We start from the raw sequence: 57,671 nt of genomic DNA, 5'->3' as shown, positions 1-57,671 counted from the left end.
CAGCAAAAAACGTTCTCCGATGCGATGTTCCTGCAGGGAGAGAAGGCTTCCAAGGACGAACTAAACCGACAAATGCGTGAAATCGCACTGCAGGGTGATCGGCTGGCACGGGCGATGACGATCAGGGAGCTGAAGGCGTATCGTTTACTGGTCAAGAGGTTCCTTGAAGAGACGGTGCGTCGCGGCGTATCGATGAAAGAAACACGAGGATGGGACCGTAGAGGACGCGGCAAGCGGTACAATGTCATAGATGAGATTGATTCTATGCTTCTGTCCATGGCCGACGAATTGCTGGAAAGTGAGCAAGGAAAAATCGAACTGCTTGGTAAAATTGGTGAGATTCGCGGAATGCTGATTAATCTTGTTTTTTAATAAATATAAGTATGTATGTGTTTATTTAGCATACTACCTTATATTTCTCGCAGAAACGGGATACTTCTTAAGAGACAACTCCTTCGCCTAAATAGGCAAATTAAGACCGCCCTTATAAGCGAAAAGCCGTTTCTACTTGATACAGAAAGAGAGAGGACTTATGTCTTTTAACAATATATTAGGCCAGGAGGCTGCCAAACAGCTGCTTCAAAATGCCATGCGTCGAGAAGCGGTCAGTCATGCTTACCTGTTCAGCGGGCCTGCTGGTGCCGGACAGCTGGAGACGGCCATGACTTTTGCCAAGGCACTGTTCTGTACAGAAAGTCGGGATGACGCATGTGGTCAATGTCTGGAATGCCGAAAGGTTGAACATGGCAACCATCCGGACTTGACCATGATTTCTCCTGATGGCGCCAGTATTAAAATCGATCAGATCCGTGAATTGCAGCGGATTTTTTCATATCGGTCCGAAAAGAATAACCCTAAGGTCTATATTATAGATCATGCCGACAAGATGACGGTTCAGGCTGCGAACAGTCTGCTGAAGTTTCTGGAGGAGCCGCAAGTTCCGGCTGTAGCTATTTTGATTGCGGAGAATGGACAAGCATTACTTCCAACGATCCAGTCTCGGTCACAGACTGTGCCTTTTCGGGCATTGAATCCGGAAATGATGGAACAGGCGCTCGTTAATGAAGGTTATCCGTCAGCCCTTGTGCGTTGTGCGGTTCAATTGGCCTCAGGACTTGACGGTTGCAGGAAAATTTTGAATGAGAATTGGTTTGCAGAAATTAGAAACGTAATGTTACAATTAGGGAAGGAGTCTATGAACCGTACTGGCACAGCAATGATTACCGCTAGTCAGAAAGTGTTCAAATCCGGACTCTCCGAACATCTGGACACACTGTTCAGTTTGTTCCACTTATGGTTCAAGGATATGATACATGTCCAATACGGAAGGCAAGATCGTCTCGTTTTCATAGATCAGGCGGAGTTTATCTCCGGTCACGCGTCAGCCCGCAGCACGGCACAGTGGGTCTCCTGCATGGATTTGGCCGCAGAGTGTCAGAAGAAGTTACGTTATAATGTCAACGGACAGCTCTGTCTCGAGCAGTTATTAATGGGTTTGGGCGGAACTCAGGCGTGAGACAACCCCCAATATCCGAGCATGGCCAATATGTACAGGCTAACAAGGGGGTTAATTTTTGTACAGTGTAGTGGGGGTCCGCTTTAAAAAAGCGGGCAAAATATATTACTTCGATCCGCTGGATCTTCCTGTGGAGAAGGAGCAATCCGTTATCGTGGAAACGGCTCGCGGTATCGAATATGGCCAAGTTGTTATTGGCAAGAAAGAAGTACAGGAATCGGATGTGGTTCTTCCGCTGAAGAAAGTGATCCGCATTGCCGGCGACTCTGACGCCCTTGTGGTCGAGGAGAACAAGCTGGCGGCAAAGGATGCATTTACAACCTGTTTAAATAAAATCCGGGATCATGAATTAAAAATGAAGCTGGTTGATGTTGAATTTACTTTTGACCGCAACAAAATCATTTTTTACTTCACAGCGGAAGGCCGGGTAGATTTCCGAGAACTGGTTAAGGATCTTGCCGGAATATTCCGGACAAGAATCGAATTGCGCCAGATTGGCGTACGTGATGAAGCCAAGATGCTTGGCGGCTTAGGACCTTGTGGACGCGTACTGTGCTGCTCTTCATGGCTTGGTGATTTTGAACCGGTATCGATCAAAATGGCAAAGGATCAGAGCTTATCGTTGAATCCTACCAAAATATCCGGTCTTTGCGGAAGACTAATGTGCTGTTTGAAATTTGAGCATGACAATTATGAAAGCGTTAAGGAAGAGCTGCCGTCCGTCGGAAAATTGGTCGTCACTTCGCTCGGAGACGGTAAAGTGGTTGGCCTGAATGCGGACAAACGGACTGTACATGTACAGCTGTTTGAAATCGGTAAAGTCAAAGAACTTCCTTTAGATGACGTTGTCATTAAGTAGACCAATATCACGGTTACTTTCGGGGTGTAGTCTTGGAAAAGAAAAACATTTTTGTGCGCATTCAAGAGATGGAATCACAGATGGGACAAATGCACAGTGAACTGGGTGAACTAAAGCTGGTCATCAAGGAATTGCTGGAGGACAACCATCGTCTCAGCCTTGAAAATGAACAGCTCCGGAAAGTTTTTAAGAGAGAAGTCCAGTCGGCAGAATCGGAAACGGCATCACCACGCAAGCAGCCTCAACTTGTCAAGAATGAGGAAAGTGGAGAAGATGTCGTCGGGGAAGGATATGATAACCTGGCCCGACTGTATCACGAAGGCTTCCATATTTGTAATGTCTATTACGGGCATTTGCGAACCGAAGGGGATTGCCTCTTCTGCCTGTCTTTTTTGAACAAATAAGAAACCGTAGGAGAAAACCGCCTACGGTTTTTTTCTGAAGAGATAAGAATGAACAGACATCGAAGTACCAACCTCCTTATCTCGCAACAGAAACTGTTACATGATTATATGAATCAAATAATCCAGGAGCGGTTGTAGTCGTGATGAACAGGACGCAGCCGTTTCTGTAGTTTATATATTAAACCGATAAAGGATTGGGATTATGAATCAAGATATAGTTCTGCACAGCTCGGAGCGGATCGATGATCTGCTGACACATGAGCTTGGTATCATTCAGAGTGATGAGGTATTCAGCTTTTCCATGGACGCAGTACTGCTTGCAAGGTTTGCGAATATTCCGCGTCGGGGCCGAATTTTGGATATGTGTACCGGAAATGGTGTGATCCCATTGCTGCTCACTACGCGAAGTGATGCCGTCATTGAAGGGATCGAAATACAGCCTAGACTGGCCGATATGGCGAGACGAAGTGTGGCGCTGAATCATCTGCAGGAACGGGTGAAGATCCGGGAAGGTGATTTGAGAGAGCTGTATTTGGACACAGGGCATGGGGTATATGATGCCATTACCGTGAACCCGCCTTATATGCCGATGAATGGCAGTGATATTAAGCTGAATCGTCATCAGGCGATTGCAAGACATGAGATTCACTGTACGCTGGAGGAGGTTATTCAGTCGGGAGCCCGGTTGGTACGTCCCGGAGGTAAGTTGTGTATGGTGCACAAGCCGCAGCGTTTGGCGGAGATTATCAGTCTGATGCAGAAGTATCGCCTGGAGCCGAAAATTATCCGTTTTGTCCATCCCCGTCTGCATATGGAAGCCAATATGGTGCTGATTGAATGTATTAAGGATGGCAAGCCGGAGGTACGTTTGCAGCCACCAATCATTGTCTATGATGATCAAGGACAGTACTGCCGCGAAATGATGGAAATATATTATGGATCAAGTGAGGGGAAATCATGAACCTGACCTGTCAAAATAGCTTTGAGATACGTGTTGAGGGAAGAACCGGATCATTGTATTTGGTGGCAACGCCGATCGGGAATCTCGAGGATATGACCTACCGTGCTGTGCGCACACTTCGTGAGTGTGATATTATCGCCGCGGAGGATACTCGGCAGACCCGTAAATTGCTCACGCACTTTGAAATTCAGCCCAAGCAGCTGTTTAGCTATCATGAGCATAATAAGGGGGCAAGCGGTCCTGAAATTATACGCTATATAATAGAAGGAAAAAATGTGGCGATCGTCAGTGATGCCGGTCTGCCTGCTATTTCCGACCCCGGATCCGACCTGGTGAGACTGGCTGTTGCCGAAGGTATTTCGGTCATTCCTGTACCGGGGGCGAATGCCGCACTTTCCGGTTTAATTGCTTCGGGCCTGCCGACCGAACGTTTTACATTTATCGGATTTTTACCTCGTGAGCGGAAAGATATAATAGCTCAGTTGTCCTCCTTTCAGGCATCTCAGGGCACATTGCTATTCTACGAATCGCCGCACCGGGTAAAGAAGACGCTGGAAATTATGTTAGAGGCGCTCGGGGACCGAAATGTGGCTCTTGCGCGTGAGCTGACAAAACGTTATGAAGAATTTGTACGCGGTCCAATATCGGAATGTCTGAGCTGGCTGGAGGACCATCCACCGCTTGGTGAGTACTGTATCGTCGTAGAAGGTGCCAGCGCTGAGGAAGAGCAGCGGGAGAGAGACGCTTGGTGGCAAGAACTAACACTTGAAGCACATGTAGAGCATTACGAAAGCGAAGGAATGAGCCGTAAGGATGCCATGAAAAAAACCGCCTCCGACCGTGGTGTCTCTAAACGTGATATTTATAACTCACTACTGGACAACTAGAGGATGAGGTGAAATTGTCGTAAGAAAGTATCAGTCAGACTGGTGTGTTATCTTTAAAGGAAATAGGGCCGCGGGAGTTAAAAAAGCAAAAAAATACCTCCCTGCGGCTGGGTTCATAGCCGAGGAAGGCGTCAAGGAGATATGAAAAAGGTTAGAATTAACAATTTCGATTAAAACTATTATATACTATGTTTCTTAATTTGTCACAGGTGTTGGAATTTCTGAGATACATTCATTGCAAACAATTTTGCCTTTGAAGTAAGTTACGTTCTCAGCATTACCACAGAAGATGCAAGCAGGCTCGTATTTCTTGAGCATAATACGCTCACCGTCCACGTAGATTTCGAGTGCATCCTTCTCACCGATTCCTAATGTACGACGGAGTTCAATTGGAATAACGACCCGTCCTAGTTCATCTACTTTTCTTACAATACCTGTTGATTTCATCATAACTGATTGATGCCCCTCTCGCCAATAATTTAAAAAAGTCATAATTCGACATTGTTCTCTTTTTTATGTTATTTATAGTACCAACGATTCCCAAAACAGTCAACCTATAAATTTGAAAATAAGAAACTAATTTACGAAAATATAGTGAACAAAAGCCTTATTCTACTAGAGAAATGTCAAAAGTCTTAGGTAAATAAGCTTGTTTTTGTTCATGTCGATTTGGAAAGCGGGATTTTACGTTATTCGACATCGTTCGACAGTAGGTGTCAAAAAAAAGTGGGGAAGCAATAATTTCGATGTTCAGGATAAGGAGATGAGAAGCATGCATTTACCGATTACTGAGGAAAAAGTATTTAAAGATCCGGTTCACAACTATATTCATGTACAGGATGACATGATCTGGCGGTTAATTAATACACCGGAATTTCAGCGGCTTCGCAGGGTAAGGCAGCTTGGGACTTCCTTCCTAACTTTTCATGGAGCCGAGCATAGTCGTTTCTCACATTCATTAGGCGTATATGAAATTACGAGAAGAATCATTTCTCAATTCGAACGTAGCGGTTATCCCGATTGGCCAAAAGAAGAGCGTCTGCTCACTTTATGTGCGGCACTGCTGCATGATCTCGGACACGGGCCATTTTCTCATTCTATAGAAGAGGCTTTTCAAATGAATCACGAGAACTGGACTTGTAAAATTCTGCTTGGAGATACATGTGTAAATAGCGTCCTCCAAGAGGTGGATTTAGATTTTCCGCAGCGGGTAGCCTCAGTCATCAACAAAACATATGAAAAGCCGATCGTCATCAATCTTGTGACCAGTCCGCTGGATGCAGACCGGATGGATTACCTGTTGCGCGATGCATACTACACAGGTGTTAATTATGGCACGATTGATATTGACCGGATATTGCGGATGCTACGCCCGTATCGGGACCGTGTGGTGGTGAAGGAATCAGGCATGCATGCGGTGGAAGATTATTTGATGTCCAGGTATCAGATGTACTGGCAGGTTTATTTTCATCCGGTGACCCGAAGTTCGGAGATTATACTGAGGCAAATCTTCAGGAGAGCGAAGGAACTATACCGCGAAGGTTATGAATTCAGTTTTATGGTGGATCCGCTGCCAGCTTTATTTGAGGGAAATCTCACGGTGAGTCAGTATTTGCGTCTGGATGAAGCGTTGATTCAGACGACTTTTTTGCAGTGGACGGCCGAGAAGGATGAGCTTCTGTGTGATTTATGTGGTCGGTTTATGCATCGCAGGCTCTATAAATATGTAGAAATCGACACCATAGATAGAGAGACCGTCGACGGAATCCGCCAGGCATTTCGTGATGCTGGACTTCACCCGGATTATGATTTCGAGATTGATTATCCGACCGATCTTCCTTATGATGAATTTCATTCCGGCTCGCCTGAGAGCGATAAACAGATTTTGTTGCTGGACAGACATGAACATGTTCGTGAAATATCCGAAGTATCTGATATTGTGCGCTCTATTAGCGGGATTCACCGCGGGCGATACCGTTTATACTTTCCTGAGGAAAAGGTGAGGAACGTTTTGAATACCTTGCCGGAGGATCTCAAAACCGTGTTTGGACAAGGTTGATAAACGGATATTAGCAAAGTATTGAACAGCTAGAACCGGCGGTTATTATTGTGCTGGTCTGCGACAAGAAAGGAGATTGTTTATTTATGTTATTCGACACACATACACATCTGGATGCTCCCGAGTTCGACGAAGATCGTGAGGAGGTTATCAACCGTGCTCTGGAAGCCGGTGTAACCCGAATGATCAATATTGGCTTTAACCAGGAAACGATTCCTACCACCATGAAATTGGCGGAAACATATCATTTTATTTATGCGGCCGTCGGTTGGCATCCTGTGGATGCAATAACGATGAAAGATGGAGATTTGGAATGGATCGCTTCACTTTGCAGCCATAAGAAAGTTGTGGCTATCGGTGAAATCGGCCTGGATTATCATTGGGACACCTCTCCCAAGGAAGTTCAGCATAAAGTGCTGCGTAGGCAGATTGGTTTAGCACGGGAATTGAACATGCCGATTGTTATTCATAACCGGGATGCACATGAGGATATCGTGAAGATTTTGAAAGAAGAGAAGGCGTCAGAGGTTGGTGGAGTAATGCACTCCTTTTCTGGTAGCTGGGAAACAGCCAAGCAGTGCCTACATATGGGCTTCCATATTTCTTTTGGCGGGCCGATAACATTCAAAAATGCGAGACAGCCAAAAGAGGTTTTAGCACAGGTCCCGATGGACCGACTGCTCATCGAAACCGACTCCCCTTACTTAACGCCTCATCCGTTTCGGGGGAAGCGTAATGAGTCTTCTCATGTGAGATTAGTGGCCGAGGCAGCAGCTGAGATTAGGGGCTTGTCTCTGGAAGAATTAGGTTCAATTACGACTAAAAATGGACTGGAACGATTTGGTATTAAATGAAATCGAGAGTAAATGTAATGAAAAACAGAGCATTCACGACCAATTAAAGTTTTTTAACCAAAAAAGGCGGCGATATTACAATATTTTAACCTTTTATCTGAAAAAATGTGGTTGATTGTTGCTTTACAACCTGCATGGAAACAGGATATCATCTTTTCAGTGATAAGAAGCTGATCGGAAACGAACAGCCGATTATTTTATGAACCGTCTCGCTTAATCTCCGATGTTCGGAGAACGGGGGAACCGATACAGGAATAGCTGGCAATCATGCTGAGCTTCACTGTATTTGATTTCTATTTCGGGTCTTTGGGGTGAATTTGAGGGCATCCGCCATGAGCGGGTGACTTGAGATAGGGCGTCTCTCTTACGTCCGAACCCGACAGCTAACTCCGTAAGCGTAAGTAAGAGAGGCAAACTCGTGCATGCATTTTCCAGATTCCAGACATCAGGAAGCCACGAAAGAGTCTCTATAACTCTTTCTTTGGCTTTCTTTTATTTTAGAATATTGGAGACAGTATCGTCATACTTTTGGTAAACAGGAGGTGACGATCGTATGAACGGGAAGACGGGGATTAACGCAGGGTGTAGATAGATAGCAGGGCACCCTGTGAGACAATTTGCTATAGTCACGTCAAATGCATCATGCGTTACCTAGACGGCGGGACTATGAAGGAGGATGACATAGTGGGCGTTATTCAACCAGAAGAGACCCATGAATCACAATCATCCAGCATGTCTTACGCATTACGATGGAAGCATGAGAATTTGCGTCACCTAATGCTGGCCGCCATTGGCGCCATCGCAATTACAGTGCTCGTACTGCTGATTGTTCACAATCAGGCGAGCAAAGAAATTCACCTTGTGGTTGACGGCCGTGTCACCACAGTGGAAACCCGAGAGGCTATGCTTCATGAAGTGCTGGATGAGCATGCCATCTCCCTGAAGCCGCAGGATGAGGTTTCCATGCCGTTAAACGGTGTACTTCAGGATGGAGATCGAGTATTTATTAAACTCGCAGTACCTGTAAAAGTGACTGCAGACGGCAAAGTAAACACAATATTTACTACCCAAGATACGGTTGGAAATGTACTTAAGGAAACAGGCATTTCAATCAAGGGCGAAGATATAATAAATCCTTCCCTGGACACGGAAATTACCGACAAAGCAGACATTCGCGTCGTTCGCGTCACGAAACAAACGGTTAAGCAAACTGAAAACCGCTCTTTCCGTGTCATCAAAACGGCAGATCCTTCGCTTGTGAAGGGCGATAACCGGGTGATTCAAAGTGGTAAGCCGGGCATTGTGGTTAATCATGTTGAGAAAGTCTATGAGGATGGTAAGCTTGTTTCAAAAAATGTAATAGGCAAAGAGGTACAGCGTAAGACGAAGGATAAGATTATTGCAGTCGGCACGAAAAAAGTAGTAGTGCCTGAAGCACCTGTTATTGAAACTGCATCTGCTGACAAAACCACGACTGGGAATGCTACCGTGAGAACGGCAGCAGCCAAGGAATCGAGTCCAGAGAAGCCAGCAGTTAAGGCGGTATCCGAAAAGGTTAAAGTTAACAATGTGGTTTCCAGAGCCGGAGTTGACTTCGAATATAAAAAAGTACTAAACAATGTTTCTATGACAGCTTATTCCGCCGAACAGGAAGGCATCGGGACCAATACAGCTTCCGGTACACGCGTAACGGAAGGACGTACGATTGCGGTGGACCCGAGTGTGATACCAATCGGTTGGTGGGTATATATTGAAGGCGTGGGCTTCCGCCGTGCAGAAGATACCGGCGGTGCCATTAAAGGCAACAAAATTGATGTCTATTTTAATTCTTTAAAATCGGCATACAAATTTGGGCGTAAAAGCGGGCATACCGTTTATGTGATTGGCCCTGTGAAACCAGAGCTCAATTAACGCATGAATTCCGTTTTACATTGCCATGCTAATGCTATACTATTTAATTAATATTAATGTGATGCTAAGAAGAGGATAATTATCCTCTTCTTTTGTTTTGGGAAGGAAGAAACAGGGAATGATCAAAGAAGTCATTGTCGTGGAGGGCCGGGACGATACAGTAGCAGTGAAGCGGGCTGTTGAAGCAGACACGATTGAAACCGGAGGATCGGCCATTAACAGCCGAATACTGAAACGAATTGCATTAGCGCAAGAACGGCGCGGAATCATTATTTTAACCGATCCGGACCATGCCGGAGAGCGGATCCGCAAGATTATCGACGCTAAGGTCCCTGGCTGTAAGCATGCCTTCATTCCGGAAGCCGATGCAACGCGAAAAGGAGATATCGGGGTGGAGAATGCATCGCCGGAGGCGATTCGCCATGCGCTGGAACGATTGCATACGTCATTTGAAGGATCGGAAAGCCTCATTGGGCTGGATGATCTGATTGAAGCGGGGCTGATTGTGCACCCGCAGGCTGCAGCGAGACGGATGACGATGGGCAACCTGCTCGGCATTGGATACTGTAACGGCAAACAGTTTCATAAACGGCTGGCCATGTTTCAAATATCACATGAAGAATTCGCAGCAGCGCTCGCTCAGCTGGAAGAGGGAGGTACAGAGCTATGACACGGATTGAGGATATTTCAACCCCGAGGAGAACGAAGGAGATTATACATCGTCATGGCTTCTCGTTTAAGAAGAGTCTTGGACAAAACTTTCTCATCGATCAAAATATACTGTACAAGATTGTAGAGGCAGCCGACCTGGATAAGGAAAAAGGCGCACTGGAGATCGGCCCCGGCATCGGAGCTTTAACAGAGAAGCTGGCACAGACCGCAAACAAAGTTACAGCGGTGGAGATCGATCAGCGACTTATTCCAATATTACAAGAGGTACTTGAGCCGTATCCCAATGTAAGAGTGCATCACGGGGACGTGCTTAAGGTGGACTTGCACGAGCTGTTTCGCGATCATTTCAGCGGAGTGTCCAAGGTCAGCGTTGTAGCCAATCTGCCTTACTATGTAACGACACCGATATTGATGAAGCTGCTGGAAGAGAAGCTGCCGCTCGAGAACATTGTGGTCATGATTCAAAAAGAGGTTGCGGTACGCATGGCAGCCTCCCCAGGCAGCAAGGATTACGGCAGCTTGAGTATCGCAGTCCAATATTATAGTGAGCCGAAGCTGGTGTGTACGGTTCCCCATACCGTCTTTATCCCCCAACCGAATGTAGAGTCAGCCGTCATTCGTCTGAAGGTGCGGGACAAGCCTCCCGTTGAGGTCGATGACGAGAAACACTTCTTCGAGGTTGTGCATGCTTCATTCGCTCAACGTCGTAAGACGATAGCGAACAATTTGAAGAGTCGCTTTTTCCCGGGAGAGGGACGTGAGCGGCTAGAGCAGCTGCTCCAGGAGGCTGAAATTGAGCCTTCACGACGCGGTGAGACCCTTAGCATCGAAGAATACGCCCGGCTGAGCAGCGTGCTTCTGAGGGCTGGAGTACGATAGATACGAATGCGTTCTACGGACGAGGCAATGGAATCGTGCAGCTTCAAAGAGAATCACCTAAACAGAGATCTAAAAAGCAGCCCTAAAAGGCTGCTTTATTAATTCCTTCTCAATCATGAACCAATCCCCGCATTCGCCCATAGGATAGAGGCAGGGGGGATGTTGTGATGAATTATGGAGACTTGGTCGTTCGTAAATCGTACGGCGGCGATGTAACGTTCCGGGTGGATGGTGTGCGGCAGAACACAGCCATTATTAAGGGAACGGACTTTCGGCTGCTGGCGGACTCGCCCCTTGGGGATCTGATACGTGTACCGCATCCCACGATAAGCGAACGGACGAAGCAGGCGCAGATCAAAGCAAACGAGTCGCTATCCCGCCTGCAAAAGGATCGGCAGGAGCAGAGTGAGCGGCATTTGGCCGATCTGCGAACCGAATGGGGAACCAGTGAAAAGGGATATTTCGACGTGCCCGGCAAGGTGCTGCATTTAGATGGAGATCCCCATTATTTAGAAAAGAGCTTAACCTTGTACAATCAGCTTCGTGTTCCAGCCGAAGGTTATCATGTTAACGAATCATCTATGGCTGAGGCCTTATATCGAATGCTGCCGCGTGTCCGGCCAGATATTGTTGTTATTACCGGGCATGATGGTGTGCTGAAAAGACGTCGATCTCATGATTTGTATAGCTTGGACAATTATAAAAATTCGCAAAATTTTGTGAAGGCGATTCAGATCGCAAGGCAGTATGAACGTAATCTGGACACCCTTGTTGTTGTGGCCGGTGCGTGCCAATCGCATTTTGAAGCACTCTTGCAGGCAGGAGCGAATTTTGCGAGCTCTCCGGGACGGATACTTATTCATGCCTTAGATCCGGTCTATGTGGCTGCTAAAACGGCATATACGTCCATGCGTGAGACGGTGAACATGAACGACGTGTTTCACAACACCATCAGTGGCAGCCAGGGGGTAGGGGGCATTGAGACCCGAGGAAGCTATCGGATTGGACTTCCTCGTCTCAATGACTTATCTACGCTTAAAGTGACTCCATCGGTCAGCTAGAGCCTTCCAAGGTAGCCTTGCCGGGTAAATTGAACAGGTTCTCCTTAAAAATAGCCGCAGGAACAGATCTTCTGTTCTTGCGGCTATTGTAGTTGTACACTACATACCAAATACGTCCTAACCTAAATATGTAACGTCTATTCCATGTTCAGAGCAATGAATTCGATACGTTGCTTCTTCCTTTTCAATGACGATTGTGTGAAATCCTGTATCTTCAGGCCGATCTGTATGCTGCAGTGACAACCATCCGCGATCAAGCAACAATTTCTGATTGCTGTGACCACTTTCTGATGCAATTGGAGCACTCAATTGATAGGCAGCCTTATAGGCTGATATATCTCGTTCTATATCCGTTGTATTGAGCTCTACTCCAGCCAAATGGTATGGGGTAGGCCAAGTGCGCGAATGCTCGTATTCGATCAGCCAAGGCATGTGGAATCCTAGAAAAGCTGTCTTGAATTTTATAAATGAACCATCCTCAAGTGGTGCTTGTTGTACCGTTGGTCCCAAATAGGTAACGCCCTGATTGTTTGCTTCGTTTACAAAGGCCTGTAACCCGCCCGTTACTTCCCAAGCTACTCCGAAAATCCCTTCCCGTTGTTCCGCATACGAGGCAAATGCAGTGCCCAGAGGAGTTGTCCGGGCTGCATAGGCATCTTTCAGTGAAATGAGTTCAATAAATCCAGTTCCCAAGTAAGCAATCTGTCCAATCGTTCCAGGGAAAGGGACGACGGGATCCGAAAATACAATTCCCGTTGCTTCTTGAATATTGTTTACCGTAGTATGCAAATTCTGTACAGCAACTGTTACATGATCAAGATGAATCATTTGTCAGCCTCTTTTCTAAGGTTGGATGATGTATGTGTTCCGTTGCCGCTGCTTCCAGTGCTCTACCATCTTTTCTAGCTCGACTTCTGCTTCCCTCAAAAGGGCAAGTTGTTGCCTAACATCAGCTAGACGCTGCTCATAAAATGCGATGGCACACCCCGCTTGCTTGTCACTACTGTGTTCAGGAAAGCCCTCACATTGTTGGAATAGTTGTGCTAGTTCATCCGTGCTCACACCTAGCTTAAGATAGAGCTGGATTTTGCGAACCCGTTCCACGTCCATTTCACTATAATTGCGGTATCCATTATCTGTTCGGGATGGTGACAGCAGATGCTTCTGTTCATAGTAGCGCAATGAGCGAAGGCTCACACCGGTTGCCATAGACAACTCACTAATATGCATGTTGGTACCAACTCCTTCATTACGGCCGTAAGTTTATCTTAAAGGATAACATGATGTGAAGGTCAATACAGAATCGGAAAAAGACGCTGGCAACATAACACGCAAATGAATAAAATGTGCATATTTCGTGTCGGTTTTACGCATAATAACGGTTCTACGCTCGATATATAAAGGTCCAAAAAAAATTCGTTGACAAGATAATTTTAATGCTGATATAATTAATGTTTTTGGTTTGACAAATGATTGGCAATTAGTTATAATGGACAAGGAAAGAGGTGGTCGTCGACAATGGCTAAAAATGCGCTGTTGGAAATCAAACGCAGTTTGGATGCTCATCTTGGGCAAAAAATTACGTTGCGGGCAAACGGTGGTCGCCGTAAGACCGTAGAGCGTACTGGTGTTTTGGAAGAAACGTACCCTTCTGTTTTCATTGTAAAGCTGGATCAAGACCAGCAAACCTTTAAACGAGTGTCTTATAGTTATGCGGATGTGTTAACCGAAACGGTGGAAATCATGGTTTTGGACGATGACTGCCAACTGCGTATAACCTATATCAAGTCATAACTTTATGTAATGCAGAACAGCTTCCGTATTAACGGGGGCTGTTTTTTGTTGCCATGTGAATGATGGGAATGAGGCCTGCTCCAAAGCGCATAATAAGGAGGGTCAAAGCCATCATCACCACATTCACAAGGAGGTCGAATACGAATGAGCCGGAGAAGACGGAGTATTATGTCGGAAGAACTGAAGAACGAGCTTGCTAAAGAGCTGGGATTCTACGATACGGTGCAAAAAGAAGGCTGGGGCGGTATTAAAGCCAGTGATGCCGGGAATATGGTTAAAAAGGCAATTGAACTTGCGGAACGAGCTGCCCGCCAGTCTGACCGTTAATAATCTGGAGAGTTTACAGGGGGCTTCCCAATGCGGAGGCCCTTTTATCTTACGTCCATTTATTCGCATTTATTTACGCATGGAAAATGACTTCAACGCATCGGTTTGTTAATATAAAGTCAATTAGAAGTTTTTCCTGTAATGTGTTAAGTTGTGCTTATGGGAAAAGCTAAGGATAGGTGAACGTTCTTGAAAATATACGAAAAAGCGCCTGCTAAGATCAATTTGATGCTGGACGTACTTCATAAAAGACCCGACGGTTTCCACGAAGTGGAGATGGTCATGACGATGATCGATCTGGCAGACCGGCTGGAGATGTCTGAGCAGCTTCGAGATACGATCATCATCACTAGCCAGGCGGGCTATATACCGCTTGATGAGAAGAACTTGGCCTTTCAGGCAGCTAAACTCATCAAGGAGCGTTATGACGTCCGTAAAGGCGTACATATTCATCTGGACAAAAAAATACCTGTTGCTGCCGGTCTGGCAGGCGGAAGCAGTGATGCTGCGGCCACGCTACGTGGCCTGAACCGTCTTTGGGATCTGAACATACCGCAGGAAGAGCTGTTATCTCTGGGAGCAGAGCTGGGCTCTGACGTGCCCTTCTGTGTTACGGGCGGATCTGCACTGGCGACAGGTAGAGGGGAAGTTCTGACCCCTGTTCCAAACCCTCCCCAATGCTGGGTTGTCGTGGCGAAACCGCCGATTAATGTGTCTACAGCGGAAGTGTACGGTCGTCTGCGTAGTGACAATATACAACAACACCCGTCCGCTAAGGATATGGTGTCAGCTCTGGAATCGGGCAACTTTCAGGAAATGTGCCGGTCACTCGGTAACGTGCTGGAAGAGGTGACACTGAAGATGCATCCGGAAGTGCAGCAGCTAAAAGAAGCTATGTTAAAGCTTGGCGCTGATGGAGTGCTCATGTCTGGAAGCGGGCCAACTGTGTTTGGCCTTGTGTCTAAAGAGTCCAAGGTCGCTCGAATTTATAATGGTTTGAGGGGCTTTTGCAAAGAAGTTTATGCGGTTAGACTTCTTACGTAACAATATCAAGAGCTGATTACCGGGTTAGGAACTTCTGACCTTGTGGAAAGACGTACAAAAGTGATATATTTACAATATAATATTCGGATTTAGCGAGGAACTCATGTGAAAAAATTAAAACGAAGCGAACGATTAGTCGACATGACTCAATATTTATTGTCTGAACCCCATACTTTGATTCCACTGACTACGTTCGCTGAACGTTACGGAGCAGCCAAATCCTCCATCAGTGAGGACTTGGGGATTATCAAGGAAGTGTTTGAAGACGAAGGAATGGGCGAGCTGCAGACGCTTGCCGGAGCAGCTGGGGGTGTGAAGTACATTCCAAAGCTGCGGAAGGACCACGCACTCTCTTTTGCACAAGAATTGTGCCGTAAGCTGCAGCAGTCCGACCGGATACTACCTGGCGGCTATCTATATATGTCTGATCTTCTGGGAGAGCCCTCCCTGATGAACGAAGCTGGCAAAATATTCGCAACCGTCTTTGCGGATCGTGACATTGATGTCGTTATGACGGTCGAGACGAAAGGAATCCCACTTGCCTATGCGACAGCTGCTCAACTGAATCTGCCGGTTGTTCTTGTACGTCGTGACCATCAGGTGACCGAAGGTTCGGCTGTGAGCATCAACTACGTCTCCGGATCTCATAAGAGCATCCATACGATGTCCCTCTCTCGTAGAGCGCTCAAAGAACGTTCACGCGTTCTTATAGTGGATGATTTTATGAAAGCTGGCGGTACAATCCAAGGAATGGTGGATCTGCTTGCTGAATTCAATGCGGAAGTGGCAGGAGTCGGAGTGCTTTTGGAATCAGGTGTGGTTGAGTCGGAGGAACGACTACTGCAGGATTACATTTCTCTGGCCCGTCTCTCGGATGTGGATTCCAAGAGTAAGATGATTACCGTAAATCCCGGAAATTATTTCGAAAAATAGGACTGACGGTATTTGTCGATATAATAGCGTTTTCAAGCGAATGGGCACGAAGTCTGTCGAAAATATCACATTCTAAAAAAAATTCCTGAATTTAGGACATTTTATACAATAAAAAAGAAGGAATTCGGTTTGCTATGTGGAATTATACACCAAGTCTCTGATGGAAAAAGGTGGTGAACACATATGCAAATTACGGATGTCAGACTCCGCCGTGTTAACTCTGAGGGGAGAATGAAAGCAATCGCATCCATTACCATCGATAATGAATTTGTCGTTCACGACATTCGCGTCATCGACGGAAACAATGGAATGTTTGTTGCAATGCCGAGCAAGCGCACTCCAGACGGAGAGTTCCGCGACATTGCCCATCCGATTTCTTCCGGTACCCGCGAGAAGATTCAGTCCGCTGTATTGGCTGAGTACGAACGTGCTGCTACTGAAGAAGAAGTCATTGAAGAAGGCGCTTAAGATTCACAATTGGGGTTCAAGGAAAAGAGAGCCATACTCATGGCTCTCTTTTCTTTTTTTCTAGAATGAGATATATTCAGTAGTGAGTTCAAGAGGAGGAGGCAGGGCCCTTGAAAAGATTGGCTATTGTGCTCGCCGCTGGGCAGGGCAAACGAATGAAATCGAAACTATATAAAGTTCTTCACCCCGTCTGCGGGAAACCGATGGTGGGTCACGTATTGCGAACGGTTGATCAGGTACGCTGCGAACGCAGTGTTGTGGTTGTTGGCCATGGAGCGGAAACAGTTCGTTCTTATCTGGGAGATGCGGCGGAATATGTGCTGCAAGAAGAACAGCTTGGAACCGGCCATGCCGTGAAACAGGCAAAAGATCTTCTGGGCAGTGAACAAGGTTCGACGATTGTCATTTGCGGAGACACACCGCTAGTCACACCCGAGACACTGGAAGGCTTGCTGGAGCTGCACGAGAACAGCAAAGCTGCCGCAACCGTGCTGACGGCTCATATGGACAACCCTAAAGGCTACGGACGGGTTATCCGGGGCGAAGAAGGCAACGTGCTGCGTATAGTGGAGCAGAAGGACTGTAGTCCTGAGCAAGACGCTGTGTGTGAGATTAATACAGGCACGTATTGTTTTGACAATGCTAAGCTGTTTGACTCGCTAGAAAAAGTAACGAACCAAAACGCGCAGCAAGAATATTATTTAACCGATGTCATCGGTATCATGAAACAAGCCGGCGAAACGGTACTGGCTTATCAAACTGACGATCAAGCCGAATCCATCGGAGTTAACGACCGCATGGCCTTGTCGCAAGCTGAGGGCTATATGAGGGAACGTATAACACGTCGTCATATGCTGAACGGGGTAACGATAATTGATCCTGCTTCCACATATATTGGAGCCGATGTGACGATAGGCGCAGACACGGTTCTATATCCGGGTACAATATTAAAAGGGAATACCGTTATCGGCGGGGAGTGTGAGATCGGACCTAACAGTGAAATCGAAGATTCGGTTATTGCGGATGGAGTGTCTGTAAAGTACTCAGTCCTCTGCCAAGCCGAAGTTGGCGAGAGCTCAACCGTAGGGCCGTTCGCTTATTTGCGTCCTGGTTCCAAACTGGGTGAGCACGTGAAGGTCGGCGACTTCGTTGAAGTGAAAAACTCAACGATTGATAACGGATCAAAAGTGTCCCACTTGAGTTATATTGGAGATGCAAAAGTCGGCAAGAACGTTAATGTCGGTTGTGGTGCGATAACGGTGAACTATGATGGTTATAATAAATCCGTTACCGAAATTGAGGATGATGCTTTTGTTGGCAGCAACGTTAATTTGATTGCGCCGGTTAAGGTTGGTAAAGGCGCGTTTATCGTAGCTGGCTCCACCATCACTCAATCCGTACCGGAGAATAATTTGGCAATAGCAAGACAACGTCAGGAAAATAAGCCCGGTTACGCCGAAAAAATCCGGGCACAAGCAAAAGCAAAGAAGAACAGTCAGTCACAATCTTAATTGCTGTCCTCCCTTAAGCGAAGAAGCGGTGATCGGGCAGCCTAATTTCAATGAACCAGCACGGAGGGTTTCTATTCTATGACTTATCTTGATTCTAAATTGAAAATTTTCACTTGTAATTCCAACCCAAAGCTAGCCCATCAAATTGCCGATTATATCGGAATTCCGATGGGGGAGTCCCATACAACAAGCTTTAGCGATGGTGAGATCCAAGTAAAGCTCTCCGAAAGCGTCCGCGGCTGTCATGTATATATCGTGCAGTCTACCTGTGGACCGGTCAATGATAACCTGATGGAGCTTCTGGTTATGGTTGACGCACTGAAGCGTGCATCCGCGAAGAGTATCAATGTGGTCATTCCTTACTATGGATACGCTCGTCAGGACCGTAAAGCGCGTTCCCGGGATCCAATTACCGCGAAGCTGGTTGCCAATCTTATTGAAAAGGCCGGCGCCCATCGTGTCATCACCATGGATTTGCACGCGATGCAGATTCAAGGCTTCTTCGATATTCCGGTAGACCATCTTCTCGGTGTTCCGATCATTGCTCAATATTTCCGTTCGAAGCAAATTGAGAACCCGGTGGTCGTATCACCAGACCATGGTGGTGTAGTTCGTGCCAGAAAGCTAGCTGACTTTCTGAATGCTCCGCTTGCGATCATTGATAAACGACGTCCAGAACCGAACGTTAGTGAAGTCATGAATATTATCGGAAATATCGAGGGCAAAACGGCGATCCTGATCGATGATATCATCGACACGGCTGGAACGATTTGTCTCGGCGCTAACGCATTGATGGAAGGCGGCGTAAAAGAAGTATACGCATGCTGTACGCACCCGGTACTTTCCGGTCCAGCGATGGAGAGATTGGAAAATTCCCCGCTTAAGGAAGTTATTGTGACGGACACAATTCCGATTACACATGATAATCCGAGCAGCAAGCTGACGGTATTGTCAGTTGCTCCACTCATGGGTGAAGCGATTATTCGTGTCCATGAAGAATTGTCCATCAGCAAGCTGTTCGAGATTGAATAATATTTGCTATAACGTACAGGGTTACGTTTCCTTCTTCAGGAAATGTAACCCTTGTCCGCTATAGCGGCATTTTGATAGAGATGGTAGATAATAGATAGAGAAACCGTTTACAATTATACTTGCGGGCAATCAGTACCCAGGACGTGAGATGAAGGTAAAAGAGCTTTGGTTATACAAAGTTCCTTCGACTTCTACAAAATGAGCGTCAACAGCCGTGATAAGGCCAACTTCCATATGACATCCCTGCTCGTACACCTGCACCGGGATTGCGTGCTTCATGTGGTATTGAAAGTGGCTTTGATGCGTCAATCTCTGTTCATAATTTTTCAATGCTGGTCCACCTTCTTATGTGAGGGTATAGATTAAGGGGTCTGATTAGCGCAAGCTGCGTTGCCCCGAATGATTGTGTTGTTCATATTGTACTCAGAAAGCTGCAAAGAAGAAAGTAAAATTACGGAAAGGAATTACAATGAAATGAAATGGATTGTCGGATTGGGCAACCCTGGTCCAGCTTATGAGAAGACGCGCCACAATGTCGGGTTTATGGCACTTGATGCTTTAGCGGAGCGTCATGGGATGAAATTTAATCATAGCAAATCCAAATCGGTGATCGCAGAAGGCTTCATCGGAGGCAAGAAGACCGTTTTGATTAAACCAATGACATTTATGAATCTGTCAGGGGAAGCTGTACGTGCGTTTATGGATTACTATAAAGTCGATTTGGAAGATATGATTGTTGTATATGACGACCTGGATACTGCTGTTGGAAAAATTCGTCTGAGATACCAAGGCAGCGCAGGCGGACATAACGGCATCAAATCGATTATTCAGCATACAGGAACCCAAACGTTTAATCGGGTAAGAATGGGGATATCACGCCCTGAACCGGGATTTGCTGTAGTCGATTACGTGCTGGGGAATTTCCTTAAAAATGAACGTGACCTGTTAAAAAGTATGATAGAAGTAACCTGTGATTCTCTCGAATATAGTCTTGACCATACTTTTGAACAGACGATGCAAAAATTTAACGGTTAAGCTGCCGTTTCCGCCACCTCATTGATCTAACCAGCTAAATGGCAAGAAAACGTCCGCAGGACAGACCGTCTGAAAGGACCTTAAGCCGGGCATACTGAAGGTATAAAAGACCTTCAGGAGGCATATGATGGCGATAAATTATATCTGCAGACACTGTCGGACATTTCAGGGCCAGATTGAATCGAGCGAGATTTCAGAGTCTCAGCTTGGATTCGATTCCTTGACCCCCGAGGAACGCAAGGATATAATAGCGTATGATTTTAACGGAGATATTACCGTACGAGTGACCTGCGAACATTGCAGGGAAGCACTGGAAACTCATCCGGAGCTCAGTCTGTTGGCCAATCCTCTTCAGTAGGATGATCACCTTGAAAATCAGTCACATGATGTAACGTAAGACGGACGTAACGCGGTTAACAGAGGCCGCGATTTAGCCTTGGCAGTTTGCTGAGGCTTCTTTTCGATTACACATTTTCCATAAATTTATTCGTTTGCATAAGAGAGGTGCCCCTTTTGTTACAAGCACTTATAGACGTCTTTTCGGAAGATTCGGACTTTAAGTCCATTGCGGCCGGTACATCGGCCGGCATGAGAGAACAGCTGATCTCAGGTCTATCTGGTTCGTCTCGGCAAATCTTGATGGCTGCATTGTATCAGAACCAGCAGCGTCCGCTACTGGTGATTACGCACAATATGTTCTCAGCGCAAAAGATTGCGGATGACCTTCAGGAGGCACTGTCTGCAGACCAGGTGCTGCTGTATCCGGCCAATGAATTGGTGGCAGCGGAATCAGCAGTTTCAAGCCCAGAGACCCTCGCTCAGCGGATTGATGTATTGCACCGCTGTGCTCGTGGCTTCCGGGGTGTTGTTGTTGCGCCGTTGTCCGGTGTGCGCCGTCTGCTTCCGGCCACGGAAGTAATGGCCGATGCCCGGATTATATTAAACGATGGCGGAACGCTTGAGCTAGAATCTTTTTTAAGCCGGATGATCGAGCTTGGGTACGAGCGTGTGGAGCGAGTGGAAAGTCGCGGCGAAATGAGCGTGCGTGGTGGGATTATCGATTTTTATCCAATGACTTCGGCATTTGCTTATAGAGTAGAGCTGTTTGACGAGGACATTGATTCCATCCGTACTTTTGATCCTTCCGACCAGCGCTCGATTGATAAGGTCAAAGAAGTGATTATTACGCCTTGCAAAGAAATAATTGCAGATACGGAGCGTTTGAGCCGTGCGGCAGATATCATCTCAAAAATGCTAGAGACCCAGCTGGAAAGAATGACTGACAGGCAGGCAAAGCTTAGATTGCGTGAGGAAATTAACCGTGAGATGGAAATGCTACGGGAGCGTGTCTATTTCCCAGAAATTTATAAATACATTTCACTGCTTTATCCGGAAAAAACGCATTTATATGATTACATGCCTGAAGACACACTGCTTATTATGGATGAACCAGCACGTCTTCTTGAAACGGCCAGGCAGTTGGAACGAGATGAGGCCGAATGGAATTTGCATTTGATGCAAAACGGCAAGTCCTTGCCAGATCTGCCGCTGTCACTCGACAGTGACGAGGTGATGTATCAGCATCGGTTCCAGACATTGCTCATTTCGATATTTTTGCGTCAAGTTCCAAGAATCCAGCCCCAGAACATCGTCAACTTTATTACCCGGGGCATGCAGGACTTCCACGGGCAGATGAACGTGCTTAAGGCCGAGATGGAACGCTGGCACAAAACCGGTGTGAAAGTCATGATGATGGCTGGCGGACCGGATCGTATGGATCGGATGAAACGTGTTCTTAACGATTATGGTATTGACGAGCCTGTAATGCTTGAGGGAAGCCTACAGAACGGCTTTGAGATGCCTTCGGTTCATGCTGCGATTATTACCGAAGCAGAAATGTTCTCTCAGAAGCAGCGGAAAGTACGCAAAACGAACAAAAACATGGATAACGCCGAACGGATCAAAAGTTACACGGAGCTTAAAGTCGGCGACTACGTCGTGCATCAAAATCACGGTATCGGTAAGTATATGGGGATCGGAACGCTTGAAATTAACGGCATTCACAAGGATTATATGCATATCCTCTATGCCGGAAGCGACAAGCTGTCCGTACCGATCGAGCAGATTGACCTCATTCAGAAATATGTGGGCTCTGAGGATAAGGAGCCGAAGATTTATAAGCTCGGCGGCAATGAATGGACCCGTGTTAAGAACAAGGTCCGCTCGTCCGTTCAGGACATTGCGGATGATCTGATTAAGCTGTATGCTGACCGTCAATCCGCACCTGGATACGGCTTTGAGAAGGATACAACGGAGCAGCAGGAGTTCGAGGATTTGTTTCCTTATGATGAAACCCATGATCAGCTCAGGGCCATTGGGGAGATCAAGAAGGATATGGAACAGAACCGTCCGATGGACAGACTTCTCTGTGGCGATGTCGGTTACGGTAAAACCGAAGTTGCGGTCCGTGCTGCTTTTAAAGCGGCTATTGAAGGCAAGCAGGTGGCTGTACTTGTACCGACGACGATTTTGGCTCAGCAGCACTATGAGACGTTCCGGGAGCGGTTTGCCAATTATCCGATCAACATTCAGGTGTTGAGCCGGTTCCGCAGCCGTAAGGAACAGAATGAGACCATCAAGAAGGTGAAGCAGGGAACGGTCGATATATTGATCGGTACACATCGCCTTTTGTCACAGGATCTCGTATTTAAAGATCTGGGTCTGCTGATTGTCGATGAGGAGCAGCGGTTTGGCGTAACCCACAAGGAGAAGCTAAAGCGTCTTAAGACGAATGTAGACGTGCTGACGCTGACGGCGACCCCGATTCCGCGTACGCTCCATATGTCGATGCTCGGTGTGCGCGATTTGTCTGTCATTGAGACTCCGCCGGAAAACCGTTTCCCGGTGCAGACGTATGTTGTTGAGCACAGTCAGACTCTTGTGAGAGAGGCAATTGAGCGGGAGCTGGCGCGCGGAGGACAAGTATATTATCTTTACAACCGGGTACAGGGTATACAGGAAATGGCCGCCCAAATCTCCATGCTTGTTCCAGAGGCTAGGGTGGGGGTAGGCCACGGCCAAATGTCTGAAACTGAACTGGAGAAGACCATTCTGGACTTCTTGGACGGTGAATATGACGTACTTGTAAGCACGAGCATTATTGAGACGGGTGTAGACATTCCGAATGTGAACACCCTGATTGTTCATGATGCGGACAAAATGGGACTATCCCAGTTGTATCAGCTGCGCGGCCGGGTTGGTCGTTCCAATCGGATTGCTTATGCTTACTTCACATACCAACGCGACAAGGTGCTGACTGAAGTAGCTGAAAAGCGGCTCCAGTCTATCAAGGAATTCACGGAGCTCGGCTCCGGCTTCAAAATCGCGATGCGCGACTTATCCATTCGTGGAGCGGGAAATCTACTCGGTGCCGAACAGCACGGATTTATCGCCTCCGTCGGCTTTGATCTGTATTCGCAGATGTTGGCCGAAGAAATTCAGAAACGTAAAGTAAGCATGTTGGGTGAGCAGGTAGTTCCCTCCCAAGACTGGAATACCTCCATTGATCTTGGAATTGATGCTTATTTGCCATCGGATTATATCTATGACAGCATTCAGAAGATTGAGATATACAAGAAAGTGGCAGTCGTGGCCTCATTCGATGAAGCGGCTGAGCTTGAAGATGAGCTGCTTGATCGATTCGGCGAGCTGCCACAGGCGGTTCAAAATCTGCTTGCGGTTTCGCGTCTGAAAGTGTTCGGGCGGATGTACGGAATAGATTCTATCTCTCAGCGCGGAGACGATGTGCTTTTGCAGTTCTATGAAGGACAGGATAAGGTAATTAATACAACTCAGCTTGCGCAAGTTGGAAATCTGTTCGAAAGACGTGTACAATTTGAACAGGGCCAAAACATGCTGATTCGTCTTAAGGGCAAAGGCCTTTCGGATCAACAGTTGCTGGAACTGCTGGAGCAGTTTCTTGAGGCTGCCAAGGAGCCATTCAACAGGAAGGGAGATTTACAAAATGCCGTCAAGAAATAAAAAGGCATGGAAAACATTTATCGTATCGCTTACTGCGGTAATATCCATGTCGGTTCTCGCTGCATGCGGGAACGACACTAATAATAAAGAACCACAGAAGGACGACAGCAAAATCGTAGTTAAATACAAGGGTGGGGAAATTACCGAGAAGGAATTCGAGCTGGAACAGCGAGTGATGCAGTTCATGTCTCCGGAATACGCCCAATTCCTGCAGATGGACCAATTCAAAGAGTATTTGGCCAAGCAGGGAGTTACTTACGAATATCTTTACTCCAAAGCTGGTGATGAGGCGAAGAAAGCGGCCGAAAAACAGGCGGATGATATGGTGAAGCAGTACAAAACCGCGATGGGTGATGAGGAGTTCAAAAAAGCCCTCGATGATCAAAAGCTGACGGAGCAGGATTTTAAGAATTACATGCTTCGTGTCATGACAGTGATGGAGGATCAGAAGAACAAGGTGACGGAAGAGGATATCAAGAAGGAGTTCGAGAGCAATAAATTGGACTACTCCATAATTAGTGTCCGCCATATTCTGATCGGCTTTACAGATCCCGAAGGCGAGGAGCGCAAGGAAGAAGATGCTTTAAAACTTGCTAAAGAGGTTAAATCTAAACTGGACAAGGGTGAGGATTTTGCCAAGGTTGCAAAGGAGTATTCCGAGGATCCGGGCTCCAAGGATGAAGGTGGCCTGTATGAGAACAAGGAAGCCCGTACCTGGGTTACCCAGTTCAAAGAACAGGCACTGACGCTTCCGCTGAACAAAATCAGTGACCCTGTTGAGACAGATTACGGTTACCATATCATGAAGGTTGAAAGCCGTAAGGAAGTCACGTATGACAAGCTGAGTGATACCCAGAAGGAAAGCATCCATAACGAACTGGCTTCGGCCAAAGTCGACACGTTCATGAAAAATGAGCTGAACGATCTGATTGAAGAAATGGATCTTCCAAAGAGTGAGACTCCTGCTACTGAAGGTGAGGACAAGGAAACTCCTGCAACAGACGAAGGAACAAAAGACGGCAATCAAACAGAAGACAGCAAGAAAACGGAAGATACCGGGAAATAAGGAAGCGGACAAGCTAGCTTAGGATAGCAGGCTCAGCCCCGTGTTTTTTCACAGTCAATCCACTATGTCTATAGTCAGTCATCCGATGAAAAAACAAAATCGCGCAGATGAGGATCGGTTTCCAGCTGACCCTTCATTCATGCAGTTTAACCTGTATCTTGGGCTAGCTACGTTTTTGAGGTGTTAAAGGAAGTCGAAAGATCCATAGCGCGGGTATTGCGTTATGGATCTTTTTGCCCGATATCCGTGCTGGCTCAATAAGGAAACGATTATTTCGCAACCAATATAGGACTGAGCATGTATAAGGATATGGGAAAGGATGAATACTATGGTCAGACATTACACTTATATACCTGGGGACATCCTCTTCCCGTACCGATCAGTAGTTGAAAAATCTTCTTAAGAAAGTGGGGCAACATGTTAAATGAAAGCTACTGGAATCGTCCGCCGTATAGATGACCTCGGACGTGTGGTCATCCCAAAAGAAATTAGACGCACACTGCGTATCCGTGAAGGAGATCCGCTTGAGATTTTTGTTGACCGGGATGGAGAAGTAATTCTAAAGAAATACTCTCCGATCGGGGAACTGGGAGACTTCGCGAAGGAGTATGCCGAATCTTTGTATGAAAGTACAGGTCACATCACGATCATCTCCGACCGCGATACATTCATCGCTGTAGCCGGGGGATCCAAGAAAGAATATTTGGACAAGCAGATCGGTAACCTGCTCGAAAACTGTATGGAAAACCGCAAGACTGTGTTGGAAACGAACAAAGGCACATATGAGATCAGTAAAGATACACCTGAGGAATTTTCCTGCTTTGTAGTGGCTCCGATTGTTACAGGTGGAGATCCGATCGGTAGCGTGCTGCTGCTGAATAAAGACGAATCGGTTACGATGGGCCAGATGGAAGTGAAGATGGCTGAAACAGCCGCTGCATTTCTTGGCAAGCAGATGGAGCAATAAGATTAAGACGCTTCTTTCCGCATAGAAGTAACTACTCCCGCTGATCTTCGGACCATATCGGTCCGAGGCAGGTGGGAGTTTTTTTGATGAGATAAGAAAGTATATGTTCGGACCGCCTATGGATCAGTGGTGACAGGGTTAGTTACCTTAGGGATACGTGCGGAAATGAATGTCAACTAGTCTAATTTTGAGTCTGTGTTCCGGTTCCGGTTATAATGGGATATCAAAGGACCTGTTAAACAGGAGAGGCAAGGAATGGTTACAGACGATGAAACCTACTGAATCAGGATCAAGGCTTCTTCAAGGGGCATTTATTCTCAGCGCAGCAGCGATTGGCTCCAAGCTGATCGGTACACTGCAAAAAATACCGCTGCAAAACATGGGCGGCGATGCTGTTTTCGGCATTTATAATACGGTTTACCCTTTATACATGATGATCATTACGATAGCTGCGGCCGGATTCCCGGCGGCTCTATCGAAATATGTGGCTGAATATGAGGCAGCGGGACGGCGGGAAGACAGCCGGAGGATGCTTCGTGTATCGACTGCCGTCCTTGTCTTGTTCGGTCTTATATTGGGAGCGGCTATGTATTTCGGCGCTCCACAGCTCGGAGCATGGATCGGAGATGATCATGTCGTACCTGCACTTCGCAGCGGGGCACTAGCCTTGGCCTTTGTGCCGTGGATGGCGCTTCTGCGGGGATATTTTCAGGGGCTACACAACATGGTACCGACAGCGGTGTCGCAGATTGTGGAGCAGAGCGTACGTGTGGCTGTCATGATCGTTCTTCTGCTGTATATGATAGGTGCAGGGGCAGGTGTTGATGAGATTGCAGCCGGTGCGCTGTTCGGATCAGCTGCAGGTGGTGCGGCAGGATTGCTTGTGATGGCATTCTACTGGCGTAAACATGCCTCTTCGCGGAGAACAATGATTGTGGGGGAAGAGCCGGAAGGCAGCGGCCCCCGTGCAGCAGAACAGCATCACCATACAGTTCAGCTGCCTGCAGCGCGGGAAGGGTATGGCCAAATGCTTCGGCGTCTGGCTGTCTACGCGATACCCATATGCTTAAGCGCACTTGCTGTGCCGCTAATCGGCCTCGTAGACACGTTTACAGTACCCAGATTGCTGAAAGACACCAGTCTGCCGGCTGAGGCTGTGATGGCCGAATTTGGTGTATATAACCGGGGTCTACCTCTTGTGCAGCTTGTGACTATGATGGCTACCTCACTGTCAGTATTGTTTATTCCTGCCTTGGCGGAAGCTAAATTTAAAGGAGAGAGTGGGCGAGTGGTCAACCAGTGCCGCCTAGCGCTGCGTTGGTTCTGGCTGTTTGGACTTGCAGCATCCGTTGGTCTGGCTGTACTGGCCGAACCGATCAACATTATGCTGTATCAGGATACGGAAGGTAGCAGCGTTATGCGCTGGATTTCCTTCACGGCAGCTGGCGGCACGGTTAGCATTATCTCAGCGGCGTTATTACAGGGCGTTGGCATCGTCAGGGCTCCGGCTATCCATCTGCTGGCGGCAGCTCTGATTAAGCTAGGGCTTAACCTACTGCTTGTGCCTGAGTGGGGCATTACCGGCGCAGCCATTGCCGGCGTGGCCGCGCATTTCGTCGCCGCTGCGCTGAACGTGGCCATGCTGGTTCGCTCTATCGGCGTCCGGCTTCGTGCCGTAAACCTGCTTGCTAAGCCCGCGTTTATGCTCGCGGGGCTGGCGCTGGCCGCCTGGGGCGCTGCTAGCGCGGCCAGCGGCATACTTGCAGCGTCTGGCTTTGCCCCGGGCCGCATAAGCGCCGCGGCCGCAAGCCTGGCCGGTGTCGTGGCCGGAGGCGTCGCCTTTCTGGTAGGCGCCGCGCTCACGAAGCTCCTCACAGAGGAGGAGCTTCTCATGCTGCCGAAGGTCGGCAGACCGCTGGCAGCGATGCTCAAGGCGATGCGTGTGATGCGCTGATGAGTGGCCCGGCGTGAGATGTTTTTTCGTCTGTGGTATAGTAGTGTACGACAAACACCGCCCTTGCTAAGGCGGACGAAGAGCGGAGGAAGTTTTATGAGTGCAGCCATCACGGTTGTCGGTCTCGGTTCGGGCAATCCGGACAGGCTGACCTTAGGCATTATGAAAACATTACAGCGCGCAGCCAAGGTGTATGTGCGCACCTTATCGCACCCGGTTATTTCGGCACTGGAAGAGTTGGGTGTAAAGATGGAATCATTCGACCAGGCCTATGAGAGCCATGACACGTTTCCAGAGGTTTACGATTACATCGCTTCTACGTTAATCCAAACATCTCAGGCGGAAGGCGACGGCAGTGAGATTGTCTACGCAGTGCCTGGTCACCCTATGGTGGCGGAGGCGACTGTAAAGCTGCTTCGGGAGCGATGCCCGAAGCAGAACATACCTCTGACGGTGCTGGGTGGAGAAAGCTTCCTCGACGAGGCCTTCGTCCGCCTTGGATTTGATCCAATTGAAGGCTTTCAGCTGCTGGATGCCGCCGAACTTCGCAGCAGTCTCATTCAGCCGCAACTTCATACGCTGATCGGCCAAGTGTATGATATGTTTACTGCATCAGAGGTTAAGCTCGCACTGATGGAAATATATCCGGATGAGTATGAGGTTATTGTAGGACATGCGCTTGGTGTGGAAGGGGAAGAGTCCATTGTCCGCATTCCGTTGTACGAACTGGACCGCATCGAGGGGTACGGAAACCTGTCGCTGGTCTACGTGCCCCGCAGCGATGACGATCAGCTTCGTCACCGGACCTTTGCCCGGCTTCACGAAATCGTCGGCATTCTTCGAAGTCCCGAGGGTTGCCCTTGGGACCGGGATCAGACCCATGAGTCCATCCGTAAGAACCTGATTGAAGAGACATACGAGGTTCTGGAAACGATTGATGAGGATGACCCTGAGCATATGCAAGAGGAGCTTGGCGATTTGCTCCTTCAAGTTTTGCTGCACGCTCAGATGGAGGAGGAACTCGGTACGTTTACGGTCTATGACGTGATTCAAGGCCTGAACGACAAGCTGATTTTCCGCCATCCTCATGTGTTCGGCGAGAACTCCGCCAAGGACGCGGAGGCTGCTCTACAGAACTGGGAGCAGATGAAGGCAGAAGAGAAGCGGCGCAAGGGACTTGATCCGGAAAAGGCATCTGCATTGGACGGTATTCCCCGTGATCTACCTGCGCTGATGAAAGCCTACAAGCTGCAGAAGAAAGCATCTAAAGTCGGTTTTGACTGGGATGATATCAACGGTGTGTTTCAAAAAATCGAGGAAGAACTTGCCGAACTCCGCGAAGCGGTAGCCGAAGGGCAGTCGTCGGATGAACAGGCGCTTGAGCTTGGCGATTTACTATTTGCCGTAAGCAATGCGGCCCGGTTTATCCAAGCGGATCCGGAGGAAGCTTTGTCGAGAACAAACCGGAAGTTTGTTACAAGATTCCGATATATCGAAGAACAGCTGGAAGCACAGGGTAAGACGGTACATGACAGCACGCTCGATGAGATGGAAGTTTTGTGGCAATCGGCCAAACAAATTTCGTCACCTGATGGCGGCAACCAGCCGTGAAAAAACATATTTTTTCTCGCAAAAAATAAAAAAATAGGGTGTTGCGGCAGGAATTCAGTAAGGAATCCAGAATATCCAAATAAGGTGAATCGCGGCTTATGCTGCTGATCTACTGCCAGCAATACGGAATCTTTTACTTTTCTGATAATTGGGAGGATTTAATTCATGAACAAAACAGATCTAATCAACAACATTTCCAGCAAAAGCGGATTGACTAAAAGAGACGTAGAGAACGTCCTGAACGGTTTCCTTGGCGAAATCACAGACGCCCTTGCTAGTGGCGACAAAGTACAATTGATCGGCTTCGGTACATTCGAAACCCGCAAACGTGCAGGTCGCACGGGCCGTAACCCGCAAACAGGCAACACTATCGAAATTCCTGAGTCTAACGTTCCTGCATTCAAAGCGGGTAACAAACTTAAAGAAGCTGTAAAGTAATGCGTGTCGATAAATTCCTTAAAGTATCGAGGTTAATCAAACGGCGTACCGTAGCGAAGGATGTATCGGATCAAGGACGGGTGCTGATCAATGGCCGTGAGGCCAAACCAAGCAGTACAGTCAAGGTGGGCGACGAGATCACGGTCCAATTTGGCCAGAAGCTGGTCACAGTCCGCGTCGAGCGTCTTGCCGAGACGACCCGTAAAGATGAGGCTGCAAGCCTTTATGCCTTGGTTAAGGAAGAACCGATCGCCAAAGATAACGGGTTGGACTGGTAAGATCAATCTGCTTACAAAGCACTCTCTCACGAATGTGAGGGGGTGCTTTTTTGTTCTCACAGAAACACTCATCGTCATTTGAGAAGGGAGAGGAAGCTGTTTATACTTGTTCGAAAAGGTATAGCCGCAGTTCTAAAGACAGGCTACATCCCATAAGCTATTTTTAAAAGGAGGGGTACATGCCATGATCGACCAAGGGAAGGGTAAACATCATGACCTGCGGATGCAAAACCGTAAGCAGCTCGACATAACCGGCGTCCAAAATGTGGAGAGCTTCGACAGTGAAGAGTTTTTGCTACAGACCGAACTCGGGCATCTGACCATCCGGGGGCAAAATTTACATATTAAGAATCTCAGCCTGGAAGAGGGGCTGCTGTCTATTGAAGGACTGGTGCATTCCCTCATCTACCTGAATCCCGGATCCCAGGCTAAAAATAAAAGCCTCCTCGGTAAGCTGTTTAAATGAATCCGCATATCCAATGGATAACGCTGCTCTGGATGCTCTTCTCCGGAGCAGCTATGGGACTGGCCTATGACAGCTACCGGGTGCTGGCAGGCCAGCTCCGTTTTCCCAGATGGTCGCAGCATGCGCTGGACCTTGTCTACTGGATCGCAGCCGCGTTGTTTGTATTCAGGATGCTGTATGTTACCAACTACGGCCAACTGCGCTTTTATGTGTTTGTAGGACTCTTTTTAGGGGTTTGGATCTATTTTTTATTATGGAGTGTTATAACTAAGCGTTTTGTGGTAATGTTAATTCAGGTGGCAAAACGCTTGCTGTCGGTTTTAATGACAATGTTTCGTATATTGGTCTGGAATCCGATCAAGGGTATCCTGAACCTGCTAAAAGGTCTGTTCAAACTTCTATGGAGATTGGTCATGTTCCTTTTACGCATGGTACTGCGATGCTTGTTGCCTTTTTGGAGTCTTCTGAAATGGATGCTGAGGCCGATCACATCACGTATAGTGATGCCGGTGTGGTGCAAGCATGTGGCGGACAAGGTTATAAAGGCGTGGAAGCGCTGGTTTTAGGAGGAATGAGTCATGGGAAGATTTGCTGAACAACCGAAGCAGGCTCCCCAAAAGACAATAAAGAACAGAGGCGCACTTCGGCGCAGAAGAATGTATATGGCCATGATGGCGCTGTTTTTGATCTGGGCAGGTTCAACGCTCTGGTCTCAAAATGTTCATATCCAGAATCGGAGTGAAACGCTGGCAGAGAAACGCACAGAGCAGAAGGCTGTACAAGAAGCGTGGAACGAGCTGAATCTTGAGGTCGAACGACTGCAGGATCCCGAATATATCGGGCAAATCGCCAGGAAGAAGTTCGGACTTTATCCACCGAACGAAATTCCGATTATTCAACCGCATAATTCGGATGAATAATGCCGGTAAAGCCATGACATACGTCTGTTGACCTCTTTTAGGTCATTGGGTATAATCAAATCACCGCAGCGAGATTTAAGAAATCGGACTGTATATTTTTAAGGGAGGATCATTTTATTCTATGGCAATTGAAGTGGGCACCAAGTTAGAGGGCAAGGTGACAGGCATAACGCATTTTGGAGCATTTGTGGATCTGTCAGGAGGTGTCACGGGTCTCGTTCACATCTCGGAGATCGCCGACAACTACGTTAAGGATGTCAACGATCACTTGAAGATCAACGATGTCGTTACCGTGAAGGTGATTAATGTCGACAAGGACGGCAAGATCGGTCTTTCGATCAAGCAAGCTGTCGACAAGCCGGCTTCCGAAAGTCGTCCACCCCGCGCACCAAGACCGGAACGCAGTGGAGGCGGAGAACGATTCGGAGGTGGCGGTGGAGGTGGAGGATATAACCGTGAACGTGGCGGACGTCCGTTTAAGCCTGCGGTCAATAAGCCTTCATTTGAGGATAAAATGTCACGCTTCCTGAAAGATAGTGAAGAACGTATTTCTTCGCTTAAGAAGAATACAGAGGGCAAACGCGGTGGACGCGGAGCCAAACGGGTGTAATTCGATAAAATATAAAGTTACCGCAGAGGGAAATAACCTTCTGCGGTTTTTTTGTCGCGTGATGCAAGGGTACGACAGGTTCCTACGTGATTTACGCTGCCAAAACACGAATTGGTAAATTTAAGGCGCCCCAATTCGGGAAACGAATTAACCAAAATGTGGATGAATAAATCAAAAAAATGGGAATAGACCAAGGGATTAGCCTGTCTCTCCCGAGCTTTCGCGGGGGCAGGCTTTTTTGTCGGAAATTTCTTTGGGGCTTGTCCGGTGTTCTGACAAACTTTCTCGGTACAAGGGTTTTATAATGGGACCAACAAATTCGTGAAGAATGGGGTGCCAGGGTGATGGAAAAAAGAAATGTAGTCATGTTTCCGGGGACAGAGACGGCAAAAGGAGGAGCGGGAGCTATTCGTGCCCGCTTGGCGGAACGTATCGGGCAATTATCCTTCGTGAAGCGACCCATCGAACTGCTGGCCGCGAAGAAATGGATGATATTGCTGACATTTATGGGATTCCTGCTGGGAAGAGCTATGATACTGGACGAGCTTTCACCGTTTGCAGTTGCTTATTTTGCAGTTATCGCTTTTATCCGGAGAGATTATTTGCTTCCGGTCGGAGCGGCTGTTGTGGCCGGAAGTATATTTGCATCAGGTTCATCTTTTCTCATGATTCCGGCTGAGCTTATCCTTTTCTACTTTATGCTCAGAGGGCTGGAGACGTATGAACGGGCGGAACTGTCCTATGCACCAATGATGGTGTTTGTGTCCACCTTTGTGGTGAATTTGTTCGCGCTGCTGGTCGGTCCATCCATGACCTGGTACTCCATGATGATGCTGACACTGGATGCGGTGCTTGGGTTTGTGCTCACACTGGTATTTATCCAAGCCATTCCGGTATTTACCTTACGCAAAAAAAATTATGTGCTTAAGAACGAGGAAATCCTTTGCCTGATCATCTTGCTCGCATCCGTTATGACAGGAGCTGTGGGCTGGGTAGTCCAAGGGCTATCCGTAGAACATGTATTGTCACGTTATTTGATTCTGTTGTTCGCTCTTGTGGGAGGAGCTCCGCTGGGTGCTTCCGTCGGGGTGGTGACCGGCTTGATTCTTAGCTTGGCGGATATTTCTGCATTTGCCCAGATGAGTCTGCTGGCTTTTGCGGGAATGCTGGCTGGCATGCTTCGGGAAGGCAAGAAAGGCGGTGTTTCGCTCGGGATGCTGCTGGGTGCAACGATATTGTCTATTTACTTCAACAAGCCAAACGAAGTGCTGCTCTCCACTTGGGAAACCTGTATAGCGATCGGGATGTTCTTGGTTACACCTAAAGGTGTGATGCAGGCGATTGGCAAGTATGTGCCTGGTACGCAGGACCATACGAAGTCACAGCATGAGTATGCGAAGCGGGTCCGAGATCTGACTGCAGATCGGGTAACCCAATTCTCTAAGGTATTCCGCCAGCTGTCGCAAAGCTTCGGGCAGACAACGGGAACGATGCAGCCTCCCGGCAAACAGACGGAGGAAATAAATCATTTCATGGATGCGGTGGCGGATGGAACATGCTCGTCCTGCTTTAAGCGGAACCACTGCTGGGATGCGAAATTTTATCAGACCTATAAATATATGACCGATATGATGACAACTATAGAAGAGAATCCAGATCTGGAGGCCAAGGATCTGCCACCGGTGTGGGATAAGATATGTGCCAAAAAAGAAGAAGTGCTAGGTGTTCTCAAGCAACAGTATCACCTATACCAACATGATATGCAGTGGAAGCGTCAAATATTCGACAGCCGTCATCTGGTTGCGGAACAGCTATCTGGCGTGTCGCAAGTGATGGAGGACTTGGCACGAGAGATCAAACGGGAAAGTCAGACGATGTATATCCAGGAAGAACAGATTCGTGAAGCGCTGCAGCATCTTGGCCTATCCATTCAAGGCATTGATATTATCAGTTTGGATTCTGGTCACGTGGAGATAGAAATCATTCATGCGTATACCCGGGGATATGATGAGTGCCGGAAGATTATCGCTCCGCTTCTCTCGGATATCATCGGTGAGCATATTGCCGTTGTGGAAGAAACGATGACTCATCCGCGTGATGGGCTCGCGACCGTGCGGTTTGGTTCGGCCAAAACGTTTGAGATTACGACAGGTGTGGCCGCTGCAGCCAAAGGTGGAGATTTGCTGTCGGGAGACAGTTTCAGTACGGTTGAGCTTGGCAATGGCACCTTTGCAGTGGCGCTGAGTGATGGAATGGGGAATGGAGAAAGAGCTAGAATGGAAAGCAGCTCGGCACTTAATATTTTGGAACAGCTGCTGCAGTCGGGAATGGATGAGAAACTTGCGATCAAATCGGTCAATTCGATTCTGATGCTGCGTTCGCCAGATGAAATTTATGCAACGGTGGATATGGCACTGATTGATCAATATTCGGCCCAGACTATTTTTATGAAGATAGGTTCAACACCGAGTTTTATTAAACGGGGCAATGAAGTCATTCCTGTTACCGCAAGCAACCTGCCGATCGGCATTATTCAGGATATTGAGGTGGATCTTGTGTCCTTGCAGCTCCAGGCGGAGGATGTGCTCATTATGATGACGGACGGCATTTATGATGCGCCGGGTTACGCGGTAAACAAGGAGCTTTGGATGAAGCGGATCATTCAGGAAGTGAACAGCTCAGACCCTCAAGAAATAGCAGATTGCTTGCTGGAAAAGGTGATACGGTATCAGCAAAATCAGATTCACGATGATATGACGGTTGTGGTTGGTCGTGTGGATCACTTCCACCCTGAGTGGGCCAACGTTCACGTGCCGGGTTTTGCACGGATGGAGCGGCCCCGCACGGTAAGCTGATAAAGTGAACTAAAGATCTATGAACCTTTCGTCTATTCTTTCAATTTATCGTTTGAACTCTATAAAAATGGGAATGATAGAGACGAGGACGATAGTTTAATGAAGTGACGGGGAGGTAGCAGGGAAATGAAACAAATATTGCTCATCACGGACGGTTGCTCCAATGTCGGCCCGAGCCCGATTATGGCAGCAGCGCATGCGCTGCAAGAAGGGATTACGGTCAATGTTGTCGGTGTGCTTGATTATGGAACGATAGGCGAGCTGGGCGGATTTGAAATTCAAGAGATTGCGAAAGCCGGGGGAGGCATTCACCGGATTGTTGGAACCCCGCAGCTTGCCAGAACGATGCAAATGATGACCCGTAAAACGGTAGTTCAAACGATACAGCAGGCGGTTAATAAAGAAATACAGCAAATTTTAGGAGGGGGTGCTCTTGAGGATCTTCCGCCTGATAAACGTTCCCAGGTGGTTGAAGTAGTGGACGAACTCGCCGAGACCTCGCCTCTTCAGGTTGCTCTTCTGATTGATACAAGTGCAAGTATGAAACCTAAGCTCGGTGCAGTTGAAGAAGCGATCCGAGATCTAATGCTCAGTTTAAAAGCACGTGCGGGTTCCAGCCAACTGGCGGTATTTCACTTTCCCGGACGCGGGAGCGGTGAAGATGTCGTCAAAGATGTCGATTGGACTACCGATCTGGACGGGGCAAGAGGATTGTTCCATCGGCTGCAGATGAAGGGCGCCACTCCGACGGGGCCGGCACTGCTAAAGGTGATTGATTATTACCGATATGGTACACTAGAAGGTAATCAATCATGGCAGGGTGATTCCGGCCAAGAGGAAGGGATGCTCGGTGACTACGTTGTCTAATCCTGGTTATCCGCCGGGAACCGTAATTACAGGGAAATGGCGGAAGAAAAGGTACATCGTGGAACGGATGTTAGGCAAAGGGGCAAACGGCCGAGTCTATCTGGTGCAGCGGCCCGGACGTACGGAGCGCTATGCCTTAAAAATAGGTTACGATACACTTGATCTTCAGTCGGAGATCAATGTGTTGAACACGTTGAAAGAGAAGATGTCTGATCATTATTTGGTAGAAGCTGATGATCATCAGGATAGCAGCGGAGACGTTCCTTTTTACGTAATGCGTTACATCGAGGGAAGCCAGCTCCAGCGTTTTATACGCTCCCGGGGAAGAGAATGGCTTGGTCTTGTTGGGCTCAAGCTGCTCGAGAAGCTCACTGTACTACATAGGTCTGGCTATATTTTTGGAGATCTCAAGCCTGAGAATGTCATGGTTTCGGATTACGGTCAGGTGGAATTGATTGATTATGGCGGTGTCAGTGCGATCGGCCGTAGTGTGAAGCAGTTTACGGAATGGTACGATCGCGGATACTGGAATGCCGGAAGCCGAACCGGCGATGAGGCCTATGACCTGTTCTCGTTTGCCGTGATGTGTATCCAGCTATTGGATGAAGAGGTCCTTAGGACGGCCTCCGCACAGCTACCCCAGATCCGCAGTGTTGCGGATCTTCAGGCAGCACTGCGAAAGAGCCCGCAGTTCAAGCCATATGCCGGCTGGCTGAGCAAAGCTCTCGCGGGCGGGTTCGCAGATTCACGAGAAGCGGTGAACCTTTGGAAAAGTACCGTATATTCTCCATCCCGGTGGGAAAGTGGACATGGGAAGACACCGCTGTGGCTCAAAAATTCTTTTGTCATGTCACTGATTATCTTAGCCTGCGCTGTTTATTTGTTCCTTCGAACTTAAATGGAAGTCTCATGGAACCTGTGATATGCAGCCTGTTTACCGGCATAAAAAGGGGACAATGAAATTGGAGCAGGATTATTTGAAATCATTAGTTGAACGTGTTGAGGACGTGGCAACCGAGAAGCAGCTGTGGGATCTAGGAGACACAATCATTGTGGCTGTTTCCGGCGGTCCGGATTCGGTGGCTCTATTGCACGTTCTCCATGAGATTTCAAGTCGGCGTACACCGCTTAAGCTAATCTGCGCCCATGTACATCACGGATTCCGTCAGGAATCTGACGACGAGGCAGTCATGGTTCAAAGGCTCGCCGAAAGTTTGGGCATCCCTGTGGAAACAGCTTATATTGATGTGCCGGCCTATATGAAATCAACCGGAAAAGGCGGCCAGGAAGCGGCGCGTGACAAACGGTACGAATTCCTGTTTAAAACGGCAAGGAAATATGGGGCGAGATCCATTGCACTGGCCCATCATGCAGACGATCAGGCAGAGACGGTACTCATGCGTCTGCTGCGGGGAACCGGACCATCGGGTCTGGCAGGCATGAAAATCAAAAGATCCCAAAAAAATGTGGAACTGATCCGTCCGTTTCTTCGTATTAATAAAACGGACCTAATTGAGTTATGTGATCAATGTGGTTACTCCTATGCAATTGATTATAGCAACATGCTGACCAAATACCGCCGCAATGCAGTTCGACTGGAAGTATTTCCTTTCTTGGAGCAGTACAACACGCAGATCTCATCTTCCCTTAACCAGTTAGCTGAAGTGACTGGCGAGGAAGATGACTACATGGAGCTTGCTGCTGAGGATGCTTACCGCTCCCTTGTTAGGGAGATCGATGGAAGGACGTCTTTTGACGCACCTTCCTTTTTGGGCTTACATGTCGCTTTACAACGGCGTTTGATTAAACTAATATTAAATTATCTGTCGGCAGACCAGGAAAATACGGATTTCGTTAAGATTGAAACGGTCCGCCAAGGAATTTTGCAGGATCGCCGGACCAATTGGCGACTGGATTTAGGGGGAGGATTGACCTGTATCCGTGAATACGGAGAGGTAAGCTTTTGCCCTAAGCCGCTTGCAGGACAGGGGAAGTACATATATCAATTGAATTCCCCCGATGGACCGGATCTGGTTCTGCCGGAAATCGGTAAAATTTTAAAGCTTGCACTTGTGGATGGAGAGAAAATGAGGGATGGCATAAAGTTGGCTTCAGGAGAAGCTTCCTTTGATGCGGATCAGCTACTTTTCCCTTTAACCGTACGCTGCAGGCAGCCCGGAGACAAGATGAAGGTCATGGGATTAAACGGCAGCAAAAAGGTGAAAGATATTCTCATTGATGAGAAAATCCCTCCTTCTGTACGTTCCACGATCCCCATGGTGTGCGATGGCTCAGGTAGCATCGTATGGATTCCGGGTGTAAGACGCTCTGTTCACGCTGCCGTTGGGCGGCATACAACATGTATTCTCCGCATGGAACTCGTGAATGCGGAGAAAGCGTAAAATGGGAATGGCCCGTTTTACACTTTCATAGTATAAACACGTAGGAGGTTCGCTCAGTTGCAGAATGACATTCAGGAAGTGCTCATCACCGAAGAAGAAATACAGGCTAAGATTAAGGAATTAGGGGAAAAACTCAGCGCAGAATATGAGGGACGCGATCCTTTGGTGATTTGTGTTCTCAAAGGTGCGTTTATTTTTATGGCAGATTTGGTTAAAAACATTACGGTACCGATGAAACTGGATTTCATGGCGGTGTCGAGTTACGGTGCTTCTACGAAATCATCTGGTGTAGTTAAAATTATTAAAGACCTGGATGAATCCGTTGAAGGCAGAGACGTACTGATTGTCGAAGATATTATCGACAGCGGTCTGACGCTCAGCTACCTGATCGACCTGCTCGAGAACCGTAAAGCCAAGTCGATTGCTGTGGTGACTCTGTTTGATAAACCGGCACGCCGGACTGTAGACTTGCAGGCAGACTATGCCGGGTTTGTTCTTCCGGATGCGTTTGTCGTAGGATATGGACTCGATTATGCCGAGCATTACCGGAACCTCCCCTACATCGGGATTTTGAAACCGGAAATCTACAGCAACTAAATACTACGCCGGATCACGGATCACTGCTCCATCCCGCATTGTTGAGATGGTCAGACAGGCTGTGGTAAAATATCTTATGTGTCTTTGAGAGGAGGTAGGGGATGAATCGGTTCATCCGGAATTCTGGTTTTTATTTGATTCTATTTTTAGTCGTGGTGGGCATTGTTCAATTCGTTACCAATGGTAACGAAGTAGCCGATACCCCTAGGTATGATCAACTGCGGCAGGAAATTAAGGCCAACAACATAAAAGAAATGACGGCTCAATTTGATGGTTATGCTTATCTTGTGACCGGTAAATATAATACGCCTGTGGGCGAGAAGAAATTAGAGAACTTCTCGACCTATATCCCGGCTACGGATGCTGCGATGGAAGAACTCGTTGCGGCGAGTGATCATAACAAAGACATCCAATTTACCGTTAAGAAAATGGAAGGTCAGAGCATTTGGCTGACATTGTTATCTTCTTTTATTCCGCTCGTGATTATGTTTGTTCTGTTCTTCTTCCTGTTTAACCAGGCACAGGGCGGCGGCGGCAAGGTAATGAACTTTGGTAAGAGCAAAGCCCGTCTATATAATGAAGAGAAGAAGAAGATTACGTTTGAGGATGTAGCGGGAGCGGATGAGGAGAAGCAGGAGCTTATTGAAGTTGTCGACTTCCTGAAAGATCCGCGGAAGTTTAACACAGTAGGTGCCCGTATTCCTAAAGGTGTACTTCTCGTGGGCCCTCCGGGTACCGGTAAGACCCTCCTTGCTCGTGCAGTCGCAGGCGAAGCAGGAGTGCCATTCTTCAGTATATCGGGTTCTGACTTCGTCGAAATGTTCGTCGGTGTCGGTGCATCCCGTGTTCGTGACTTGTTTGAGAATGCGAAGAAAAATGCGCCTTGTATCATCTTTATTGACGAGATTGATGCGGTTGGTCGTCAGCGTGGTGCCGGACTTGGTGGCGGACATGACGAGCGTGAGCAGACACTCAACCAATTGCTCGTTGAAATGGACGGATTCGGAGCTAACGAAGGAATCATTATCGTAGCTGCGACGAACCGCCCGGATATTCTCGACCCAGCGTTGCTTCGTCCAGGTCGTTTTGACCGTCAGATTACGGTTGATCGTCCGGATGTGAAGGGCCGTGAAGCGGTATTGAAAGTACACGCACGTAACAAGCCGATGACGAATGATGTTAAACTGGACATCATTGCGAAACGGACTACCGGATTTACCGGTGCTGATCTGGAGAACCTCTTGAACGAAGCGGCATTGCTTGCTGCACGCCGTAACCGGAAAGACATCTCCATGCGTGAGGTGGATGAAGCGATTGACCGCGTTATCGTAGGTACGGAGAAACGCAGCCGCGTTATCAGTGACCGTGAGAAACGTATTGTGGCATATCACGAAGCAGGTCATACCATTGTCGGTTACTTCCTTGAGCATGCCGACATGGTGCATAAAGTAACGATCATTCCGCGCGGACGCGCTGGTGGATATGTTATTATGATGCCGAAGGAAGACCGTATGCTTGTAACGAAACAAGAGCTTCTGGACCGCGTTACCGGTTTGCTTGGCGGCCGTGTAGCGGAAGAGCTGTTCATCGGAGAAATTGGAACCGGTGCTTACAGTGACTTCCAGCAGGCAACAGGCATTATCCGAAGCATGATTGTGGAATACGGTATGAGTGAGAAACTCGGACCGATGCAGTTCGGAACGTCGCAAGGTCAAGTGTTCCTGGGCCGTGACATCGGGCATGAGCAGAACTACAGTGACCAGATCGCTTACGAAATTGATCAGGAAATGCAGCGCTTCATTAATGATTGTTATGAGAAATGTAAGCAGGTGCTCACTGAGCATTCCAAGGAAGTTCACTTAATTGCCAATACACTCCTTGAAGAAGAGACTCTGGAGCTTGAGCAGATCAAGCAATTGATCGAAACAGGTGCACTGAGTGGAAAAGATTCAGGAGAAGGCGGTCAAGGACCATCCGAGAACGGAGAGCCTGTTATCGACAACGTTGGTGATATTCGCGTCCGGATCCAAGGCAAAGAAGAAGGCGAACGTCCGACTTCTGGCGAAGAGATCCAGAACAGTCCGATGGACCATCAGGATTCTGAACGTAAAGATCCAGATGGCAAAACACCTCCGGGTGATTCGGACAACGGTAGCGGTAGATTATCATAATAAAAGCGGTAAAAACACCGCATGACGAATAAAAACAAAGAACCGGAGAACGATCATTCGTTTTCCGGTTCTTTTTGTGCTTCTTGTCACATTGACAGTCTTTCGAACCTTGTGTACATTAGGTGATAAACAAAAGGTGCTTCCTTTCACAAGGGGATAAGAGCATCTTGAAGCACTGGTTCACCAGCGGTCATGTAGGCCGTAAATACACAAGGGGAGAGGGTCGCTCGTGGAAGCTTTGGCGCTGGAGCGTAAAGCGGAACAAAACCGTGAATTGCGCGAACGATTAATGCAGTTGAAGAAAGAACGCAATGCCATTATTTTGGCGCATTATTATCAGCGGGATGAGATACAGGAGGTTGCGGATTTCCGGGGAGACTCTTTCTTGCTTGCCCAAAAGGCAGCACAGACGGATGCGGATGTCATCGTATTTTGCGGTGTTCATTTCATGGGAGAAAGTGCGAAAATTCTTGCACCGAACAAAACGGTTATTATACCCGATGAGCGTGCGGGATGCCCCATGGCGGATATGGTCAACGTCGATGGACTGCGTAAGCTGAAGGCACAGCACCCAAACGCCAAGGTCGTTACATACATTAACTCATCCGCGGAAATCAAGGCCGAGACAGACATCTGCTGCACGTCTTCTAATGCCGTAAAGGTCATCCAATCCGTTGATTCTGATGAAATTATTTGGGTTCCTGACAAAAACCTAGGACACTATGTTCAGCAGCATACCGACAAGAAACTCATTATTTGGGAAGGCTACTGCAACACACACGACATGTTGACCGTTAAAGATGTTGTGGAGATGAAAGCCAAATACCCGAATGCTGAATTTGTCGTTCATCCGGAATGCCGTCCAGAAGTCGTTGCAATGGGCGATTTTGTGGGCAGCACCACCGCTATACTGGAATACTGCAGGCAATCCTCCTGTAAGGAGTTTATTATAGGCACCGAAGATGGAACCGGATATCAGCTCCGTCTGGATAGTCCGAACAAATCGTTCCATTTTGCGACCAAGTTTCTTGTGTGTCCTAACATGAAAGTAAATAATCTTAAAAAGTTGGTCAAATGTCTGGAGACGATGAAACCTCAAATCTATGTGCCGCCGGTTGTCGCGGAAAAAGCCAGAACTTCATTAGAGCGCATGTTACAAGTTAAGTAGCATGCGCTACTCTTCGCTAAAGACAGGTGAGTCACGTGATACCGCAATATTTGATCGATTTTGATCTGCAGGATTTGCCGGTAGTAGAGACGGACGTAATTGTGGTCGGTTCCGGTATTGCCGGATTATACACAGCGATTGAAGGAAGCACTGACCGCAAAGTTCTGCTGATCACCAAGAAAACACTGATGGAGAGCAACACTCGCTATGCCCAGGGTGGTATTGCTGCTGTGACCGCAGAGGATGATTCTCCGGCGTATCATCGGCAGGATACCTTGTTGGCTGGGGCCGGGCTTTGTTCTTCTACTGCTGTAGATGTACTGGTCAATGAAGGTCCGGCCGGTGTTCAGGAGCTGATCCGGTTAGGTACTACGTTTGATGTGGAGGACGGGGTAATTGCTCTAACCAAGGAGGGGGCACATAGTCACCGGCGCATTCTACATGCGAACGGGGATGCGACAGGTTATGAAATTGTTCGTGCACTTTCCAAGCAGGTCGAACATCTTCCTAATGTGACCGTGTGGGATGATCATTTTGTTATTGACCTCGTTACTCAGGAGAACGAGTGCCTGGGTGCTCTGGTGCAAATGCCGGATGGCAGCCGTGTATTTGTGCGGGGCCAGGCGACGGTGTTATGCTCCGGTGGTGCAGGGCAGCTGTATCGTTACACAACGAATCCGGAGGTAGCCACAGCAGATGGAGTTGCTATGGCTTATCGTGCCGGGGCCGAGATCAGGGATATGGAATTCATTCAATTTCATCCGACGGCGCTCAGCTATCCAGGCGCACCAAGATTTTTAATCTCGGAGGCAGTTCGGGGTGAGGGTGCGTATCTACGTAATATCAAAGGCGAACGTTTTATGGACCGATATCATGAACTGCTCGAACTTGCTCCACGAGACATCGTTGCCCGGGCCATTGTCAGTGAAATGGAAGAGACAAGGTCGACGTTTGTCTATCTCGATATAACGCATGAATCGCGGGAGATGGTGAAGCACCGCTTTCCGACCATATATGAAACGTGTATGCGTTATGGACTTGATTTGACCACAGATTGGATTCCCGTGTCCCCTGCAGCGCATTATATGATGGGGGGCGTCAAGACTGGCTTGCACGGTGAGAGCAGTATTTCCCGGTTATTTGCTTGTGGGGAAGTATCGTCCACCGGCGTACATGGTGCCAATCGGCTGGCGAGTAACTCTCTGTCTGAGGCACTAGTATATGGGCGGAGGATTGTGGATCAGATAAGACAGCTTCCGGAGACTCCTGCGGAGCTAGTACGGCTGTCTTTCAGCTGGCAGCGTAAGGAAGCGCCGTCCCAGGCGATTGTTGAACGCCGATTGAAACTGCAGAAAGTTATGGTTCGGTATGCCGGCCTACGTCGCAGTAAGGATACCCTGCTGCGGGCAATTGATGATCTCAATCGTCAGCTACCGCTGTTTCAGTCCGTACTGACGAAACGGGAGGAATATGAGTTCGCGAACATGCTCACAAGCTCAATGCTGGTCATTCAGAGTGCGCTGCATCGTGAGGAAAGCCGGGGAGCCCATTACCGTGAGGATTTCCCACAGCGGGATAATGAAGGATGGCGCAAGCATATTGTTCATGTTTGGGATCAAGGAATGACGGAGGAATTCAGTGATGATGTTTAATGGATATAATGAGAGCTTGGCGGACAATATCCGGGCTTGGCTTCAAGAAGATGTCGGATCAGGCGATATCACCACGATGACGACGATCCCAGAAGGGCATGAATCGAAAGCAATTATCCATGCTAAAGAGGCGGGGATCGTGGCAGGCATGCCAGCTGCGGAACTCGTTTTTGACATTGTGGATCAGAGCCTTTCCTTTAAGGCCCATGTCCGGGATGGTCAGTGGGTGGATAAGGGGGATGTGCTGGCTGAGATTGAGGGCAGTACACACCGGATTCTGACTGGGGAGCGGCTTGCGCTTAACCTGCTGCAGCGACTGTCCGGCATTGCTACGAAGACACGGGCATTTGTGGATGCTCTTGAGGGGCTGCCGACAAGGCTGGTGGATACCCGAAAAACAACCCCGGGCCATCGTATGCTGGAGAAATACGCAGTGCGTGTGGGCGGAGGAGCCAATCATCGGTTCGGTTTGTATGATGCGGTAATGATAAAGGATAATCATATTAAGGGAGCCGGGGGAATCACTCAAGCGGTCAGCCGTGCGCGCAGCAATATTCCGCACACCATGAAGATTGAGGTTGAAACGGAAAGTTTGGAGCAAGTGAAGGAAGCTTTAACAGCCGGAGTGGATATTATTATGCTTGATAATATGGATCCGGGTATGATGGCGGAAGCCGTACACCGGATTAAAACCGATGCACCTCATGTTACAACTGAAGCTTCCGGCAATGTAACGCTTGAGACCGTACGAACGATAGCGGCATCGGGTGTAGATGTCATTTCCGTAGGACGGTTGACGTATTCTTTTAACAGTTTGGACATCAGCTTAGATTTAAACGCCAAGAAAGGAGGCGGAACATCATGATTTTGGTTGTGGACGTTGGAAACACAAATATTGTATTAGGTATTTATCAAGGAAAGGAACTTCTTCATCATTTCCGGATTAGTACCTCGCGTCAATCAACAGTAGATGAGTACGGAGTACTGATTCATAATTTGTTTCAAATGTCTAAAATATTGATAAGCGAAATAGAAGGGGTTATCGTTTCTTCGGTGGTTCCACCGCTGGTGGGGGTGGTGGAAGAAATGTGCCTTAAATATATTAAGAAAGCTCCGCTTATTGTAGGCCCGGGAATCAAAACAGGTCTGAATCTCCGTTACGAAAATCCTAGAGAAGTCGGAGCCGACCGCATCGTTAATGCGGTGGCAGCTGTCGAGCAGTACGGGGGCCCATTGATCGTTGTGGACTTCGGAACGGCAACGACGTTTGATTGTATCGATAGTAAGGGGAACTATCTTGGGGGCGCTATTGTGCCGGGAATCGGCATAGCAACTGAAGCACTGGTTCAGCGTGCATCCAAGCTGCCACGTGTTGAGCTGGAGAAGCCGAAGAAGGTGATTGGCCGCAATACCGTTCACGCAATGCAGGCAGGCATTATTTTTGGTTACGCCGGCCAGGTGGAGGGGCTTGTGAAACGAATAAAAGCGGAGATGGAAGCGGACAATGTGAAGGTTATCGCAACCGGGGGGTTGGCTGAGCTAATCGCCAGTGAATCGAACTCCATCGATAAGATCGACGCAATGCTTACGCTGGAAGGACTGCGGATCATCTACGAACGCAACTAATTCGTAAGTCTCAAATTTTATAGAAGATCAAACAAATAGACAAATGCAAGAGTTATATATAACGAGGGTTTTGTGAAATTTAACAACAAGAGAACAAGGAGGCTGTAAGATGGACAACCACAAAGACCGTATACTCCGGGGAACGGCGATGGGAGGCAAAATAAGAGCCTTCGCCGTACGAACAACGAACCTTGTAGAGGAACTGCGGCGCAGACATGATACTTTTCCCGTCGTAACAGCCGCTTTGGGCCGGACTGTCTCAGCTGCTGCCATGATGGGCAACATGCTGAAAGGGGAAGAGCGTCTCAGTATTCAAGTTCGCGGAGATGGCCCGATCGGTTTGATTGCGGCTGAGGCGAATGCATACGGAGAAGTTCGAGGCTATGTGAACAACCCTCATGTAGAGCTGACGAACATCCGCCCAGGCAAAATGAATGTAGCAGCAGCCGTCGGAACAACAGGCTATATCCATGTCACTAAGGATTTTGGGTTGAAGGAACCCTATCGCGGCAGTGTACCGATCATATCCGGTGAGCTGGCAGAAGATTTCACGTATTATTTTGCCGTATCTGAGCAGACGAACTCCGCTGTCAGTCTTGGTGTCCTCGTTTCGCCTGATTATACCGTAGCTAACGCAGGCGGGTTTATTATTCAGCTGCTGCCTGGTGTGACAGATGATGAAATTACAGAGCTGGAGAGAGCGTTAAGCCAGATTCCGCCAGTTACAACACTTCTTGAAGAAGGACTTGAGCTCGAGGATATTTTACGCCGTATTTTGCCTGATGTAACCATTTTGGAAGAAACAGAAGTGCATTTTAACTGCGATTGCTCCCATGAACGTGTAGAGCGGGCTCTGATCAGTATGGGACGGGAAGAACTTGAACAGATGATCCGCGAAGATCGCAAGGCGGAAGTTACCTGCCACTTTTGCAATGAAGCATACACGTATGATGAAGACCAGCTAAAATCCGTTTTAGAGCGGGCCAAATCTTAAGGTATTGGGATGAGCAACCGTAATGACGAGACAAGAGAAGGGATTATGGGTAACCGTCATTGTCTTGACTGCAGGTGTGTTATTTATGGGGAGCTGGATATTTTTCTCCGAGGTTCAGGAAGTGAATAAAAAACCTGAACAAGATCCGCCTGCCGTCGCATCTGTACAAGACAGGGCGATTACAGAAGCAGAGTGGACGGAAGAGCTAAAGAAGAGGTACGGCAGCGAAGTGCTGATGACGATGATGAACCGTCAGGTGGTTGCTCTGGAGGCTGATGCCACCCATATTAAGGTCACTCCTGAGGAGGTTGATCGGGAGCTTGAGCGGATCGGTCAGGGCTACGGCTCGAAAGAACGGTTCCTGCAAGAAATGGAGCAGCAGCTTGGTCTGTCAGAAGAAATGCTGAAGGCCGAAACGGAATATCGGCTTACTTTGGAGAAAATAGCGACAGCTGACGTTAAAGTTGACGATGCGGAGATTGATCAATACCTAAGTCAGCATCCGGACCAATTCCATCCCAAAAACCAGTTCAACCTATCCATCATTAAGGTGGATACGGAATCAGAAGCGGATGAAGTACTGGACCAGCTGGAGAACGGTGAGGATTTTGCCTCTCTTGCTGCTGAGGTATCTATTGATGAATATACCCGGGATAATGGAGGCGAGCTGGGATTGGTTGAAGAAGGCGATCCCTTTCAGCCGGAGGCGTTGATGGAGACCGTGTTATCTTTAAACAAAGGGGATATTGCTGGTCCAATTAATCTGGAGGACAGCTATGCGATCGTTTATGTTGAGGATATCTTAGTTCCTGAAACGCCGGATGAGAGTTTAATCCGGGAGACGGTACACAAACAACTTGCGCTTACGCAGTCCGTTTCTCTTTCTGAGCTTGAGCGCCAGCTCCGGGATAAATATGCAGCCCGTATTGTGGCTGGTGTTCCTTTAGCACAGCACAACACAATAATTAATTAAAACAGGCCTTTGCAGCGGAGTGATTCCCTTGCTGCAAAGGCTTGTTTTATTTGGTAACAAATATTAAATGTTTTCTAAGACAGACTATGCTGTTTCTTCTTATTGACAAGGATAAATAAGGTTGATAATATGAATGTATAAAAACCTAGCGAATTACTCGGATATTAAGAAAGCGGAAGTCGGACATGATTTACGGACCAGCTTCTTCGTTTTCTCAATCATACAACCAGATAACCGGATATTTACGAATTCTAAAGCGAATCAAGGGAGGGCTTTATTATGGCTAGAGTAGTGAACAGTGTAACAGAGTTAATCGGTGGAACACCACTTGTCCGTTTGAATCGGATCGTTCCGGAGGACAGTGCGGAGATATACCTGAAGCTGGAATACCAGAATCCGGGCTCGAGTGTTAAGGACCGGATTGCCATCAGTATCGTGGAAGAAGCTGAGAAAGAAGGCCGCTTGAAGCCGGGCGATACGATTATCGAAGCGACCAGCGGCAACACAGGTATTGGTCTGGCTATGGTTGCTGCGGCTAAGGGGTATAAGGCTGTTATCGTTATGCCGGAGACCATGAGCTTGGAGCGTCGCAATCTGCTTCGTGCTTACGGAGCCGAGCTGGTTCTTACGCCGGGAGCTGAAGGTATGAACGGTGCGGTTAAGAAAGCGGAAGAAATTTTGAAGGAGAATTCAGGGTTTTTCATGGCAGAGCAGTTCAAGAATCAGGCTAATGTAAAAATCCACCGCGAGACTACAGGGCCTGAAATCGTAGAGGCTGTCAATTCCATTGGCGGTACATTGGATGCATTCGTAGCAGGTATCGGTACGGGAGGAACGATTACGGGTGCTGGTGAAGTGCTAAAGGAAGCTTTTTCAGACGTTAAGATTTACGCTGTAGAACCTGCAGCTTCCCCGATCTTGGCAGGCGGTAAACCGGGTCCTCATAAGATCCAGGGTATTGGCGCCAACTTTGTGCCCGAAATTCTGAATCAGGAAATTTATGATGAAATCATTCATGTTGAGAATGATGATGCCTTTGACACGGCTCGTCGAGTGGCGAAAGAGGAAGGTATTCTAGCTGGTATTTCTTCAGGGGCTGCAGTCCACGCTGCACTGAAGGTTGCTAAGGAGCTTGGCAAGGGTAAACGTGTGGTTGCCATCATTCCAAGCAACGGAGAGCGTTACTTGAGTACACCGCTGTACAATTTTGAGTCCTAATCCATTCTGATTTGAATGAATCATTATATCGGCCTTCAATGTATTTAAGCATTGGAGGCTTTTTCTTATGGCAATGTTTTTGCCCGTGAAAGCTATTCCATTAAAATATTCGAGAGGGTAGATGGTTTCGGGGTTTTCAAGTGGGGCAGGATACAGTATACTGACAGGCAACAGAATAGGCTTACGGTGATAAAGGGGGATAAGCGTGGATAGAAAAATAGAGCTGGCTCAATGGCTTGAGTGGGCGGATGAAGGTTGGTCCATGCTGCCTTATATGGTTCAGTTTCAGGGCCGGGAGGAAGGACTTCCTTCGACTTGGGAAAAAGCATGGAAGGAGGCTTCTCCTTATGCCTTCGTGTTCGAAAGTGGCAAAAGCGGCAGATATACTTATTTGGGATTAAACCCGGTGTCGGTGTTAACGGGTAAAGGGCTACACGGTGAGATGACAGACCTACGTACAGGCAAAACCCAGTATAGCGAGGGTAAACCGCTTCAGCTGTTAGAGAACTGGATGGGGAACCTCAAATCGCCCCGGGTACCAGGCTGGCCTGATTTTCGCGGCGGTTGTACGGGCTTTATCGGATATGATGTAATCCGTTCTCTTGAGGACTTACCTTCATTAGCGAAGGACAATGCAGGCTTTCCGGATTATATGTGGATGCGAATGGAAGAGGTCTGGATTTATGATCATCAACAGCAGTCCATATATTGTGCAGTGCATATGCCATGGCTGCCAGCAGAAAGCGGCGGCATTTGTACGGAAGAACTTACGAGAATGTATGTGGACGCTGAGGCAAAAGCCATGAGTATGATCGAGCAGTGGAACACTTTCCTTGGTGATACAGCCGGTGAGGAAGAAAGTTCGAAAGAGCATAGCCGAATGTTGGACAGAAGGAGTAAGGCTGCAGATCTTGCAGGTCCACATGTGGAAGGTTGGGACCGATTGGAAAGCGATTTTTCACAGGAGGCATTTCAACAGGCGGTATTGTCCATACAGGAATATATTCGTCAGGGTGATGTGTTTCAGGTTAATTTGTCGCTGCGGCGGCACTTGAAGCTTCACTCTGATCCTGCAGATGTTTATGAATGGCTGCGTCTGCTGAATCCGTCTCCGTACATGGGTTATATTACATCGCCGCGGTTTTCACTGGCTAGTGGTTCTCCGGAACTGCTCATCAAGCTGGATGGAGATCATGTATCGGCAAGACCGATAGCAGGTACGCGCCGCAGGGGAGCGGGGCCGGAGGAAGATGCAGCTATGGAAGCTGAACTGATCGGCAGTGATAAAGAGCGGGCCGAGCATATTATGCTCGTTGACCTGGAGCGTAATGATATCGGGCGTATTGCCACCTACGGCACAGTACATGTGCCTGAACTGATGACCGTTGAGCGTTATTCACATGTGATGCATCTTGTTTCCCAGGTGGAAGGGCAGCTCGCGGAAAATAAGGACACATACGATGTAATCGCAGCAGCTTTTCCAGGTGGAACGATCACAGGTGCGCCGAAGATACGGACGATGGAAATTATTGAAGAGTTAGAGCCGGTTACCCGGGGTCCTTATACGGGGTCCATGGGGTGGATTGATTATAATGGAGATATGGAATTGAATATTATTATACGGACTCTGGCCGTTCAGGACGGGATTGGGTATATCCAGGCCGGAGCAGGTATTGTTATTGATTCCGACCCTTACAGGGAATACCGGGAATGTCATAATAAAGCCAAAGCGCTGATTGCAGCGGTCATGTGCAGTGAAGAAGAAGCCGCAGCAACGGCAGTACAATAGGGGGAGTATATCATGATTCTCGTGATCGATAATTACGATTCGTTTACGTACAATCTCGTGCAGTATTTGGGAGAGCTCGGCGAAGAGGTAAAGGTGTTCCGAAATGATGAAATCGACATTGGGGGAATTGAGACATTAGCCCCGGATCATATTTTGATATCGCCAGGTCCTTGTACCCCGAACGAAGCCGGAATAAGCCTCGAGGTTATTGAGCGCTTTAAAGGGAGCATTCCGATCTTCGGTGTCTGTCTTGGTCACCAGGCAATCGGACAAGCTTTTGGTGGACAGGTCGTTCGTGCAGAGCGTCTGATGCACGGTAAGACATCACCGATTCATCATCAGAGCACCTCTGTATTTGAAGGACTCCCGATTCCATTTACAGCTACCCGTTACCATTCCTTGCTTGTAGAACAAGAAACTCTGCCGGATTGCCTTGAAATTACGGCATGGACTGAAGAAGGAGAGATTATGGGGCTTCGGCATAAGGAGTATCCGGTAGAAGGTGTACAGTTCCATCCGGAATCGATTATTACCGACCATGGGCACCAAATGCTGCGCAACTTTTTGAAACGTACGGCGGAAACCAAGGCATGAGATTTATGGGAATTGACGGTCGTGTAGTGGACACGGCCGAGGCCGTGGTATCCGTTATGGATCACGGCCTTTTATATGGCATGGGCTTATTTGAGACGTTCCGGACATATCAAGGAGAACCCTTTTTACTGGAACGCCACTTGACTCGTCTTGCAGACAGCTGCAGCATGCTGGGGATTGCCTATGACCCGGATCCGGAGCGCATGCGGGAATGGATTCTCCGGCTTATGTCAGCTAATCAACTTGAGGATGCGTATGTCCGTTATACGATTACGGCAGGTGTGAAGGCGCTTGGGCTTCCAGTAGATGATTACCGTAATCCAACGGAGCTGGTATATATTAAACCGTTGCCGGCGCTGCCGGATTCCCTATATAAGAAAGGGAGAGCTCTGCAGTTGCTCTTTACGCCGCGTAACACACCGGAGACGGCCGTACGGCTGAAGTCGCTGCATTATATGAACAATATTATGGCCAAACGCGAGCTTCAAAGTTATCCAGATGCGGTACGTCTTCAGGCGGAGGGGTTAATGCTGACCGGAAACGGCGATCTGGCTGAAGGTATTGTAAGTAACATATTTTTCATCAAGGATGGAAAATTATATACACCTGATGTTGAGACAGGCATTCTGCCGGGCATTACCCGGGCTTTTGTGCTTGATTTGGCCGGACATCTCGGCATTCCAGCCGAAGAGGGCCGTTATACATGGGATGCATTAACTTCCGCCGATGAAATATTTACAACGGGTTCCGTGCAGGAGCTTGTACCGGTGACAAGTTTATTGAGATCCGGTGAGGAGAATGTTGTGGTAGGCAGTGGATTTGTGGGTCCTATCACGGAGCATTTACTGAAAACTTACCGGCAGAAAGCAGGGCTATAGATGAAGACAACTATTTATGAACAAACATTTGACTGCGGAGAGTCACAGCTAAAGCTGGGGAATTCAACACTGATCATGGGCATTTTAAACGTAACACCTGACTCCTTTTCGGATGGAGGACGTTATAACGAAACGGAACATGCTGTGAAACATGCTCTGCAGTTATTTGCAGATGGGGCCGATATTATCGATATTGGTGGTGAATCCACCAGACCCGGCCACGAGAAAATAAGTGTTGATGAAGAGTTGAGCCGAGTGATTCCTGTAGTAGAAGCGATTCACCGTGAGGCGCCGCATATTCCTCTCTCGATCGATACGTACAAAGCAGAGGTGGCACGTCAGACCATCGAAGCAGGTGCGCATATCATTAACGATATTTGGGGGTTCAAAGAGGATCCAAATATGGCGGGCGTAGCTGCAGCTTTGGACTGCCCTGTTATTCTTATGCATAACCGCAAAAATCGGGATTACACTCATCTGATTGAAGATATGAAGTCAGATTTGATGGAAAGTGTGAATATTGCTCTGGAAGCCGGAGTAAAAAGCAATCGTATTATTTTGGACCCGGGAATCGGTTTTGCGAAGGATTATGATGAGAATATGAAAGTCATGATGGCATTAGATGAGCTGGTAGGCCTCGGTTATCCGGTTCTTCTGGCTACTTCACGCAAAAAATTCATCCGCACCGCATTAGATCTGCCGGTAGATGATGTTGTTGAAGGTACCGCGGCTACGGTTGCTTACGGAATTGCCCAAGGCTGCCAGATCGTTCGAGTTCATGATGTGAAGCAGATCAAACGTACGGCATGTATGTGTGATGCCATGCTCTATGCTTCACTGGGATTGCAGCGGGTATAAATTGAAATACAACTTATGGAAGGGCGGAACAAGGAATGGACAAGATGATTATGCGCGGGATGGAGTACTATGGATACCATGGTGTATTTGAGGAAGAGCGGAAGCTTGGGCAGCGATTTTATGTAGATCTTGAACTGGAGCTTGATTTGAGCAAAGCCGGGGCAACGGATGACCTGACCCAAACGGTAAATTATGCCGAGGTGCATGAGCTATTACAAGGAATTATGCGGGATGAGTCTTTTAAGTTAATTGAAGCTTTAGCGGAGCATATTGCATCCAAGGTACTTGACACTTATACTAGTATCGATGCTTTAACGGTTAAGCTAACAAAGCCGAATCCACCGTTTGACATTCATTTTGAAGGTGTTACCGTAGAGCTGCACCGGACCAGAAAGTGAGATATACCATGAATTCACATGCTACCTCTGAGACTTCAGAGGCTTATATTGCTTTAGGGGCCAATTTGGGAGACCGGGAAGCCACGCTGATGGAAGCTCTGGAACTGCTGGATTCACAACCTGGTATTACCGTGCTTCGCTGTTCCAACTTATATGAAACAGAGCCGGTCGGATATGTGGATCAGCCGATGTTCCTGAATATGACGGCTGCTGTGGCTACAACGCTTGAACCGCATTCGTTTTTGGCAGTAATGCAGCAGATTGAACAACGGCTCGGACGGGTTCGCCATATTCACAATGGACCACGTACTGTCGATCTTGACCTTCTGTGGATGGAAGGAAAAAGGCTCGATACGCCAGACCTGATCCTTCCGCATCCTCGTATGTATGAGAGGGCGTTTGTGTTAATGCCGCTTGCCGACATCACTCCCAAAGGTGAGCCTTCCGGTTTATATACTACGGTTAAGACAGCGATTGAGAACCTGGATGGAAAGGAAGGCATACAACTTTGGAGAACATGCAGCTGGCGCAGCGTATCCGCGCTTTCCGAAAATTAAAGGGCCTTACCCAACATGAGTTGGCAGCGCGAACCGATATCTCATTAGCTGTGCTCGGAGCGATTGAGCGTGGCAACCGCCGCGCAGAGGAACAAATTTTAGTTAAAATTGCGGAGGCCTTGAACATTACTCTACAAGAGTTGAAGGAACGCAGTTGAGTTGAAAATATATAAATGAAAAACAAAGGAGTGAAAAAAGAACATGTTGAAAATTGGAGACATCGAGATGAAAAATCAGGTCGTACTTGCCCCGATGGCGGGTGTGTGCAACCCGGCTTTTCGCTTGATCGCCAAAGAATTTGGCACAGGGTTGGTCTGTGCCGAGATGGTGAGTGGCAAAGCAATTGTTCATGGCAACAAGCGGACGCAGGAAATGCTGTTTGTTGATGAACGCGAGAAGCCGATGAGTCTGCAGATTTTTGGAGGAGACCGGGAATCGCTCGTGGAAGCGGCAAAAGTGGTAGACCAGCAGACCAATGCTGACATTATCGATATCAATATGGGCTGCCCGGCACCCAAGGTAACGAAGATTGATGCAGGAGCACGCTGGTTGCTGGATTCAAATAAAATTTACGAAATGGTATCGGCTGTTGTGGATGTCGTTAATAAACCGGTAACGGTTAAAATGCGCACAGGCTGGGACAGCGATCATATTTATGCGGTTGAGAACGCCAAAGCCGTGGAACGTGCAGGCGGTCAAGCTGTGAGTGTTCACGGACGTACCCGGGAGCAGCTGTATACTGGACACGCAGACTGGGATATTATAAGACAGGTAAAGGAAGCTGTATCCATTCCTGTTATCGGCAATGGCGATGTGGTGACACCGGAAGATGCCCGGCGCATGCTCACTGAAACGGGCTGTGACGGAGTGATGATCGGGCGTGGAGCGCTCGGAAACCCATGGATGCTCTACCGTACCGTGGAATACCTGAAGACAGGTGAACTTCTTCCCGATCCATCACCACAGGAGAAAATCCGGATTGCTATTTTGCATATGGACCGTCTGATTGCTCTTAGAGGAGAAGACGTTGCTGTCAGGGAAATGAGAAAGCACCTTTCCTGGTACTTGAAGGGGCTTAAAGGCTCCGCCCGGATTAAGGACGTTATTATGGAAGAAACGAAGCGGGACGAGATGGTTAGTCTGTTGACTAATTTTGTTGATCAGTTGGAGTCCTACGATGATGCAACGAAGAGTGCTTATCCGCAGGCAGCTACAGCGATGTAATAAGCAGAACACCCTTCCGCACCTAGGGCTAGCGATAGCGTTTTCATTCGTGCGAGGACATTCATTGACTTTTTGAAATGGTTACCATATAATTTTTCAGTATAAATTCGCCTTGATATACAGTAAGCATCAGGGGAAAGTTCTGATCCCCGAAGATTCGCATATAGTATGGTGGTATGGTGATTTAAATTATCTACATGACAGGAGAATCGGTTAAGATGAGCGATAAAGAAGTCATTCTTACACAGGATGGTCTGAAGAAACTGGAGGACGAACTCGAGAATCTGAAGTCCGTTAAAAGACGGGAAGTCGCGGAACGTATCAAGGTAGCTATTGGTTACGGTGATATCAGTGAAAACTCCGAATATGAAGACGCCAAGAACGAACAAGCCTTTATCGAAGGCCGTGTCATTACGCTTGAAAAGATGCTCCGCAACGCGCGTATCATCAATAACGACGATATCAATACCGACGTCGTTAATGTAGGCAATACGGTTATCGTTGAGGATTTGGAGTATGGCGATACAATGGAATATACAATCGTCGGTACGGCGGAATCGGATCCGCTCAACAATAAGATTTCTAACGAGAGTCCTGTTGGTAAAGCGATTATTGGCAAGCAAAAAGGGTCAGTGGTCGACGTTAACGTACCGGCCGGCGTTATTCAATATAAAATCGTAGAAATTAAGAAGTAAGTTGGAATGAGCGTGGAAGCTTCCTTTGAGGGGGCTTTTTTCGCTATTTGCATAGGGGACTGTCCAATAGGGCAGGACTTAAAATCTGAGTGTTTGTGTTGGTAGGTATGGCCGAGTATGATCGGCCGACGCGAGAATGAAGGAGATGAATCGACGATGACGGAAGAAATGAACAATCAGGAACAAGAACAGGAACTAAGTGAGCTGCTGCAGATTCGCCGCAATAAATTGGACGAGCTTCGCAAGCTGGGAATTGACCCATTCGGCGGTAAATATGAGAGAACAGATCATGCCGGTGATATTTTGAAGCAGTATGACGCTTTAACTAAAGAGGAATTGGAAGAGAAGCAGGTTGAGGTTAACCTTGCTGGCCGGATCATGGCAAAACGCGGTATGGGTAAAGCCTCCTTTGCTCACATTCAGGACTTGAGCGGACGGATTCAGATTTATGTGCGCCAAGATTCGATTGCTGAAGAGAAATACCAAGGTTTCAGCATTTTGGATTTAGGAGACATTATTGGTGTCAGCGGTACACTCTTTAAGACCAAAACAGGGGAAACCACGATTAAGGTTAAAAACTTGGAGGTTCTCTCGAAGTCGCTGTACCCTCTTCCTGAGAAGTTCCATGGTTTGAAGGATGTGGAGCTTCGTTACCGTCAGCGTTACGTCGATCTTATTATTAATCCTGAAGTCCAAAAGACGTTCATTACCCGTTCCAAAATCATTCAATCGATGCGCCGCTATTTGGATTCGCTCGGTTATTTGGAAGTGGAGACACCAACCCTTCACGCCATCGCAGGTGGTGCAGCTGCACGTCCATTCATTACGCATCATAATGCGCTGGATATGGAACTTTATATGCGTATTGCGATTGAGCTTCACCTGAAACGCCTGATTGTAGGCGGGTTGGAGAAGGTTTATGAAATTGGACGTGTATACCGGAATGAAGGTATTTCAACACGCCACAATCCGGAATTTACGATGATCGAGCTGTATGAAGCATATGCGGATTATAAAGATATTATGGCATTGACCGAAAATCTTATTGCTCACATTGCCCAAGAAGTTCTTGGAACTCAGGTTATCTCCTATCAGGGAAAGGAAATTGATTTGACGCCGCAATGGCGCCGTGTCTCCATGGTAGATGCAGTTAAAGAAGTAACAGGTGTAGACTTTGGTGTGCAAATGTCTGATGAAGAAGCTCACCATCTGGCTAAAGAACACAAAGTTCCAGTTGAGCCGCATATGACGTTTGGACATATTCTGAATGCATTCTTCGAGCAGTTTGTGGAAGAGACACTCATTCAGCCAACATTTGTTACCGGTCATCCGGTAGAAATCTCACCGTTGGCGAAAAAGAACGAAGAAGATCCAAGGTTTACGGATCGTTTCGAATTGTTCATCGTAGCACGTGAGCATGCGAATGCTTTCTCTGAGCTGAATGACCCGATCGATCAGCGTCAACGCTTTGAGGGACAACTGCAGGAGCGCGAGCAGGGCAACGATGAAGCACATGAAATGGATGAGGATTTCCTTCGTGCGCTGGAATATGGTATGCCGCCTACAGGTGGACTCGGTATCGGCGTGGACCGTCTGA

Annotated in this window: 58 protein-coding genes and 1 riboswitch (2 of these 59 only partly in view); of the genes, 55 read left to right on the top strand and 3 right to left on the bottom strand. The window is 47.8% G+C overall.

All coding sequences use genetic code 11. From position 1 onward, the window contains the following. The 6 genes from AC2TF5_RS27800 to rsmI form a co-directional block, all read left to right on the top strand. Nucleotides 1–372, top strand: the 3' portion of a protein-coding gene (locus tag AC2TF5_RS27800; protein WP_491300259.1) for a YaaR family protein. It extends 72 nt beyond the left edge of the window; the window shows 372 of its 444 coding nt (coding positions 73–444); the start codon falls outside the window, past its left edge; it ends in the stop codon at nucleotides 370–372. A 160-nt stretch (nucleotides 373–532) separates the two neighbouring features. Next, nucleotides 533–1,516, top strand: a complete 984-nt coding sequence (gene holB / locus AC2TF5_RS27795) for a DNA polymerase III subunit delta' (protein ID WP_491300258.1) — start codon at nucleotides 533–535, stop codon at nucleotides 1,514–1,516. 58 nt (nucleotides 1,517–1,574) lie between these two features. Further along, the gene (locus AC2TF5_RS27790) at nucleotides 1,575–2,375 is read left to right on the top strand and encodes a PSP1 domain-containing protein (protein WP_491300257.1); all 801 of its coding nucleotides are present in this window, start codon (nucleotides 1,575–1,577) and stop codon (nucleotides 2,373–2,375) included. A gap of 32 nt (nucleotides 2,376–2,407) precedes the next feature. Next, entirely contained in the window at nucleotides 2,408–2,779 is a 372-nt protein-coding gene (gene yabA, locus AC2TF5_RS27785; RefSeq protein WP_208916781.1) for a DNA replication initiation control protein YabA, read from the top strand. 202 nt (nucleotides 2,780–2,981) lie between these two features. Beyond that, nucleotides 2,982–3,740 (top strand): tRNA1(Val) (adenine(37)-N6)-methyltransferase, encoded by a 759-nt coding sequence (locus AC2TF5_RS27780; RefSeq protein WP_491300256.1) that lies wholly within the window; start codon nucleotides 2,982–2,984, stop codon nucleotides 3,738–3,740. Continuing rightward, nucleotides 3,737–4,627 carry a 16S rRNA (cytidine(1402)-2'-O)-methyltransferase gene (rsmI, locus tag AC2TF5_RS27775; RefSeq protein ID WP_491300255.1) on the top strand — a complete coding sequence of 297 codons (891 nt, stop codon included), beginning with the start codon at nucleotides 3,737–3,739 and terminating at the stop codon, nucleotides 4,625–4,627. The genes AC2TF5_RS27780 and rsmI overlap by 4 nt, the downstream gene beginning before the upstream one ends. Before the next feature lie 195 nt (nucleotides 4,628–4,822). Here the strand turns inward: rsmI and AC2TF5_RS27770 are convergent, their stop codons facing one another. Further along, complete coding sequence (locus AC2TF5_RS27770; RefSeq protein ID WP_208916775.1) at nucleotides 4,823–5,077, bottom strand: AbrB/MazE/SpoVT family DNA-binding domain-containing protein; 255 nt, start codon at nucleotides 5,075–5,077, stop codon at nucleotides 4,823–4,825. A gap of 322 nt (nucleotides 5,078–5,399) precedes the next feature. Here AC2TF5_RS27770 and AC2TF5_RS27765 point away from each other — a divergent pair, with 322 nt between their 5' ends. From AC2TF5_RS27765 to yabG, 6 genes are all read left to right on the top strand, one after another. Continuing rightward, nucleotides 5,400–6,686: an HD domain-containing protein gene (locus AC2TF5_RS27765; RefSeq protein ID WP_491300254.1), complete on the top strand. Its 1,287-nt coding sequence runs from the start codon at nucleotides 5,400–5,402 to the stop codon at nucleotides 6,684–6,686. Nucleotides 6,687–6,772: 86 nt separating this feature from the next. Beyond that, nucleotides 6,773–7,540: a TatD family hydrolase gene (locus AC2TF5_RS27760; protein WP_491300253.1), complete on the top strand. Its 768-nt coding sequence runs from the start codon at nucleotides 6,773–6,775 to the stop codon at nucleotides 7,538–7,540. Nucleotides 7,541–7,740: 200 nt separating this feature from the next. After that, a riboswitch (cyclic di-AMP (ydaO/yuaA leader) is annotated at nucleotides 7,741–7,953 on the top strand. 271 nt (nucleotides 7,954–8,224) lie between these two features. Further along, nucleotides 8,225–9,451, top strand: a complete 1,227-nt coding sequence (locus AC2TF5_RS27755) for a resuscitation-promoting factor (RefSeq protein WP_491300252.1) — start codon at nucleotides 8,225–8,227, stop codon at nucleotides 9,449–9,451. Nucleotides 9,452–9,569: 118 nt separating this feature from the next. Further along, complete coding sequence (gene rnmV, locus AC2TF5_RS27750; RefSeq protein WP_491300251.1) at nucleotides 9,570–10,121, top strand: ribonuclease M5; 552 nt, start codon at nucleotides 9,570–9,572, stop codon at nucleotides 10,119–10,121. Then, nucleotides 10,118–11,002: a 16S rRNA (adenine(1518)-N(6)/adenine(1519)-N(6))-dimethyltransferase RsmA gene (gene rsmA / locus AC2TF5_RS27745; RefSeq protein WP_491300250.1), complete on the top strand. Its 885-nt coding sequence runs from the start codon at nucleotides 10,118–10,120 to the stop codon at nucleotides 11,000–11,002. The genes rnmV and rsmA overlap by 4 nt, the downstream gene beginning before the upstream one ends. 167 nt (nucleotides 11,003–11,169) lie before the next feature. Next, the gene (gene yabG / locus AC2TF5_RS27740; protein WP_491303031.1) at nucleotides 11,170–12,063 is read left to right on the top strand and encodes a sporulation peptidase YabG; all 894 of its coding nucleotides are present in this window, start codon (nucleotides 11,170–11,172) and stop codon (nucleotides 12,061–12,063) included. Between the two features lie 117 nt (nucleotides 12,064–12,180). Here yabG and AC2TF5_RS27735 read toward each other — a convergent pair whose 3' ends face one another. Both AC2TF5_RS27735 and AC2TF5_RS27730 read right to left on the bottom strand, forming a co-directional pair. Next, the gene (locus tag AC2TF5_RS27735; protein ID WP_491300249.1) at nucleotides 12,181–12,891 is read right to left on the bottom strand and encodes a VOC family protein; all 711 of its coding nucleotides are present in this window, start codon (nucleotides 12,889–12,891) and stop codon (nucleotides 12,181–12,183) included. 15 nt (nucleotides 12,892–12,906) lie between these two features. After that, complete coding sequence (locus tag AC2TF5_RS27730; protein ID WP_491300248.1) at nucleotides 12,907–13,293, bottom strand: MerR family transcriptional regulator; 387 nt, start codon at nucleotides 13,291–13,293, stop codon at nucleotides 12,907–12,909. A gap of 288 nt (nucleotides 13,294–13,581) precedes the next feature. On the opposite strand from AC2TF5_RS27730, the gene veg reads away from it, so the two are divergent. The 43 genes from veg to lysS form a co-directional block, all read left to right on the top strand. Then, a complete protein-coding gene (veg, locus tag AC2TF5_RS27725) occupies nucleotides 13,582–13,857 on the top strand; it encodes a biofilm formation stimulator Veg (RefSeq protein WP_208916761.1) in 276 nt (91 codons plus the stop codon). A gap of 144 nt (nucleotides 13,858–14,001) precedes the next feature. Further along, on the top strand, nucleotides 14,002–14,184 hold the full coding sequence (locus tag AC2TF5_RS27720; RefSeq protein ID WP_208916759.1) for a small, acid-soluble spore protein, alpha/beta type: 183 nt from the start codon (nucleotides 14,002–14,004) through the stop codon (nucleotides 14,182–14,184). Nucleotides 14,185–14,373: 189 nt separating this feature from the next. Continuing rightward, complete coding sequence (gene ispE / locus AC2TF5_RS27715) at nucleotides 14,374–15,228, top strand: 4-(cytidine 5'-diphospho)-2-C-methyl-D-erythritol kinase (protein WP_491300247.1); 855 nt, start codon at nucleotides 14,374–14,376, stop codon at nucleotides 15,226–15,228. A 105-nt stretch (nucleotides 15,229–15,333) separates the two neighbouring features. Next, on the top strand, nucleotides 15,334–16,161 hold the full coding sequence (gene purR, locus AC2TF5_RS27710; protein ID WP_491300246.1) for a pur operon repressor: 828 nt from the start codon (nucleotides 15,334–15,336) through the stop codon (nucleotides 16,159–16,161). A gap of 183 nt (nucleotides 16,162–16,344) precedes the next feature. Beyond that, nucleotides 16,345–16,629, top strand: a complete 285-nt coding sequence (spoVG, locus tag AC2TF5_RS27705; RefSeq protein WP_006207419.1) for a septation regulator SpoVG — start codon at nucleotides 16,345–16,347, stop codon at nucleotides 16,627–16,629. A 110-nt stretch (nucleotides 16,630–16,739) separates the two neighbouring features. Then, nucleotides 16,740–18,140: a bifunctional UDP-N-acetylglucosamine diphosphorylase/glucosamine-1-phosphate N-acetyltransferase GlmU gene (gene glmU, locus AC2TF5_RS27700; RefSeq protein WP_491300245.1), complete on the top strand. Its 1,401-nt coding sequence runs from the start codon at nucleotides 16,740–16,742 to the stop codon at nucleotides 18,138–18,140. Nucleotides 18,141–18,218: 78 nt separating this feature from the next. After that, nucleotides 18,219–19,172, top strand: a complete 954-nt coding sequence (locus AC2TF5_RS27695) for a ribose-phosphate diphosphokinase (RefSeq protein ID WP_208916751.1) — start codon at nucleotides 18,219–18,221, stop codon at nucleotides 19,170–19,172. A 474-nt stretch (nucleotides 19,173–19,646) separates the two neighbouring features. After that, on the top strand, nucleotides 19,647–20,207 hold the full coding sequence (gene pth, locus AC2TF5_RS27690; protein WP_491300244.1) for an aminoacyl-tRNA hydrolase: 561 nt from the start codon (nucleotides 19,647–19,649) through the stop codon (nucleotides 20,205–20,207). 127 nt (nucleotides 20,208–20,334) lie between these two features. After that, entirely contained in the window at nucleotides 20,335–20,565 is a 231-nt protein-coding gene (fin, locus tag AC2TF5_RS27685; protein WP_491303030.1) for an anti-sigma-F factor Fin, read from the top strand. Between the two features lie 155 nt (nucleotides 20,566–20,720). Further along, entirely contained in the window at nucleotides 20,721–24,248 is a 3,528-nt protein-coding gene (mfd, locus tag AC2TF5_RS27680) for a transcription-repair coupling factor (protein ID WP_491300243.1), read from the top strand. Beyond that, nucleotides 24,232–25,314 carry a peptidylprolyl isomerase gene (locus AC2TF5_RS27675; protein ID WP_491300242.1) on the top strand — a complete coding sequence of 361 codons (1,083 nt, stop codon included), beginning with the start codon at nucleotides 24,232–24,234 and terminating at the stop codon, nucleotides 25,312–25,314. The genes mfd and AC2TF5_RS27675 overlap by 17 nt, the downstream gene beginning before the upstream one ends. Before the next feature lie 424 nt (nucleotides 25,315–25,738). Continuing rightward, nucleotides 25,739–26,281, top strand: coding sequence for a stage V sporulation protein T (gene spoVT / locus AC2TF5_RS27670; RefSeq protein WP_491300241.1), 543 nt, complete (start codon nucleotides 25,739–25,741; stop codon nucleotides 26,279–26,281). 268 nt (nucleotides 26,282–26,549) lie between these two features. Further along, nucleotides 26,550–28,235: a putative polysaccharide biosynthesis protein gene (locus AC2TF5_RS27665; RefSeq protein ID WP_491300240.1), complete on the top strand. Its 1,686-nt coding sequence runs from the start codon at nucleotides 26,550–26,552 to the stop codon at nucleotides 28,233–28,235. A gap of 96 nt (nucleotides 28,236–28,331) precedes the next feature. Continuing rightward, nucleotides 28,332–29,846 carry a bifunctional methyltransferase/pyrophosphohydrolase YabN gene (yabN, locus tag AC2TF5_RS27660; protein WP_491300239.1) on the top strand — a complete coding sequence of 505 codons (1,515 nt, stop codon included), beginning with the start codon at nucleotides 28,332–28,334 and terminating at the stop codon, nucleotides 29,844–29,846. A 165-nt stretch (nucleotides 29,847–30,011) separates the two neighbouring features. Next, nucleotides 30,012–30,284 carry an HU family DNA-binding protein gene (locus AC2TF5_RS27655; RefSeq protein WP_208916736.1) on the top strand — a complete coding sequence of 91 codons (273 nt, stop codon included), beginning with the start codon at nucleotides 30,012–30,014 and terminating at the stop codon, nucleotides 30,282–30,284. Beyond that, a complete protein-coding gene (locus AC2TF5_RS27650; protein WP_491300238.1) occupies nucleotides 30,284–30,562 on the top strand; it encodes an RNA-binding S4 domain-containing protein in 279 nt (92 codons plus the stop codon). Before AC2TF5_RS27655 ends, AC2TF5_RS27650 begins: the two co-directional genes overlap by 1 nt. A gap of 184 nt (nucleotides 30,563–30,746) precedes the next feature. Further along, complete coding sequence (yabP, locus tag AC2TF5_RS27645; protein ID WP_106769539.1) at nucleotides 30,747–31,028, top strand: sporulation protein YabP; 282 nt, start codon at nucleotides 30,747–30,749, stop codon at nucleotides 31,026–31,028. After that, nucleotides 31,025–31,594, top strand: coding sequence for a spore cortex biosynthesis protein YabQ (yabQ, locus tag AC2TF5_RS27640; protein WP_491300237.1), 570 nt, complete (start codon nucleotides 31,025–31,027; stop codon nucleotides 31,592–31,594). Before yabP ends, yabQ begins: the two co-directional genes overlap by 4 nt. 12 nt (nucleotides 31,595–31,606) lie before the next feature. Continuing rightward, entirely contained in the window at nucleotides 31,607–31,948 is a 342-nt protein-coding gene (locus tag AC2TF5_RS27635) for an FtsB family cell division protein (protein WP_491300236.1), read from the top strand. 121 nt (nucleotides 31,949–32,069) lie between these two features. Beyond that, nucleotides 32,070–32,558, top strand: coding sequence for a S1 domain-containing RNA-binding protein (locus AC2TF5_RS27630; protein WP_491300235.1), 489 nt, complete (start codon nucleotides 32,070–32,072; stop codon nucleotides 32,556–32,558). Between the two features lie 344 nt (nucleotides 32,559–32,902). After that, complete coding sequence (gene spoIIE / locus AC2TF5_RS27625) at nucleotides 32,903–35,413, top strand: stage II sporulation protein E (RefSeq protein WP_491300234.1); 2,511 nt, start codon at nucleotides 32,903–32,905, stop codon at nucleotides 35,411–35,413. Nucleotides 35,414–35,539: 126 nt separating this feature from the next. Beyond that, complete coding sequence (locus AC2TF5_RS27620) at nucleotides 35,540–36,280, top strand: vWA domain-containing protein (protein ID WP_491300233.1); 741 nt, start codon at nucleotides 35,540–35,542, stop codon at nucleotides 36,278–36,280. Then, complete coding sequence (locus AC2TF5_RS27615; RefSeq protein WP_491300232.1) at nucleotides 36,264–37,178, top strand: serine/threonine protein kinase; 915 nt, start codon at nucleotides 36,264–36,266, stop codon at nucleotides 37,176–37,178. Before AC2TF5_RS27620 ends, AC2TF5_RS27615 begins: the two co-directional genes overlap by 17 nt. Nucleotides 37,179–37,236: 58 nt before the next feature. Then, nucleotides 37,237–38,682 carry a tRNA lysidine(34) synthetase TilS gene (gene tilS, locus AC2TF5_RS27610; RefSeq protein WP_491300231.1) on the top strand — a complete coding sequence of 482 codons (1,446 nt, stop codon included), beginning with the start codon at nucleotides 37,237–37,239 and terminating at the stop codon, nucleotides 38,680–38,682. A gap of 57 nt (nucleotides 38,683–38,739) precedes the next feature. Further along, nucleotides 38,740–39,279, top strand: coding sequence for a hypoxanthine phosphoribosyltransferase (gene hpt / locus AC2TF5_RS27605; protein ID WP_491300230.1), 540 nt, complete (start codon nucleotides 38,740–38,742; stop codon nucleotides 39,277–39,279). Nucleotides 39,280–39,380: 101 nt separating this feature from the next. Then, nucleotides 39,381–41,450, top strand: coding sequence for an ATP-dependent zinc metalloprotease FtsH (gene ftsH / locus AC2TF5_RS27600; protein WP_491300229.1), 2,070 nt, complete (start codon nucleotides 39,381–39,383; stop codon nucleotides 41,448–41,450). A 229-nt stretch (nucleotides 41,451–41,679) separates the two neighbouring features. Further along, the gene (gene nadA, locus AC2TF5_RS27595) at nucleotides 41,680–42,618 is read left to right on the top strand and encodes a quinolinate synthase NadA (RefSeq protein WP_491300228.1); all 939 of its coding nucleotides are present in this window, start codon (nucleotides 41,680–41,682) and stop codon (nucleotides 42,616–42,618) included. Nucleotides 42,619–42,653: 35 nt separating this feature from the next. After that, nucleotides 42,654–44,270 (top strand): L-aspartate oxidase, encoded by a 1,617-nt coding sequence (nadB, locus tag AC2TF5_RS27590; protein ID WP_491300227.1) that lies wholly within the window; start codon nucleotides 42,654–42,656, stop codon nucleotides 44,268–44,270. Further along, entirely contained in the window at nucleotides 44,260–45,135 is an 876-nt protein-coding gene (gene nadC / locus AC2TF5_RS27585; RefSeq protein ID WP_491300226.1) for a carboxylating nicotinate-nucleotide diphosphorylase, read from the top strand. Before nadB ends, nadC begins: the two co-directional genes overlap by 11 nt. Then, complete coding sequence (locus AC2TF5_RS27580; RefSeq protein WP_491300225.1) at nucleotides 45,132–45,896, top strand: type III pantothenate kinase; 765 nt, start codon at nucleotides 45,132–45,134, stop codon at nucleotides 45,894–45,896. The genes nadC and AC2TF5_RS27580 overlap by 4 nt, the downstream gene beginning before the upstream one ends. Before the next feature lie 109 nt (nucleotides 45,897–46,005). After that, nucleotides 46,006–46,890 carry an Hsp33 family molecular chaperone HslO gene (gene hslO, locus AC2TF5_RS27575; protein ID WP_491300224.1) on the top strand — a complete coding sequence of 295 codons (885 nt, stop codon included), beginning with the start codon at nucleotides 46,006–46,008 and terminating at the stop codon, nucleotides 46,888–46,890. A gap of 22 nt (nucleotides 46,891–46,912) precedes the next feature. Further along, nucleotides 46,913–47,863, top strand: coding sequence for a peptidyl-prolyl cis-trans isomerase (locus AC2TF5_RS27570; RefSeq protein ID WP_491300223.1), 951 nt, complete (start codon nucleotides 46,913–46,915; stop codon nucleotides 47,861–47,863). Nucleotides 47,864–48,142: 279 nt separating this feature from the next. After that, on the top strand, nucleotides 48,143–49,081 hold the full coding sequence (cysK, locus tag AC2TF5_RS27565) for a cysteine synthase A (RefSeq protein WP_491300222.1): 939 nt from the start codon (nucleotides 48,143–48,145) through the stop codon (nucleotides 49,079–49,081). Nucleotides 49,082–49,280: 199 nt separating this feature from the next. Further along, nucleotides 49,281–50,870, top strand: coding sequence for an anthranilate synthase component I family protein (locus tag AC2TF5_RS27560; protein ID WP_491303029.1), 1,590 nt, complete (start codon nucleotides 49,281–49,283; stop codon nucleotides 50,868–50,870). Between the two features lie 12 nt (nucleotides 50,871–50,882). Then, a complete protein-coding gene (gene pabA / locus AC2TF5_RS27555) occupies nucleotides 50,883–51,464 on the top strand; it encodes an aminodeoxychorismate/anthranilate synthase component II (protein ID WP_491300221.1) in 582 nt (193 codons plus the stop codon). Beyond that, nucleotides 51,461–52,342 (top strand): aminodeoxychorismate lyase, encoded by an 882-nt coding sequence (gene pabC, locus AC2TF5_RS27550; protein WP_491300220.1) that lies wholly within the window; start codon nucleotides 51,461–51,463, stop codon nucleotides 52,340–52,342. Before pabA ends, pabC begins: the two co-directional genes overlap by 4 nt. Continuing rightward, nucleotides 52,343–53,200 (top strand): dihydropteroate synthase, encoded by an 858-nt coding sequence (gene folP / locus AC2TF5_RS27545; protein WP_491300219.1) that lies wholly within the window; start codon nucleotides 52,343–52,345, stop codon nucleotides 53,198–53,200. It abuts the gene before it with no gap. 35 nt (nucleotides 53,201–53,235) lie between these two features. After that, a complete protein-coding gene (gene folB, locus AC2TF5_RS27540; protein ID WP_491300218.1) occupies nucleotides 53,236–53,598 on the top strand; it encodes a dihydroneopterin aldolase in 363 nt (120 codons plus the stop codon). 8 nt (nucleotides 53,599–53,606) lie between these two features. After that, on the top strand, nucleotides 53,607–54,155 hold the full coding sequence (folK, locus tag AC2TF5_RS27535; RefSeq protein ID WP_491300217.1) for a 2-amino-4-hydroxy-6-hydroxymethyldihydropteridine diphosphokinase: 549 nt from the start codon (nucleotides 53,607–53,609) through the stop codon (nucleotides 54,153–54,155). After that, entirely contained in the window at nucleotides 54,107–54,313 is a 207-nt protein-coding gene (locus AC2TF5_RS27530; RefSeq protein WP_208916691.1) for a helix-turn-helix domain-containing protein, read from the top strand. The genes folK and AC2TF5_RS27530 overlap by 49 nt, the downstream gene beginning before the upstream one ends. Nucleotides 54,314–54,356: 43 nt before the next feature. After that, complete coding sequence (gene dusB / locus AC2TF5_RS27525) at nucleotides 54,357–55,379, top strand: tRNA dihydrouridine synthase DusB (RefSeq protein ID WP_491300216.1); 1,023 nt, start codon at nucleotides 54,357–54,359, stop codon at nucleotides 55,377–55,379. Between the two features lie 218 nt (nucleotides 55,380–55,597). Next, complete coding sequence (greA, locus tag AC2TF5_RS27520; RefSeq protein WP_491300215.1) at nucleotides 55,598–56,074, top strand: transcription elongation factor GreA; 477 nt, start codon at nucleotides 55,598–55,600, stop codon at nucleotides 56,072–56,074. A 156-nt stretch (nucleotides 56,075–56,230) separates the two neighbouring features. Further along, nucleotides 56,231–57,671, top strand: the 5' portion of a protein-coding gene (lysS, locus tag AC2TF5_RS27515) for a lysine--tRNA ligase (RefSeq protein ID WP_491303028.1). It continues 77 nt past the right edge of the window; the window shows 1,441 of its 1,518 coding nt (coding positions 1–1,441); it begins with the start codon at nucleotides 56,231–56,233; the stop codon falls past the right edge of the window.

The sequence above is a fragment of the Paenibacillus sp. JNUCC 34 genome (genome assembly GCF_058269055.1).
Note: the sequence above shows the minus strand (reverse complement) of the source record. Positions and strands in the feature narration are given on the sequence as shown.

Excerpts from the sequence above, each read along its gene's own strand:
- rsmI (WP_491300255.1), top strand. The coding sequence starts at position 3,737 with ATGAACCTGACCTGTCAAAATAGCTTTGAGATACGTGTTGAGGGAAGA.
- AC2TF5_RS27675 (WP_491300242.1), top strand. The coding sequence starts at position 24,232 with ATGCCGTCAAGAAATAAAAAGGCATGGAAAACATTTATCGTATCGCTT.
- tilS (WP_491300231.1), top strand. The coding sequence starts at position 37,237 with ATGAAATTGGAGCAGGATTATTTGAAATCATTAGTTGAACGTGTTGAG.
- AC2TF5_RS27620 (WP_491300233.1), top strand. The coding sequence starts at position 35,540 with ATGAAACAAATATTGCTCATCACGGACGGTTGCTCCAATGTCGGCCCG.
- AC2TF5_RS27580 (WP_491300225.1), top strand. The coding sequence starts at position 45,132 with ATGATTTTGGTTGTGGACGTTGGAAACACAAATATTGTATTAGGTATT.
- yabN (WP_491300239.1), top strand. The coding sequence starts at position 28,332 with ATGAGTGCAGCCATCACGGTTGTCGGTCTCGGTTCGGGCAATCCGGAC.
- AC2TF5_RS27765 (WP_491300254.1), top strand. The coding sequence starts at position 5,400 with ATGCATTTACCGATTACTGAGGAAAAAGTATTTAAAGATCCGGTTCAC.
- veg (WP_208916761.1), top strand. The coding sequence starts at position 13,582 with ATGGCTAAAAATGCGCTGTTGGAAATCAAACGCAGTTTGGATGCTCAT.
- yabP (WP_106769539.1), top strand. The coding sequence starts at position 30,747 with ATGATCGACCAAGGGAAGGGTAAACATCATGACCTGCGGATGCAAAAC.
- rnmV (WP_491300251.1), top strand. The coding sequence starts at position 9,570 with ATGATCAAAGAAGTCATTGTCGTGGAGGGCCGGGACGATACAGTAGCA.
- holB (WP_491300258.1), top strand. The coding sequence starts at position 533 with ATGTCTTTTAACAATATATTAGGCCAGGAGGCTGCCAAACAGCTGCTT.
- nadC (WP_491300226.1), top strand. The coding sequence starts at position 44,260 with ATGATGTTTAATGGATATAATGAGAGCTTGGCGGACAATATCCGGGCT.
- yabQ (WP_491300237.1), top strand. The coding sequence starts at position 31,025 with ATGAATCCGCATATCCAATGGATAACGCTGCTCTGGATGCTCTTCTCC.
- hslO (WP_491300224.1), top strand. The coding sequence starts at position 46,006 with ATGGACAACCACAAAGACCGTATACTCCGGGGAACGGCGATGGGAGGC.
- spoVT (WP_491300241.1), top strand. The coding sequence starts at position 25,739 with ATGAAAGCTACTGGAATCGTCCGCCGTATAGATGACCTCGGACGTGTG.
- spoVG (WP_006207419.1), top strand. The coding sequence starts at position 16,345 with ATGCAAATTACGGATGTCAGACTCCGCCGTGTTAACTCTGAGGGGAGA.
- AC2TF5_RS27780 (WP_491300256.1), top strand. The coding sequence starts at position 2,982 with ATGAATCAAGATATAGTTCTGCACAGCTCGGAGCGGATCGATGATCTG.
- AC2TF5_RS27730 (WP_491300248.1), bottom strand. The coding sequence starts at position 13,293 with ATGCATATTAGTGAGTTGTCTATGGCAACCGGTGTGAGCCTTCGCTCA.
- AC2TF5_RS27635 (WP_491300236.1), top strand. The coding sequence starts at position 31,607 with ATGGGAAGATTTGCTGAACAACCGAAGCAGGCTCCCCAAAAGACAATA.
- AC2TF5_RS27760 (WP_491300253.1), top strand. The coding sequence starts at position 6,773 with ATGTTATTCGACACACATACACATCTGGATGCTCCCGAGTTCGACGAA.
- AC2TF5_RS27655 (WP_208916736.1), top strand. The coding sequence starts at position 30,012 with ATGAACAAAACAGATCTAATCAACAACATTTCCAGCAAAAGCGGATTG.
- pth (WP_491300244.1), top strand. The coding sequence starts at position 19,647 with ATGAAATGGATTGTCGGATTGGGCAACCCTGGTCCAGCTTATGAGAAG.
- folB (WP_491300218.1), top strand. The coding sequence starts at position 53,236 with ATGGACAAGATGATTATGCGCGGGATGGAGTACTATGGATACCATGGT.
- ftsH (WP_491300229.1), top strand. The coding sequence starts at position 39,381 with ATGAATCGGTTCATCCGGAATTCTGGTTTTTATTTGATTCTATTTTTA.
- fin (WP_491303030.1), top strand. The coding sequence starts at position 20,335 with ATGGCGATAAATTATATCTGCAGACACTGTCGGACATTTCAGGGCCAG.
- rsmA (WP_491300250.1), top strand. The coding sequence starts at position 10,118 with ATGACACGGATTGAGGATATTTCAACCCCGAGGAGAACGAAGGAGATT.
- pabA (WP_491300221.1), top strand. The coding sequence starts at position 50,883 with ATGATTCTCGTGATCGATAATTACGATTCGTTTACGTACAATCTCGTG.
- AC2TF5_RS27735 (WP_491300249.1), bottom strand. The coding sequence starts at position 12,891 with ATGATTCATCTTGATCATGTAACAGTTGCTGTACAGAATTTGCATACT.
- AC2TF5_RS27770 (WP_208916775.1), bottom strand. The coding sequence starts at position 5,077 with ATGATGAAATCAACAGGTATTGTAAGAAAAGTAGATGAACTAGGACGG.
- yabG (WP_491303031.1), top strand. The coding sequence starts at position 11,170 with ATGAATTATGGAGACTTGGTCGTTCGTAAATCGTACGGCGGCGATGTA.
- cysK (WP_491300222.1), top strand. The coding sequence starts at position 48,143 with ATGGCTAGAGTAGTGAACAGTGTAACAGAGTTAATCGGTGGAACACCA.
- spoIIE (WP_491300234.1), top strand. The coding sequence starts at position 32,903 with ATGGAAAAAAGAAATGTAGTCATGTTTCCGGGGACAGAGACGGCAAAA.
- folP (WP_491300219.1), top strand. The coding sequence starts at position 52,343 with ATGAAGACAACTATTTATGAACAAACATTTGACTGCGGAGAGTCACAG.
- AC2TF5_RS27695 (WP_208916751.1), top strand. The coding sequence starts at position 18,219 with ATGACTTATCTTGATTCTAAATTGAAAATTTTCACTTGTAATTCCAAC.
- AC2TF5_RS27650 (WP_491300238.1), top strand. The coding sequence starts at position 30,284 with ATGCGTGTCGATAAATTCCTTAAAGTATCGAGGTTAATCAAACGGCGT.
- pabC (WP_491300220.1), top strand. The coding sequence starts at position 51,461 with ATGAGATTTATGGGAATTGACGGTCGTGTAGTGGACACGGCCGAGGCC.
- AC2TF5_RS27665 (WP_491300240.1), top strand. The coding sequence starts at position 26,550 with ATGAAACCTACTGAATCAGGATCAAGGCTTCTTCAAGGGGCATTTATT.
- AC2TF5_RS27630 (WP_491300235.1), top strand. The coding sequence starts at position 32,070 with ATGGCAATTGAAGTGGGCACCAAGTTAGAGGGCAAGGTGACAGGCATA.
- folK (WP_491300217.1), top strand. The coding sequence starts at position 53,607 with ATGAATTCACATGCTACCTCTGAGACTTCAGAGGCTTATATTGCTTTA.
- AC2TF5_RS27570 (WP_491300223.1), top strand. The coding sequence starts at position 46,913 with ATGACGAGACAAGAGAAGGGATTATGGGTAACCGTCATTGTCTTGACT.
- greA (WP_491300215.1), top strand. The coding sequence starts at position 55,598 with ATGAGCGATAAAGAAGTCATTCTTACACAGGATGGTCTGAAGAAACTG.
- AC2TF5_RS27720 (WP_208916759.1), top strand. The coding sequence starts at position 14,002 with ATGAGCCGGAGAAGACGGAGTATTATGTCGGAAGAACTGAAGAACGAG.
- dusB (WP_491300216.1), top strand. The coding sequence starts at position 54,357 with ATGTTGAAAATTGGAGACATCGAGATGAAAAATCAGGTCGTACTTGCC.